This is a genomic window from Bartonella sp. AP30XZML (assembly GCF_042195945.1).
In the GTDB taxonomy this organism is placed as follows: domain Bacteria; phylum Pseudomonadota; class Alphaproteobacteria; order Rhizobiales; family Rhizobiaceae; genus Bartonella.
The window spans coordinates 1-57,671 of the sequence record NZ_JBHIPJ010000036.1 but is presented as its reverse complement, the minus strand read 5'-3'; the positions used below and the strand labels follow the sequence as shown (position 1 = coordinate 57,671).

The following is a 57,671-nucleotide window of genomic DNA, read 5'->3' as shown; positions in this document are numbered from 1 at the left end:
CCTTCATTATAAGCCTGAAGCTTTTTTGATGGCTGTTGCAATTGGTGCGGGTTGTGAGTTTCTTACACCTATTGGACATCAAAGTAATATGCTCGTGATGGCGCCAGGAGGATATCGTTTTAGTGATTATCCACGTTTGGGTGCTCCATTGGCGGTGTTGATCGTTATTATTGCTGTTCCAATGCTTATGTGGGTTTGGCCCTTACAATAGGATATTTTAAAAAACTTTAAGGATCAATTATAAAAAGTTGTTAATCGCATGAAGATAAGCTGAAGGGATACACTTTGTATATAGAACTTTAACTGAAGATTTGGAATTATACCACACTTTAATCATGGCGCTTCGGTATTTTTGATACAGATAAGATTTATCTATTTGGTTTTAGTAGGTATTCGTGGAAATTTACTGTTTATTCAAGTTTTTTCAAGAATTGGTTTTTCTATTATAATTGTATAATCCAATACAACCAACGATTGCGGTTGAAGACTTCAAAAGATTATCCCTCTATATAATGGGGAGAAAGTTCGCTTGAGATGATAGGCAATCATGATAAATATTAAGGCAGTGAATTTTTCATAAGACTCAATATATGTAAAAGCTGTAATGTGAACAAACAGGGTGCTTACATCATTTTCGATTAAGACTGTTGCAAAAATCTGATTGAATTGGCTACATGTTGATTTAAAATAAATAAACGAGCAATTTAAAGATTTTTAGTTAATTAGGGCTACCATCTTTATCCATTTATGCGTAAAAGCATAGGTGAAGTAACTTTTTTCAAGGTATGAGATATGTCGTATGATAGTTTTATTGCTGAAGTGAATGCAGAATTTCGTCAGGAAAAGGCGCTTGCTTTTTGGAGACGGTATGGTTTTTCAATTATTGGAGCAGCTATTCTTTTTATATTCATGATAGTTGCTTATCAAGTTTATCATCATACACAAATAAAGAAAGCTGGTTATATTGGTGATGCATTTGTAAAGAGTCTTGATCTTGCGGATACACGTGATTTTGATAAAGCGATAAAGCAATTAGAAACGGTTAAAACCTCTCATTTTGGGGGGTATCCTTTTCTTGCTCGTTTACGTGAGGCTTCTTTACTCATGGAGAAAGGTGATATTATTAAGTCAGTGGAGATCTGTGATTCTGTTGCAGCGGATGAGAAAGCACCGCAGATTTTGCAGAAAGTTGCAAAAATTCGGGCGGCTTATATTCTGGTTGATACAGGGACATTAACTGATGTTGAAAAGCGCATCAAAGATATGGCAAGTGATACCGATCCTATGCGTATGTCTGCAAGAGAAGCTTTAGGCTTAGCTGCTTATAAGGCGGATAAAATGGATGAGGCGGTTTATTATTTTAAGAAAATTTCTGAAGAAGGTTCTTTGGGTTTAAAAATAACAGATCGGGCTCGAATGATGCTTGAGCTTATACAAGCAGAGGGCAAGGCAAATAAGGAATAAATCGATGAGCCTTACCATTGCTATCGTTGGTCGTCCCAATGTTGGGAAGTCAACACTATTTAATCGTTTGGTTGGGCAAAAATTGGCTTTGGTTGATGATAAGCCTGGTGTAACACGTGATCGGCGTATTCATGCGGCAAAACTTCAAGATCTATGTTTTGATGTGATTGATACCGCTGGGCTGGAAGAAGCAGGTGATCATACACTTGAGGGGCGTATGCGTTCTCATACAAAAGTTGCAATTGATGAAGCGGATCTTATTTTATTTGTATTTGATGCAAAGAGCGGAATAACACCAAGTGATTTAAATTTTTCTTCATTGGTTCGCAAATCAGGAAAGCCAATTGTGCTTGTTGCCAATAAGTCTGAGTCAAGAGCGGCAACAGGAGGAGAGTATGAGGCGTGGTCATTAGGTTTGGGGGAGCCGTGCCCAATATCGGCTGAACATGGTTTGGGACTTAGTGATCTGCGTGATGCAATTATAGATGCTGTTGGGTCAGAGCATGCTTTTGGCAACAACAAAGAAGAAGATAGAATGATACAACCTGCATCTGTTGGTGATGATGTAAAGGATTTGGAAGAAGAGGAGCTTATTTACGATGAAAGTAAGCCCATTAGGATTGCAATTGCGGGGCGTCCCAATACAGGAAAATCCACTCTTATCAATAGTATGTTGAAACAAGAGCGATTGTTAACAGGACCAGAAGCAGGACTCACGCGTGATTCTATTTCTGTAGATTGGGAATGGCGTGGTCGTCATATTAAACTTTTTGATACTGCAGGTTTACGTCGAAAATCGAGAATTCAAGAAAAATTAGAAAAACTATCTGTTGCAGATACTTTACGTGCTATTCGTTTTGCAGAAGTGGTGGTCATTGTTTTTGATGCAACGATACCTTTTGAAAAGCAGGATTTACAAATTGCTGATCTTGTGATTCGTGAAGGGCGTGTTCCAGTTATTGCTTTCAATAAGTGGGACCTTATTGAAAACAGTCAGACCACATTGATTGATTTGCATGAAAAATGTGCGCGATTTCTTCCTCAAGTTCGTGGTTTGAGAGCTGTTCCTTTATCAGGACAATATGGTCAAGGGATTGATAAACTGATGGAAAATGTCATGATGATGCACCGTGTATGGAATCGTCGCATTTCGACGGCTAAATTGAACCAATGGCTTGGAACTGTTGTGGCACATCATCCACCTCCTGCGGTTTCTGGACGTCGACTTAAGGTTAAATACATCACACAGGTTAAGACACGTCCTCCTGGATTTATGATTTCCTGCTCGCGCCCCAAAAGTATGACCCAGTCGTACTTGCGTTATCTTGTCAATGGGTTACGTGAAACATTTGATATGTCTGGTATACCCGTTCGCATATCATTACGAGCTTCTGATAATCCTTTTGCGACACGTTCCAAGAAGAAATGATAACTCTTTAATTTTTTAAGTGAATGAAATCTATACTTAAGAATCTTAAAAATAAGTTTTTTAATGATCTTTCTTTTCATAAAAGAAAAAGTTTTATTTGCTAAAGTTTTAATTTTATTGATAATCATTTATCATGAGCGCTATTAAATAGAGCTCTCTCATCTTGATAAAGATCATTTATTTGCATGTCATGAGAAGAGTTTAATAGGGAGTATTTAAGAAAGAGTACATAATCCTCTTAATGGGTTATTTAAGTGCAAGAATAGATGCACAATATGAGGGTAGGGGAATATAATTATGATGCTTGTTTGAAAAGCAGCATTAGATTATCGTTTCATAAAAATAAAGCTTATGAATAAGCGCTTTTGCTTGTTTGTCTGAATAAAAAGCAAAAATATTTGCTGAATCCACAGATATTCAATTGTAAGGAGCGAAGTTTATAAAAGTAGATTAAAATTGTATAAAGTGGTATGGTAATCATATTTAAATTTTATTGTGTTCTATTGGCTTAATCTATTTGAAATTTTTGATTTATTAATATCTTGTATTTAAAGGAGCTTCTCTTAATACCCTTAAGCTCATTTCGTGATGAGGCTTGTAATGGTGTATATAAAATACTTTGCGAATAGGATCATACAGAAACCATTGATTATTATCATTTTCATAAAATGAAAAGTGCAAGTTTATTCGAATAAAAGGAGAAAACCAACGTTCTCATACTGTTTTTAGTTTTCTATGTTCTCTTTCAAAACTAGGACTGATATAACATTGGGAGCCGGAAAATAAGATGGTATTAGTTTACACCTTTCGTTAAGCGTAAAATGGTTGTTCTATAAGTTTTATATTATTCACGGGAACTTTTCGTTATACATTCACGGGTGCTGTCGTGAAATCGGTTTAGGTGCTTAGAATATCTTTTTAAGAAAGCATGTAAATTGAAAAATACGTTATTTCTGCAATGAAATTTATACGATAACTTGTGATAGATTTCTTTTAGTATCTTGACGAATAAATTCGGGAACAATATGATGCACACGGTTTTATGAAATGTATTCTTACGTTGCTTTTTAATTAAGGAGCCAATGATGGCGATGGGCGAGAAACCCGTTATGAGCCGTAAGGAGGCTGAAGAGAAAAAGCAAGGAGAGTGTCTTCATTCAGAGGATTTGGAATGTCGTAGTAGGAACTTAAGCGTAGCTTTAGTGCGCAAGCAAGCATTAAAGAAGCGGGAGTATAAGAGTAAGCGGGAAAAATCACAAGGAAGGATGGCAGGTGCAATTAAGCTTTCCAGTGAGTTTCTGGCAAGTATTATAGTTGGTATTGTTTTGGGGTTGGGGTTTGATAAGTTAGCAAGTTCATGTCCTTGGGGATTGGTATTTTTTCTCTTCTTTGGATTTGCTGCGGGTGTATTGAGTATTCTTCGGTCTGTGGGGTATGTTTCCTCCAGTCAATTAGGAAAAAAAGGCGTATTGCGCCAAGATAAACAAGATAAAGGGGCCAATGAGAGGTCCGATAAATGAGGTTGAAGTGACAGCACACGCTCCAGATCCTATTCATCAGTTTGAGGTTTCAAGGCTGATTAAGATTTCCATAGGAAATATGGATTTATCGTTTACAAATGTATCATTGTTTACAGTCCTCACGGTTGTTGTAACTTCTATTTTTCTCTTTATTTCATCATCGAGTCGTGGATTGGTTCCAACGCGGATGCAGTCTCTTTCGGAAATGGCATATGAATTTGTAGCATCGACTCTGCGGGAATCATCTGGTGTACAGGGAATGCAGTTTTTCCCTTTAGTTTTTTCTCTGTTTACTTTTATTTTGGTTGCTAACTTTATTGGTCTCTTTCCTTATTTTTATACGGTTACGTCTCAAATCATGATCACGTTTTCGTTAGCAATGGTGGTAATCTTGACGGTGATTGGTTATGGCTTTTATAAGCATGGGGTCAGTTTTTTGAAACTGTTCGTTCCCAGTGGAGTTCCTGTTGTGGTTTTACCTCTGGTGACAATGATTGAGGTTATTTCTTTTCTCTCCCGTCCAATTAGTCTTTCTCTTCGTCTTTTTGCGAATATGCTTGCTGGTCATATTACGCTTAAAGTGTTTTCTGGGTTTGTTGTTTCAATGATTGGGGTAGGACTCGTAGGTGTGGGTGGTTCGATTTTACCGCTTATTATGACTGTAGCAATTACTGCTCTTGAGTTTTTGGTCGCATTTCTTCAGGCTTACGTCTTTACGGTTTTAACTTGTATGTATCTTAATGATGCAATTCATCCAGGACATTAATAGAACTGGCGGTTTTCCGTCGAATAATGCAATTTCGCTTTAAAGGAGAATAACATGGAAATGGTGCTTGCAGCAAAATATATTGGTGCTGGTCTTGCTTGCTTTGGTATGGCTGGAACAGCTTTAGGACTTGGTAATATTTTTGGTAGCTATCTTTCTGGTGCATTACGAAATCCATCAGCAGCAGATAGTCAGTTTGGACGTCTCGTCTTTGGTTTTGCTGTAACAGAAGCTTTGGGAATTTTTTCATTGCTCATTGCTTTATTACTTCTTTTTGGGGTTTAATCATCATCAAAAGGGTATATCTGTTCTTGCATGAGGAAAGATTTACCCTTTTAGGCTCTTAACCAGAGAGATGCCAGAGAGATGTTAGTCAGTTATCATCGGTTATAGAGGGCTTTAATAAGCTATTTAAAGGATGAAAGAGGATGTTTGTTTCAAGCGCTTATGCACAGAACACTGAAACGTCGATAGAACATATTAAAAAGGTGGCAGAGCATGCAAATCGTGTGTTTCCGCCTTTTGATTTTGTGCATTTTGGTTCGCATTTTTTCTGGTTGGCAATTTCTTTCGTACTTTTTTATCTTTTTATCTCCCGTGTAATTGTACCACGTATTGGCGGTGTTATTGAAACACGGCGAGATCGAATAGCATCTGATTTAGATCAGGCAATGCGCATGAAGCAAGAAGCAGACATTGTTGTTGAAACTTATGAGCGGAAATTAGCGGAAGCGCGTTTGAACGCGCAGGCTATAGCGCAGGTAGCTAGTGAAGAATTAAAAGAAAAGGCAGAGCTTGAACGGAAAGAAATTGAAGAGAGTCTAGAGAAAAAACTCGCAGATGCTGAAAAACAGATAACAAAAATTCGGGATAAAGCGATGCAAAATGTTGGTTCTATCGCTGAAGAAGTAGCTCTTGAAATTGTGAAAAAATTGATTGACGTTGATATCAGCAAAGAGGCTGTTCGTTCAGTTGTTAAAACTGCGGATTATGGAGGAAGACAAAGATGACTGATACTTTTTGGGCATTTGTTGGGTTAGTTCTTTTTTTGGCTCTTTTAGTCTATTTCCAAATTCCACAGAGGGTTATACACCATCTTGATGCACGCGCGAAACGTATCAAAGATGAACTGGATGAGGCGCTGCGTTTTCGTGAAGAGGCACAGGAAATATTGGCTGAATATCAACGCAAACATGCAGAAGCAGAAAAAGATGCGCAAGAAATTATTGCAGCAGCAAAGCATGAAGTTGAATCTGTTATTGCTGAGGCCCGTGCAAAAGCAGAAGAATATGTAAAAAACCGCAATAAATTGGCAGAACAAAAAATTGCCCAAGCAGAAGCCGATGCAATACGCATGGTTTCTTCATCGGCGATTGATTTGGCAATTTCTACAGCACGTACCCTTATTGCAAGGGAAATAGATTCTAACAAGGCTGATGAACTTATCAAAGAGTCTCTTGAGAAAGAATCATTTATCAAAATGAAAACATATCTTAATTAATGATATTTGAGAGATAAAGAACACTCTCTTTGGTTGCATAATTTTCTCAATATTAATTAATAAAAGTCATAAAAAAGAAAAAATTATCTTCATTGTTTTTATCAGTTAATAGGGTATTTTGATTTTAAATGACAAGTTTTGAGAAGTCTGCAACCGATTGTGTCACAATGTAAGTGCGTTTGAGAAGAGCAAGACGGTTAGCACGAATATCAGGTTTTTTATCATTCACCAATACTTTTTCAAAAAATATATCAATCAATTTTCCAAGTGGCGCTAGCACACTGAGGGCAAATGATAAATTTGTTGCATTGATGGGGGCAAGAACCTTTCTTTCTACTTCACAGATTGCATGATAGAGCTGCTTTTCTTCTTTCTCGACAAAGAGCTCAGGATTAATTTCATTCGCTATTGTTGTGCTTTTTTGAAATTCATTTTCAAGAATATTGGCAGTACGTTTTACAGAGGCTACAAAGTTCATTCCATCATAGGTATTGATAAAAGCGATAAGCGATTCGACACGACGTGCAACCAATAAAAAATCATCAGAATCTTTATTTAAAACGGCTTCAAGGGCATCGTAACGAGCACCTTCCTCTTTTAGATAGATTTTCAAACGGTCATGAAAAAAGAATAACAGGTCTGATAAAATATATTCATTTTTTTCTGGAAGCAGATTCATCAATTGTGAATTTTCTCTTTGAGAGATTTCATATTTATTTTTTTGTTGTAAGAAAAGATTCATTGCTAACTGAAACAGTGGCATAAGATTGATTTTCCAATCTCGCGAAAGTACAAGCCTAATAATTCCCAATGCTGCTCGTCTTAACGCATAGGGATCTTTTGAGCCCGTTGGTTTTTCATTAATGAGCCAAAAGCCAACGAGCATGTCAATTTTGTCGGAGAGCATAACGGTTATAGCAAGTGGTTCTTGTGGAAGACGATCTGTTGGTCCTTGAGGTTTATAATGGTCTTCGATTGCTACAGCTATGCGAGGATCTTCCCCTTGAAGAAGGGCGTATTTTTTCCCCATAACACCTTGTAGTTCAGGAAATTCTCCGACAATTTCTGTTTGCAAATCAGCTTTTGCAAGGATGGCTGCACGTTTTGCTAAAAGAGGATCTGTTTGTATCAAAGGGGCAATTTCTTGTGCGAGTGTAGCAATGCGTTCTACCCTTGCTCCTTGTGTACCTAATTTAGCATGAAAAGTTACATTCAAATGATCAAGTCGTGCCATTCTTTGATCGAGAGGCTTTTTTATATCAAGTTGAAATTTTTTTATAGAAGATTCCAATTGTTGAAGATCAGGCAAATCACGCTGATCGGTTTGCCAAAAATGAAGTGCATCAGAAAGACGGGCACGGACAACCTTACTATTTCCTTTCGAAATTTCTTTGCCTTCATCATTTGCAAGAATATTAGAAACGAGAATAAAATGATGAGAAAGTTTTACTTTTTCTCCTTGTTTGCGGGTGACAAAACATTTTTGATTGGCTCGAATGGTCAAGCGAATAATTTCTGGAGGAATATCAAGGAATGATTGGTCAAAATCACCCATCAAGATAACAGGCCATTCAACAAGACCAGCAACTTCTTCTAGGAGGGGATTGTCTTGAACCAGTTCTAAACCGTTTGCAAAGCAGAGATTTTGGGCATCAGCTAAAATAATATTCTTTCGTCTTTCGGCATCCAGAATGACTTTATGGGTTTCAAGTTGAGTAACATAGTCATCAAAGCGGCGCACTTGAAATGGCTTTCCATCACTTAAGAAACGATGACCATAAGTTAAATTATTGCTTTTAAGAGAACCAATTGTAAACGGAATAACATGTGTTTCACCAATTTCTGGTCCGAAGATGCAAAGAATGTTTTGTAAAGGTCTAATCCACTTCAGAGTACCACTTTGTGCTGAATCTTTTCCCCAACGCATAGATTTCGGCCACGGAAAGTTGCGGATAATATCCGGTAAAATATCGGCAATAATTTCTTCTGCAGCTCGACCTTTTTTAACAATTTTAGCAATATAAAAATGACCTTTTTTATCATCATGTCCAATATGCGCTTCAGAAATATCGTTTAATCCTGTTGCACGTAGAAAACCATCAATTACATGCTGTGGTGATTTTATACTGGGACCTTTGCGTTCTTCATGGATATCTTTGGAGCGTATGGAAAGTCCGCGTATGTCCAATGTGAGCCGACAAGGTGTCCAATATTCACGAGCAGCTTCATAGATCAATCCAGCATTCACAAGTTGATCTGTAACAGATTTTTTAAGATCAGCAGCAGCTTTTCGTTGCATACGTGCAGGGATTTCTTCACTGAAAAGTTCAAGAAGAAGATCAGACATTAGGCTTCTCCAGTATATATTTGTCCAGCTTCTGTGAGTAAGAAGGCTTCCCCACAACGGCGGGCGAGATTACGAACGCGAAGAATGTAATTTTGTCGTTCGGTTACAGAAATAACGCCACGTGCTTGCAAAAGATTAAAGATATGGCTTGCTTTAATACATTGATCATAGGCAGGAAAAACACAGCGATGGAATACATTTTCTTTATTTGGTTTTCCAGCATCAAGAAGTGCGCTGCATTCGCGTTCTGCATCGATAAAGTGCTGATGGAGCAGTTTTGTATCAGCAAATTCGAAGTTATAATATGAGTATTCCTGTTCTGCCTGTAAAAAAATATCTCTATAACTTATTTTGTTTTCTCCCTCCAAACCATTAAAGTTAAGGTCATAGACGTTATCAACCCCTTGGATATACATCGCTAGACGCTCAAGACCGTATGTGAGTTCCCCTGAAACAGGAGCGCATTCAATGCCGCACACTTGTTGAAAATAAGTAAATTGAGAGACTTCCATTCCATCGCACCAACATTCCCATCCAAGCCCCCAAGCACCAAGAGTGGGACTTTCCCAATCATCTTCAACAAAGCGAATATCATGCAGTTTTGTATCAAGCCCGATAGCTTGTAGCGACTTTATATAAAGTTCTTGTAGATTGAGCGGAGAGGGTTTGAGAAGCACTTGGAATTGATAATAGTGTTGTAAACGATTTGGATTCTTACCATATCGGCCATCTGTTGGACGTCGAGAGGGTTGGACATAAGCAACTTTCCAAGGGCGTGGTCCTAGAGAGCGTAATGTTGTTGCTGGATGAAAAGTCCCAGCTCCGACTTCCATATCGTAAGGTTGCAAAATTGCACATCCATAGTGTGCCCAATAATTTTGCAAAGTTAAGATTAGTCCCTGAAAAGAACGTTTGGGGTTAAGATGTTCAGGTAGTTTCACGCTTTATACTCTTTATATTGGACTAAACAAAAAACCAAAGTAATTTTAGTTTCTCTATTTATTATTCATGTGGTTTATGGTTAAGCATCGTTTATTGCAAACCAAATTTCAACTTTTCTTGAATTTGTTCAGAATTTTCTGGTTTTCCGTCAATTGCATGGTTCCATTGAAAGATTGCTTCACGTTTACGCCCAACTTTCCAATAGGCATCCCCTAAATGATCATTCAGTGTTGGGTCCTCAGGTTGTAATCTGACAGCATTTTCTAATATTTGCACTGCTTTATTATATTCTTTTAGTTTATAATAAGCCCACCCTAAAGAATCGAGAATATGGCTGTTGTGAGCTTGTAAAGCAGAGGCTTTTTGTAGCATACGGAGCGATTCTTCAAGCTTCTCACCACGTTCCACAAGGGAATAGGCTAAATAATTAAGAACCTGCGGTTGATTTGGGAAAAATTCAAGTGATTTTCGCAAGTCAAGTTCTGCTTTTGACCATTGCTTTAAACGTTCAAAAGCAATACCACGCTGATAAAAGAGTTTCCAATCGTCCTGCTGAAAGTTTTTTATCTTTGTAATAGCGTAGTCTAGAGTTTTAATGGCCTCAAGAAATTTATTGTCCTGCATATAAAAAGCAACGAGCGTTATCAAAATATTACGATCATTGGGAAATTTTTTATTTAACAATGTGAGTAATTTTATTGCTTCTTTGTAATTGTTGTTATTGGCAAGAAGGAATGCAAGATGAAGTTGTCCATCTTTATAATAAGGAGATTTAGGGGATAAAGCGCGATAAAGTTTAATTGCTTGATGTGGATCGTTCAATTTAGCAGAAATGTGTGCGAGCTGAAACAGTGTTGCGTCATTTTGAGGGTATAAGGCGAAAGATAATTGCTTAAAAATACGTGCAATTCGCCCTGAGTTTTTGTAGTTGAGGGCTGTTCCAAAATTATATAATACCTCGGCTGCTCCTTGTTGAGGTGTTTTAATAACTCTCTCTAAGAAAGAATTTTTTTCAATTTTTTCTCGAAAGTTTTTAAGGACTTCTCGATCTGACAACATTTGTTCGCCATGCTGGATTGTTTGAAGAGCTTGGTTGCGCATATTATGGCGCAATTGGAATGAGGCATAGGCTATGATAATACGCTCATAAGTATTAGGAGCGATAAGAGTTCCCTGTTTGTTATTCAGTGCTTTAATGAAATATTTTTTTGCATCCTTTGGCTGTTCTGCAAGGTCGCTCATAAGTGCTAGATGATAAGATATAAAAAGGTCATACCAGACAGGACCTTTGAGTTTCTTAAGATCAGTGATTGCTTGAGATTTTTGTCCAGATCCAAATTTAATCCAAGCACCGATGAGTTCAGGTATTGGATTATTGGATTTCGGAGGTTCTTTTGATTGTAGAAGAAAATTGGCATTCTTATAGTCTTTTTTGATGAGACTTTCTACTGACAAAGTTAAGGAAACAAAGGGAGTTATAACATCTTGCTCTTTGAGTTTTTGGGCTTGTTGGACAGCTTCTTTAAAGTTTCCGACCGAGAGCATAGCTTCAAGGAGCTCTTTTTGTGTTTCAATGTTATCAGGTTGATAAATGAGTGCTTGTTTAAAGTAATTGATAGCAAGTTCTGTTTTATTTTCATGATTTGCAACCCTTCCAGCTAAATAAGCACCTGTAAATGAGCTTGTATGAATTGCGGTGCTTATTTTACTGTAGGTGGGGAATGGCATCAGCATGATACCCACGATAAAGAGGGTAAAAATTCGGGATACCGTTGCAGAGCACATGGAGCTAATCCTTTTCAAGATAATCAATCGATGGTGTTGTTTATAGATCATATCTCATTACTTTATTGAGAAATACTGCGATTCTTGCAAAGAATTCAGTTTACGCGCGCAATACAAAATTCAACAGTCTCAACGAGAGCATTGTAAGCAAGATTTTCGTTCATGGGAACAAGAGCATCAATTGCATGTTTTCCGTAGATGCGTGCTTGTTCTATTGTATCTGTGATACTATCATACTTTTCTATTAAGTGTTGCGCGTATGCGAAGGCTTCATTATTGTTATTGCCATCTTCAAGTGCTTGTTTCCAGAAATTTTTTTCTACTATATTTCCACGTTCATATGCGATAATAACAGGCATTGTTATTTTTCCTTCTCTAAAATCATCCCCTATATTTTTTCCTAAGCTTTGAGCACTACCGCTATAGTCAAGTGCATCATCAATCAATTGGAAAGCTAAACCTAAAGATGTTCCATATTCACGTAATGAAGAACGCTCTTTATGTCCATAGCCAGCAACAATCGGTCCTACTTCAGCGGCTGCTGAAAAAAGTGCGGCTGTTTTGGCATTGATGATTTTGAGATAGTCTGAAGGGCTGGTTTTGATATTTTTTGCAGCAGAAAGTTGCATGACTTCTCCTTCAGCAATAATTGCAGCAGCGTTCGCTAGGACAGAGAGCGCTTCTATGGAACCGACATCGACCATCATTTTAAAAGCCTGACCCAACAGGAAATCACCAACAAGTACGCTTGCTTGATTCCCCCAAATCATCCGTGCCGTGGATTTTCCACGTCGCAAATTACTTTCATCAATCACATCATCGTGTAGTAATGTTGCTGTATGCATAAATTCAACAGCTGTTGCGAGTTTTATATGTCCGTCACTTTGATAACCGAACATATGAGCAGAAGCGAGCGTAATCATTGGGCGTAATCGCTTTCCACCTGATGAAATAAGATGGTTAGAAATTTCAGGGATCATCTCAACCTCTGATTTTGCCATAGAGAGAATAAATTGATTTACACGCTCCATATCTTTTTGAGTAAGATTGACAAGAGATTGAAGAGAAATTTGATTATTTCTTATTTGTTCTGGTTTGATAGCTGCGCTCAATGTGTTTACTCCTAGAGTATTGCAATGGACATATATAAAATTTACTTTATTTACTAGCATAAAGGGGGTTTGGTTTTGACTCAAGCTTTTGATGGCGCTTTGAAGTGTAAGCTTGGAATGTTATTGGCAAGAAATGTTCTTTAGCGAGTGTAATCTTGTTGTTATGAAATAATAAAAAAATTTAAAATAGCAGCTGAATGGCAAAAATGCAGTTTATAAAGGTGAACATTAGGCTTTTAAATGGATAAAACAACGAATCAGAGTGGTGAAACAATTGACAGTTTTCACCGCGGAAAATTTTATTTGGTTCAACCCCATAAATATGGTCATCGTTCTGGAATGGATGCGATGTTATTGGCTAGTTTGGTTCCAAGTAATTTAAAGGGCAAGGTTGTTGATTTAGGCGCAGGTGCTGGAGCTGCAGGGTTGGCTGTTGCTTCGCGTTGTCTGAAAGTTCATGTTACCTTAGTTGAACGTTCAGCTTTTATGGTATCTTACGCTCAAAAAACGCTTATGCTAAAACAAAATAAACAATTTGCTAGCCGAATTTGTTTGCTAGAAGCAGATGTTACCTTCAAAGGGAATGCCCGTATAAAAGCAGGTTTGATAGATAATAGCTTTGATTTTGCGATTATGAATCCACCTTTTAATAATCCCACCGATCGTAAGACACCTGATAAACAAAAATCTGAAGCACATGTTATGTCTGAAGCAATGTTTGATAACTGGTTGCGGAGTGCAGCAGCTATTGTTAAGCCAGGTGGATACTTAGGGCTCATTGCACGTCCACAATCGCTGACAGATATCTTGCGTGCTTTAGAAGGGCGTTTTGGTGGTATTTGTATAATTCCTGTGCATGCCCGTGCGAAAACAGCAGCAATTCGTCTTTTATTTTACGCAAAACGAGGAAGCAGAGCAGCTTTATCTATTTTACCGGCATTGGTTATACATGAAGGTAATGACCATACTTTTTCACCTCGAGTTGATGCAATTAATAATGGATATATAAGCTTGTGGGAACTTTTCTAATAGTATCTTGTGTTTTTTAGTTTATTATTTAAAGTCTACACTTTGTCATTAGGGAGGTTTAGCTTTTGGGTGAAGTTATATTTCTGGTTGTAATGTGGGGATTGATTGGCGCTTTTGGATATTATAGCGTTGTTCCTTTTTGTTGTCCTTGCCTATTTAATTGTTCTTAATTTATAAGGAGATTTTGTTTTGATGGATTTTATTAAAAGTTTTATTCCACGCCGTTTTTCTTCCGATAAACTTGAAATTCCTGTGGTGCGCCTTCAAGGAGCAATTATGGATTCATCAGCATCTATATCTCGTACCCTTTCCCTCAGTAGGTGTGCAAATCTTTTAGAGAAGGCTTTCGCACACAAAAAGTCACCGGCTGTTGCACTTATTATTAATTCTCCTGGTGGTTCACCTGTACAATCGCGTTTTATCTTCAAGCGCATTCGTGACTTGGCAGAAGAAAAAAATAAAAAGGTACTTGTGTTTATTGAAGATATTGCAGCATCTGGTGGTTATATGATTGCTTGTGCAGGGGATGAAATTTTTGCAGATCCTTCTTCAATTGTTGGTTCCATTGGAGTGGTTTCAGCTTCCTTTGGTTTTCCGGAACTTTTGAAGAAAATTGGTATCGAACGGCGTGTATACACAGCAGGAAAGAACAAAGTTACATTAGATCCATTTCAGCCAGAAAAAAAGGCGGATATTGAGCATTTGAAATCTCTCCAACTTGAAGTGCATCAAACTTTTATCGATTTGGTTAAAGAACGGCGTGCTGAAAAATTATCAGATGATTCGAATCTCTTTACAGGAATGTTTTGGAGTGGAAAACAAAGCGTTGAGCTTGGTCTGGTTGATGGATTGAATGATGTACGTTCTGTTATTAAGGAGCGCTTTGGTAATGATGCAAAACTTCGACTTATTATGCCTCCAAAAAGTTTTTTAGGACCTAAAACGCCTTCAGGAGTGACGGCACATACGGTTTATACAGTCGTTGATAGTGCATTGATGGCAGCAGAAGAGCGAGCGCTTTGGCAGCGTTATGGTTTGTGATGGAAAGGATCATTCAAGCCAGAGAGATTTTTATCTAAAAACAGATGCTAGAAGAAAAAAGGCTTGAAATGATATGAATGAGAACATGTCGTTTATTTTGTATGAGAACTCTTTATATTTATTGTTTTTTTAGAAAACGATTAAGAATATTCCAAGCTGTTTATAGGGCTCGTGCTAAAAGTATGGGTAAAAGGGGGGAATTTTTAAAAGAACCCTATGTAAGTGAATATTACGTCATATGATATCAAATGTACAAACTTCGTTCCAAAGACATTCCTATTTATTTACACCTATTAAATTGAATTTAGCTCTACATGTTGTGGGGCAACGTGCTGATGGGTATCATTTAATAGAAAGTTTGGTTTATTTTAGTCTTAGCGGTGATTGTCTACACTATGCACCTTGTGAAAATAATCAGTTTGTTTTGACGGGGCCGTTTGCAAAAGGGCTTGTTTCTCATTTAGACAATTTGGTTATTCGCGCACGGGACTTTATGCATAAGACTTTTCCGGAATGTGCTCAACCTGCTTTTTTTCGGCTTGTAAAAACATTACCTGTTGCTTCAGGCATTGGTGGTGGCTCAGGTGATGCAGCTGGGGTTATCAGCATGTTGCGTCGGCAGTGGAATCTTGATTGCTCTTACGAAGAATTAGCAAAAATGAGCTTAGTTCTTGGTGCTGATGTTCCCATGTGCCTTTGTGCATTAAAGTATCAGCAGCCGCTTTTGGTTAAAGGGATTGGTCAAGAGATGATACGACTAAAAGAAGCTTGTTCATTAGCAATGGTATTGGTTAATCATGGACAAGAGATTTCAACACAAGCTGTTTTTAAAGCGTTAGAGAAGCGTCATAATCCTTCTTTAAAAATTAATACAGACGCTTTAAAGAGTGTTGATTCATTAGTTGAAGTTTTACAAGAAACGCGTAATGATCTTTTTTCTCCTGCATTAAAAATAGCACCTCAGTTAGCTGAAGTGTTATCTATATTAGATGAATGTGGGGCTCTTTTTTCCCGTATGTCTGGAACGGGAGCAACTTGCTTTGGCATTTTTAAAAATAAACAAACGGCGCAACAAGCAGCTCTTTTTATCAAATCAATGCACCCAAATTGGTTTATAAAACCTATCATGACTTTAGGAACTATTTGATAAATAAATATAAAAGCTTTTATTTCATCATGATTTTATTATACATAATAAAAGAGGGTAACCAAAGAAATGTGTTTTTTTATTTTTTGTGCAAGAATTCGCGGAATGTTTGAAGAGCCATTTAAAACTGTAATGCTTGCAAAAAATGATCAGTCTACAGAAATAGATGTATGTTTGTTGTATTTGTGATTTATCAAAGATGTTTAATTTTCCGCTACAACCAAATTTTTCGTGCGAATTGTATTTGCAAAAACAGGGTTTTTTTCATATAGCAGGTGTTGATGAAGTAGGACGGGGGCCTCTCGCTGGACCTGTGGTAACAGCAGCAGTTATCTTGGATAAAGATCGTATTCCTAATGGGTTAAATGATTCAAAAAAACTTTCTTTTCTCCAACGAAATAGACTTTATCATGAAATTTTGCAAAGTGCATTAGCGGTTTCAGTTGCCAGTCTTTGTGCTCGTACAATTGATCAATCCAATATTAGAAAAGCAACTTTAGAAGCAATGCGTCGCTGTATTATAGGATTAGCCATTCCAGTCCACTATGTCCTTGTTGATGGGCGTGATATTCCTTCTGAGTTGTCCTGTCCTGCAATGGCGTTGATTAAGGGTGATCAGCGTTCGGTTTCCATTGCAGCCGCATCTATTATTGCAAAAGTAACGCGTGACCGGATGATGGAATGTGCAGGACAAGTTTATAAAGGGTATGGTTTAGAGAAGCATGTAGGTTATGCAACGCTAGCGCATCGTACAGCTCTTGATAAATATGGACCAGTTATAGGATTACATCGTTATAGTTTTGCACCACTAAAAGAGTGTAAAAAAGGCAATTAAAATCAATAATTTATTACAAGAGTAAGGGATTTTATAATCATTGATTCTGTTATGTTTTTTTGGGTGTCTATCCCTAACCTTTTTGAAGCTTTTTTATCACTTATTCCCATCCATTTTTTCCAGATATATAATCAGATATTTCTAACATGGGCTTGACTCTTATTGTTATTAACCGTATAGCAATGATATACGACAAGGGGCAGTATATGGCAATTGTGAGTTTTAAACATAAGGGCTTAAAATTATTTTATACAACAGGTTCCACAAAAGCTATTTGACCAGATCACGTAAAAAATTACGCGTTATCTTAACGGCTTTAACAAGTGCTACTACGCCTGAAATGTTGAGAGCGCCTGCCTTTAAAATACACCCTCTTAAAGGTGAACTTACAGGGTACTATTCTATATGGATGAATGGAAATTGGCGTGTTACTTTTCGCTTTATAGGAACAGATGTGGAGCTTGTTGATTATCAAGATTACCATTGATGAGAGGAATGAAAGAAAATGATGCATAACCCCGCACATCCGGGTGAAGTTCTGAAAGTAGCTTTCTTAGAAGAAATGGGGATAACAATACAAAAATTAGCTGATCATCTCCATATGACAAGAGCTTCTTTATCAAGAGTGATTAACGGACATGCTTCTATAAGTACCGAGCTTGCTATTAAATTAGAATTAGCTGGTTTCAGTAAAGCAAAATTTTGGTTGGATATGCAAACAAACTATAATTTATGGCAAACAAAGCAACAGGCACAACCACCTATTTCTCTTCTTGTTTCTGATACACCTCAAACGCCGCTTTGATTTCGTTAATAATTTTGATGGTGCTTTGGTTTGTTTTTTTAGCTGCTGCCCATTGCTCTAACTTTTTTGTAGCTTTTTGATTGCTTCTATTGCAAGTCGTTTTCTATCGGCTGTTCTGGTACAAAGGGATGCCATTTTATCTTCTGTCCAGCCAAAAAGCGCTTTCATTTGTGAAACCGTAGCACCAGCATTGGCAGCACGTTTTGCTGCTAATTTTCGCAATCGGTGCGCTGATTTTTTAATACCCGCCGCATTACATGCTTCATGAAAGAGGTTGCCAAAACTTTCTTTGACAAGCTTATTTCCACCTTTACCACAAATGAATGTTTCATCACCTATGGGACCAATTTTAAGGGTTTCCTCTAGTTCTGATAAAATAGGAAGAAAAACATCTGTTTTAAATTGGCTCTTTTCTGTTTTTAAATGAATAATATTATCTGTTGTGATATCTTTCCAGCCGATACGAACGGCATCACCACGACGCAAGCCTGTATAAAGAAGAACATCAATCCAGACGCGTTCATGTGTACCATGTGACCAACGGTGATAATATTTGTCTATGTCCTCTTCTAGCCATGGCAGTAATCCCCCACTGTTTAAAGATTTTGGTGCTTTTAATTAAAAGCAGGATTTCTATTCAAAAGATCATTATCAACCGCCCAATTAAAGAGACTGTTTAAAGAGGTCAAAAAATGTTTTACCGCCGCGGGGGTCTCTCGCCTTCTATCTACGGCTTCAAGAATGTGTTGTTTGTTTATGCTTTTATATGCACGATCACCGATATGTTTAGAAACATTATTCAGAATTCGATATTTAATTTTTTTAGTAGATTCTGATTGATTATGCCATTGCATGCTTTGTAAATACTGATGCAATAACCAATCGAAAGAGCCTTTTGTAAGTCTGTTTATTTTCTTGGAGATGCCATTTTGCGCTTGTTTAATAGCCAGCGTATATTTGCTCTGATGGAAATCAATGGACTGTCATAAATTTTAGTATTTCCATAAATTTTAGCTTTTCCACTAATAAATGTGCCACCGTAAACATGTGCATCCCCAAAAACCTTGGCATAACCATAGACTTTTGCATCATCACTTATCCAGCAATTGCCATCATGACTTAGATTGTCTTCTTTTTGTGTAAAAGCGCCAAGATCACCTGCCTTTACATCTCCAAAGTCTCTCAAAGCACGGATGCGGTAAAGTGTAATGTATCCACCAACCTCAATTGTTTCATCGGTCAGTTCATATTTCTTTTCCTTGATTTGCGCAGAATTCACCCGTAGCGTGAATCATGCATCACTTAAAAGTTGTTAGGAATGGGTAGGGGGCTGGGAGGCATATGGGCACTCCCATTTTAAAAAAATATGCAAATTTATTTTTTAGATGTGCTTAATTTCATATTTCCAATCAGGCAATGGAATGAGAGCTAATGCGAGTTGTCCTCTATGACACATGCATACATTGGCTTCAAAACAGGTGATTGCAACGCGCTTTTTGTTAAAAAAATTTGATATAATTTGTTTATTGCACAAGAATTATCCTTGAGAGTTGTATTTTGATAATCTTCAAAAAGGCGATCATAATCTTTTGTGTTTTCAAATTTCTTCGTTTTTCAGAGGCGATTCCAAGTTCAGGCATATGCCATATATTCAATATCAATGTTGTTTACAACTTTCTCTAATTGTCTTTTTGAAAATCCGTATTTTCTGCTTATTGGATTTTTACGAATATCATACAAAAGTTTAATATTATTTTTGATAAGTTGATTGAAATAGTCCTCAAAGGATTTTCTTTCATAGCCAATGGTAAAAAACAAAGCTCTCATCTTTAGCAGACTGTATGATGATATGTTTGATGTTACACACGTTTAATTTCCTTAGTAAATAGGTGGGGGCTCCATGAGTGCCTCTTTCCAAAAGGATAAATCCNAATTTCCTTAGTAAATAGGTGGGGGCTCCATGAGTGCCTCTTTCCAAAAGGATAAATCCTCTAGCGATTATCATAGTGTTGTGGAGCAATCAGGCATCAAAGCGGGTGATGGCGGCTTTAATATCATTGTTAAAGACAAAACGACCCTAACCGGAGGCATTATTGCTAGCACAGCCTCGGCGGACAAAAACAGCCTGACCACTGGAAGCATTAGCACCAGTGATATCAGCAACAGTGCCCATGCTAAAGCCAGCAGCCATGGGTTTAGCCTTTCTGGGAATGACACGATAAAAAACATTGCCAAGAATGTTTTAAATCACGGCAAAGCCAAGGATGGAGCAGAAGGGGAAACCAAATCTGCTATCAGTGATGGGACTATCATCCTTACTGATACAACTGGACAGAGGGCGATGGGGCAAGATGCTGGACAAATCATTGGCTCTCTCAACCGCAACACCGCAGCAGCACACCAAGCAGTAGAACAGCTAGATGTCGCATCGCTTGAGGGGGTAGTGCATAATCGCGTAGATATGATCAATGATTTATCGGATGAAGGATTGGGATACTGGGACAAAATACGTGAATTCGCATATCTCAAAGAGCATCCTGAGGGTGAGGTTGAGCATGATGAAAATGGCAATGTCCTCTATGCAACAGATAAAAATGGAAACTATATAAAAGACAGCTATGGAAGAAAAATACCTCTGTATCACTATTTAACACCAGAAGAAGAAAAACATTTACAAAAAGGTTCTGATGGCAAGGTTCATATGTTTTACAATGGTATTTTTACCTCACCAGATGATGCTGCGCGTTATACTGTCCAGTTTGCTGACAATGATCATGGTCCCCTTTATTTTACATACTTCCCAGAAGCTGAAGACTGGGAAGTGGAAGTAGGGATAGCGATTTTTCAGAAGTTTCTGGAAGGTAGATTTTTTTTGGATTGACCAATTCAACCAAGAAATTCCAGGATACAATGTATCTTTATGGCAATACAGGATTGCATGATGATGCCCATAGTCGTGGTACCATAACAGCAGGAAATGGATCACATGATTTAGTAAAGCATGGTGTTCACGGTATAGCAAAGGAAACAACGGTTAATTTTTTTGGTCCAGCTTATAATACTCAAGACATGGCAGATACGTTATATATCTTAAGGGATGGAAAGAAAACCACTGTCGGCTTGGAAAACCATGCAGATGATTTTGTTGGTGTTGTGTTTGGCAAAAATCCCGCTACTTTTGACAAGAGTCCCCTTGGTAGTAACGCAGTTAAAGAGGCAAAGAAAGTACTATTTGATTATCCAAGTCCTCATGTTTGTTATGCAAATGCGGATCGAGCATGTAGACATGATTATGGTTCATCTCACCGGATACAAATTGATTCAATTAATTCATGGAGCAAAAAATGAAACACATTTTAAGATTATTAAGCGGGATAATCCTGTTAAGTATAGCTGGGTGTAATTTTTTTAAGCCTGCTCCAGGGTATATGTATATCTGGGAGAAGTCAGGAGCAGATTTTACTGAGATAGGAAAAGCTTTATTAGAATGTGGAATGCCAACGCCTTATGATGAGGATTCAGAAAGCAGAGAGCAGAGTATTAATGCACAGGCAACAGTCCATGCTTGCATGATTCAATCAGGATTCCACTATAAAGATGAACATGAAGGGGGATGGTGTTATACTTTTAAAGAAGAAAATCTTCCGATTTGTCGTCCAGGTGCTGTCATCCCACAGAGAAGTGTCAAGAGGCGCTTAAATAGCCCTTATTGTAAAAAACATTCAGAACAACTTGAATGCAAACCTTAAGTCTTACTTCAGCAGAGAAAGCCTTGAATTTACACCAAATAAAGCACCAGGTTGATGAGTTTGAGAAAGCCTTGTCCGTCCTTACGTGACAAGGTTTTCTTTTTATGCCGCGTCGTTATAACGTTGCTGTTTTGCTTGCTCGATGACATTGATAAGATCTGATTGTAACCAACGCGATAAAAAACCAAATTTTAAAGGTTTTGGGAGAGAGCCATTGGTAACATGACGGCGGAAAGTTGAGACACTCATATGAAGCAATTTTGCACTTTCACGGTCTGTTAAAAGAATATCATTTTCTGTCATTCTAAAATCCTTTCACTATAAAAAAAGAAAACAAAATATAACTATTTATTAACCACATTTTGGTTCATTTTTGAAGGTATTGTATTTATAGAAAACAATATTTTATCATAGTTTTTCTGATGTGATCGTTCATGACTCTTATTGAGAAAGAATGAGAGAAAAGAGAGAGAAAGTTATCCACAGATATGGGGTTATTCACCCCATATCTTAAGATTGACCCGTGACATAAGCCGCCCATTTATCCATATAAACACGGCGCTGTTCTAGATAGTCAGTGCGACGATAGGAGCGCTCTACTTACCCTCCTACTGTATGACTTAGAATGGTTTCAGCAACTTCATAGGGGGCATCGGTTGTTTCAGCAAGCCAATCGCGTAAACTAGAGCGAAAACCATGCGGGCAGGCATCAAGACCAGTTTGTTGCATATAGTGTGACATACAACGTTCAGCGAGGGGACCGCGACCTTTAGCAGAAAAAAGAAATCATTACGAGAAAGCAATCGTGCTTGTTTTAAAATGTCTAATGCTTCAGTTGATAAAGGCACGCGAAATTCTTTTGTTGTATCACGCTTGCCTTTCATATTTTCAGCAGGTATGGTCCATATATCCCCATCAATTTGATCTTTATGAATATGACGCAAAGGATTGCTACGAACCCCTGTAAGGATAAGCAAACGTAATGCCAGATATGTTATGGTTGTTGTTTTACAAAGCGTCTGATAAAAAGCCGGCACTTCTCTCCAATCCATGGCTGGTCTATTAATAACTTTATGGAGTTGCTTTCCTAAGAGAGCGCGTGCTTTTTATGTTGCCTGTAAATCAACGTCCAAACCCAAGGCAGCCGCATGTTTGAGACAAAGATTAAGACGCATCAATGCTGTTCGAGCAGTTCTAGCTTTTGTATGCAAAATAGGGGCAAGGGTATCACGTATCTCTGTTTGTGTAATCTCTGAAACGGGCAGACAGCCTAATTTGGGGAGAATATGGAGGCGTAAATGTAAAAACCAATTACAAGCCTTGCCATCATTTTTTAATTCAGCTTTACGGCTTTCAAAAGCATCTAAAGCAATATCTTTTAAGTAATGGAGATTGCGCATTGCCTCACGCTTTTGTTTGTTGCGTTCTTTAATAGGGTCACGCCCCTCACGTAAAACAGCACGCCACCTAGTTGCCAATTCACGGGCTTGTTTTAAAGAGACATGTCTTAAGGCACCCAATCCCATTTCACGACGACGTTCGTGAAGGGTATACCGTAAAATCCATTGAGCACCACCATCTTTACGCTTATGAAGTAACAAGCCGGCACCATCATTATATTTGCCAGCCCCCAATGTTGCGACAGACCTTGCATTAAGACGGTTCATAAGAGCCATTTTTAGTCCTTTCTTATACAAATTTGATCCACACATTTATCCCGCTTTTGACGTGCAAGCGAATGATTTTGATTAATACAACATGGAACAGATTTTAAATGATAGAATCCTACAGTATTAGTTTTTTCATTCAATATGAAAACAATAAGTTATCATTATAAATCAAAGTGATGTGGCGTGATGAAGATGCTTATGCAAAGAATCTAAAAGTCTTTTTGCAAGTGTTTGAATAAGTTCTTTGTTTTCTTAATTTTAGATACAAAATACTATCGCTAAAGCACCAAAAGTAGATCATGCTGATAATAGATGAAACTTTGATGGCGCTTGGTTTTAAAAAAGGCAACATTTGATTTCACTGTTTGCACAGGCATTGATTTTGCAATAACAGATGATAGTTTATTGCATGCAGAATACGGTTATTCAGATTTCGGTAAAAAGAAATTTATAAAGAATATTATCATTAACAGTTATGCAAAAATTTAATGAAAATGAATCCAACTTTAAGACACATAATTCTAGAGTGATTTAGTTTACAAATTTTCATTGAATGCAAAATTAAAAGTTTAAGAAGCCTTATTTTCAAAAAATCTTTATTTTTTTGTGAGTGTGTCATTTTTGCTACAGATATTTCAGAAAAGATGCTCTATATGAATTTCATTTTGGATATTTGGAGAGATTTTATGAATACAAAACGTTTAATAACAGCGTCTATTTTTTCTTTAATTTCAGCGTCTACAGCACTAGCTGCTGATGTTATGATTCCTCATCAGCCAGCATCATCGACTACTTCTACCATTGTTGCACCTACTTTTTCATGGACAGGTCTTTATTTAGGTGTCCAAGCTGGTGGTTTTTCAAGCAAGGCTGATGTGGCTCTTGTTGGTCAAGAAAAGAGTTTACCACTGGATAAAGAGTTCTCTCCTAAACTTTCAGGTTTTGTAGGTGGTTTTTATGCAGGTTCTAATATTGATCTCGGTGATAACTTTATTTTTGGCATCGATACGGATTTAATGATATCTGGAAAAAAACACACAAAGACCATTACCATAGGTGCGGCTGATAACACTACAGTAGAAAATGCAGTCGTAAGATCCCGCAGATCCGCAGAAGTTGTAACCACAACAGGAACACCAACAGGAAAGACAACACAAACAGCTGCTTCAGAACAACCTGCACCAAAAGTAGCAGATGTAGGAACTACATCAACAAAACCTGCTGCAGAAACAGAAACCTCCAAACAAGTGACGAGATCAGAAGTAAGAGGAACGCCAACGCCAGCAGAGGGCAGCACACAAACTGTTCCATCTAAAAAAATCTCCCCACAGACAGAGGGAAGATCAGTGCAAGCATCATCGGGATTATTGGCAAGATCAGATACAAGACAGCCATCGGTAGCAGTAGGAGGAAATGGATCAAATCCAGTTACATCTAAACCAACAGCTATTGGCACAGGGGCAGGAGTAGCAGGGAAGTCATCATCGTCCTCATTGGTAAAATCAACAGCAGGAAATCAAACAGCAGGAGTAGGGTCAAGTGGAACAAGTGCACCTGCAAAATCTGCAGAAGCAGGATCTGCAAAAACGGCTGAAAAAGCACCAGTATCCTCTGCCTCATCAACAGTATTAGGCGCAAGTCAGCCAGCAGCAAAAGCACCCACATCGGTACAACCTGCATCACAACCATCAGCAGTAGAAAAAACAGTACCGAGCGGATCACTTGTACTCGCGAGATCAGGGTCAACCTCTGAGTCAGCAAAATATTCCAATGGAACAAGCGGAGCCCAAAACGGAGGTCATCATAGTTCTTCCCATGGTAGCGGAAATGCTAATTCGCATGGTGCACCTCATGCAGGTGGGCGTAGCTCTGGTGCTCATCCGAATGGTGCTAATCCATATGCTTCTCGTTCTCATGGTGGACAGAATATGGCTGGACACGGTGCACAAAGTGCACAAGCGGTGGATAAGAACGATTCCAGTACATATGGTATAGAACAAATGAAAAAGCTGGTTTCTGAACTTGGTCTTGATCAAGAGGATGAAGTTGAAACTTTAAATCATACTTTCAAACAAAATTGGGGTGGTGCTACACGGGTACGTATTGGTTTTGCTGCTGATCGCTTTATGCCTTATCTTGCTGGCGGTATTGCTTATGGGCAGTTCCAAGACACTGTATCAATATCCGTTAAGGATGAGGATGGAAGAGTCGTTTCTTCTAAGAACTTATCTGATGAAACAAAAACCATGATTGGTTACACACTTGGTGGTGGCGTTGATTTCTCGGTTTTGGATAATGTGATTGTACGTGCAGAATATCGTTACTCTGATTTTGGTAAAAAGAAATTTGCAAAGGAAAAACTTGAAGTTAACTACAAAACCAATGATTTCCGTGTTGGTGTAGCTTATAAATTCTAATTTTTAAAAGAGTAAATTTCTAAAAGGCTCCACTATTAGTGGAGCCTTTATTTTTTAAAAGATCAATTTTTGATTTCTTTTCTTATGAATTTCATGATAAAGCCCATAGAGTGTGATGATATATTTTCCTGATCGCTGCTTAATACGAATGATAAGCTCGGCTTTCCCTATAGATAAAAACCAGAGTTGCAGGGTTCAGGGAAGTTATGCAAAAATGAAATCGTAAAAGTGGACAGGAATATTTCACAATGACTGTGAAAAATGAAACAATAGATTATTCAAAAACCCTTTATCTCCCACAGACAAATTTTCCTATGCGTGCAGGGCTTCCGCAAAAAGAGCTTGAATTGATGGCGCGTTGGGAAGATATGGGGCTTTATGCGCAATTGCGCCAACAAGCAAAACATCGTCCATTTTATATTCTTCATGATGGTCCACCTTATGCAAATGGTCATATTCATATTGGGCATGCTTTAAACAAAGTTCTAAAGGATGTGGTTGTCCGTTCATTCCAAATGCGCGGTTTTAATGCAAATTATGTACCTGGTTGGGATTGCCATGGGCTTCCAATTGAATGGAAAATTGAAGAAAAATATCGAGCACAAGGAAAAAATAAGGATGAGGTACCTCTTAACGAGTTTCGTAAAGAATGCCGTGAATTTGCACAGCATTGGGTAACCGTCCAAAGTGAAGAATTTAAACGCCTTGGTGTCGTGGGAGATTTTAACACGCCTTATACTACAATGGCTTTTCATGCAGAAGCACACATTGCCAGTGAATTGATAAAATTTGCTATGTTAGATCAGATTTATCGTGGTTCCAAGCCGGTGATGTGGTCTGTTGTAGAGCGTACGGCTTTGGCAGAGGCTGAGATTGAATATCATGATCATGAATCAGAGGTGCTTTGGGTTAAGTTTCCTGTCTTTGAAGCAAATTCTGATGATTTATATGGTGCTTATGTCGTCATTTGGACAACAACACCGTGGACAATTCCAAGCAATCGTGCAGTGAGTTATTCTTCGCAAATTTCTTATAGTATTTACGAAGTTGAAAGTGCTGAAAATGATTTTGGTCCTCAAGTGGGAGAAAAGCTTCTCTTTGCAGACGCTTTAGCGATGAGTTGTGGAGAAAAAGCCAAACTTGTTTTGAAGCGTTTGCGTGTTATTTCTTCTGAAGAGTTGAAAGCTCTTGTTCTTTCTCATCCACTCAAAGGTTTGGCTGGGTGGTATAACTTTAAAATTCCATTGCTTGATGGTTCGCACGTAACAGAGAGTGCTGGTACAGGTTTTGTCCATACAGCACCAAGCCATGGGCGTGAGGACTTTGAAATTTGGAATGATTATAAGTCCTTACTGGAGCAAGCGGGGATTGATTCATCTATACCGTTTCCTGTTGATGATGCAGGGTTCTATACGAAAGATGTTCCAGGTTTAGGACCAGATCGTGAAGGAGGACCTGCACGTGTTATTGATGATAATGGAAAAATGGGTGATGCCAATAAAGAGGTCATTAACGCTTTAATTAAAGCAGATCGATTGTTTGCACGGGGGCGTTTAAAGCATTCCTATCCCCACAGTTGGCGTTCAAAAAAACCCGTTATTTTTCGCAATACACCACAATGGTTTATTTCAATGGATAAAGATTTTGGGGATGGTTCAACTTTACGTAGTCGGGCTTTGGAAGCTGTTTCAAAAACGCGTTTTGTGCCGTCTTCTGGACAAAACCGCCTAGCTTCTATGATAGAAGATCGTCCTGATTGGGTTCTTTCTCGTCAGCGTTCTTGGGGTGTTCCTATTTGTATTTTTGCGAATGAGGATGGTGTTATTCTAAAAGATGAAGGTGTGAACGAGCGTATTTTACGGGCTTTTGAAGCAGAAGGGGCAGATGCATGGTTTGCTGAAGGAGCACGTGAACGTTTTTTAGGTGAGCGTGCACATGAGCCTTGGGTACAGGTTTATGATATTTTGGATGTTTGGTTTGATTCTGGAGCAAGCCATAGCTTTGTGTTAGAAGATCGGGCTGATTTGAAATGGCCTGCTGATGTTTATTTTGAAGGTTCAGATCAACATCGCGGATGGTTCCAATCTTCTCTTTTGGAAAGCTGTGGTACGCGTGCTCGTTCTCCCTATAAGTCCGTGATCACACACGGTTTTACTTTGGATGAGAATGGTAAGAAAATGTCTAAATCTTTAGGCAATACGGTTGTTCCGCAAGAGATCATTAAAACATCTGGAGCTGATATTTTTCGTCTCTGGGTTATGACAACCGATTATTGGGAAGATCAGCGTTTAGGCAAAAAAATACTTCAAACAAATGTGGATTCATATCGTAAACTACGCAATGCAATTCGTTGGATGCTAGGAACTTTAGCACATGATGATGGAGAAGAAGTATCTTATGGTGCACTGCCGGATCTTGAAAAATTTATATTGCATAGGCTTTTTGAACTTGATCAGTTGATTAATCGCGCTTACGATGAATTTGATTTTAAAAAGATTATGCGTGCATTATTGGATTTTTCAATCATTGAGTTATCGGCATTTTATTTTGATATCCGCAAGGATTCTCTTTATTGTGATGCGCCTTCATCAAAAAAACGCAAGGCCTCCTTGCAGGTTGTCCGTGAGATTTTTGAGCGTATGGTAACATGGCTTGCTCCAATGTTACCTTTTACTATGGAGGAAGCTTGGTTAGAGCGTTACCCAGAAAGCCAATCGGTGCATTTGGAACAATTTCGCTCTGTACCAGAAGAATGGCAAAACCAATCTTTGGCTGAGCGTTGGAAAAAAATTCGGCAGGTCCGTAAAGTTGTGACAGGTGCTTTAGAGCTTGAACGTGCTAATAAGCGTATTGGATCCTCTTTGGAAGCTGCGCCTATTGTTTTTATTTCCAATCTGGTTTTACGAGAGGCATTAGAAAATGTGGATATGGCGGAGATCTGTATTACCAGTGCACTCACAATTACGCAGGACACAATACCTTCTGATGCTTTTACTTTGAATGATGTTGAAGGTGTTGGTGTATATCCAGAGAAGGCATTAGGAAAAAAATGTGCTCGATCATGGCGTTATACACAAGATGTTGGAAGTGATCCAGTTTATCCGGATGTATCTGCTCGTGATGCAGCTGCTTTGCGGGAATTGCAGATTCTTGGCAAGATTTAAAGTTTTAGATCAAAGGAAAGAAATGCAAGTAAATTTCTCATATTGATGAATATAGTTTTTTGTGGTACGAAAAAAATTCCGTTGTTTTATCTGCAGGGGGGAAATTTGTGTATGGACCGTTCTCTCATAAATAACGGGAATATTAATCAGCCATACACCTAGGAAATGGAATAGGCAGTGAGAAAACATGAAATAAAAATATTTCCAATAGGAATTTTAGGGATGTGCTTTGTTTTAACGGGATGCAATTTATCCGCTCCTACCTATGGTACCAATAAACCAGTTTCAATACAGTTTTTTGAAGATGTTGCTAATATCACTTCATTAACACCAACAAATAACAGCAGCCAGATTGTTATGAAACCTCATCCAAAACTTGTAATACCAAGCCCTAGTTCACGCAGATTTTTGCCGGTACCACAACAAGATAGATCTGTCAATGAAATGGCAGCATCGAAGAAGCATCAAGGAAATACACCTTTTCCTCACAAAGGATCGTCAGTTAATGGCGTTGGTTCAGAAAATCCTTCACAGTTGAATGCGAAGCAACGACAAGAATATTTACGTCGTCAGAGAGCACAAGTTGGAAGTTCAAAATACCGTCGCTATCTCACTGAACCACCTTTAAGTTATCGCCAACCGGCAAAAACCGCACCTATTGGTCGATAGGGAAAAGACAAAACATTTAAAGTAAAGTATTTTTCCAATTACTTATGATACCAAGCTCTCATTCGCGCGCAGTTATAATGCTGCTGTAGGAGGGGGTATTCTCATGAAATAGCAATATGACAACAGCATCGAGAGAGTCCTTATGCGTTTCCTTAACACGAAACATTTCTCAAGCTCATTTTACAACATTGCTCATGTGGATAGTATAACGTAAAATCTATTGTGCTCCAATACTTTATGCTTAGGAAGGAGAAAGTGGATACCATCATTTCATTTTACAGACTCCAATGTTGCGATAATTCTTGCATTTGAGAGCTTTCATAAGAGACATTTTTAGTCTTTTCTAAAACGTTCTTTATCCAGACGATAATTCCGCTTATGATGTGCAAGAAAGAGATTTTTACTGTTTCAATGTAATTTGAAATGAGAGTATATCTATGATATTTTGGACTTTATATTTTATATACAAAATAATGAATTATTCTTTTGAATGAATGTATCATCTAATAGAAACAATATGCAGAATTAAAAGAGAGAAAAAATGCTTCGAAATAGCTTTTGCTATATATATCAGAAGAATTAACAGTCTTTTTTGAGAAGTAGGATAGTTGTTAAAGAGTGAAAGTTATGGAAGAAGAATTATTTTTAGTATCGCTTTTGTACAAAAAAGTCTTTAAGTAATTGAGCTGCTTCTTTTTCTTTGAAACCAGAATAAATTTCAGGTTTGTGATGGCAGGTTGTTTGCTGATAAAAACGTGGGCCATTTTCTATAGCACCTCCTTTGGGATCATTTGTTGCATAATAGAGACGTCGTATGCGTGCAAATGAAATGGCAGCGGCACACATAGCACAAGGTTCAAGTGTTACATAAAGATCGCAATCAGGAAGCCTTTCGCTTTGCAATGTTTCGCAAGCCATACGGATTGCGCGTATTTCTGCGTGTCCTGTAGGGTCATATGCAGATTTTATAAAGTTACCAGCGCGTGCAATGATAGCTTTTCCACGTGTAATGATAGCACCTACGGGAACTTCATCTTTTTTTGCAGCCTCTTGCGCTTCTAAAAGGGCTATTTCCATGGGCGTCAAGGTCATAATATTCTTTCTACTGAAGGTATAGAAAATCTAAAGGTTATCTCGATAAGGAATGCTATGGAATGAATAATTTATTACGCTTTTATAATGAAAAGAATACCTCTATTTTTTTAAGAGTTTAAAACAAACTTGCAAGTCAACAGATACATTATTGTCGTTAAAGGATAGAAAATGATAAATGATTATGCTACTTCATTTTTCAGGATAAGCGGTATGGTGCATGTGAATAATTTTCTGAACATACTTGCAAAGATTGGTTTGAAACGCAAATGAATGAAAATAATGAGAGTGAACGAATTGCTAAAAGATTAGCGCGTGCTGGTGTTGCTTCGCGTCGAGATGCAGAAATGATGATTGTTTCAGGTCGTATTTCTGTGAATGGTAAAGTCGTGAAAACGCCAGCTTTTAATGTTAGCCGCTCTGATGTTATTAAAGTTGATGGCAAACCTTTACCTCCTATAGAACGAACGCGTTTATGGCTTTACCATAAGCCAGCAGGTCTTGTCACCACGAACCGTGATCCTGAAGGCAGACCTACAGTATTTAGTAATTTACCAAAAGGAATGCCGCGTGTTCTTTCTGTAGGAAGGCTTGACATTAACACGGAAGGGCTTTTGCTTTTAACCAATGATGGTGGCTTAGCGCGTGTATTAGAGCTTCCTGTAACGGGGTGGGTCCGCAAATATCGTGTCCGTGCTCATGGAAGAGTCAAGCAGAGCGCGTTGGATAACCTTAAAAATGGTATTGCGATTAATGGTATTTTTTATGGTTCGATTGAGGCATCAATTGAACGCGAACAAGGGTCGAATGTATGGCTTTCTGTCGCTTTGCGAGAAGGAAAAAATCGTGAAATAAAGAATGTTTTAGGGGCATTGGGATTATCAGTTAATCGATTAATACGTGTATCTTATGGTCCATTTCATCTCTCTGATTTAGAAGAAGGAGCTGTGCAAGAGTTAAAAGGGCGGATGTTACGAGATCAGTTGGGAGAGCGTTTGATTATGCAAGCCAATGCAGATTTTGATGCTCCTATTCTTAAGCCATTTTCAAATTCTGCAGTTGTTGCAGAAAAGAAAAGCCAGAAAGATCTTTCTGTTGCAAATGATGGTTGGGTTTTCTCAAGTGAAAGGGTGATACGACGTCGCTCAAGAGATGGTTCTGTTGAACATAGTCGCGCACGATTAAGTACAAAATCTCATGAAAATGTAAAAAAGGAGAAAAGTGAAGAAGGAAAAGCAGAGCGTTTTCTACCGCGTTCTCGCCGTGCTAATGTTTGGATGGCTCCTGGTGCACGTCCGCAAAGTGCACGTAGAAAGCCTTCTTATAGTGAGGAGAAATCGCATGGTCATAAGAGCGATTTGGATGGTAGAAAATCATTTCATCGAAGCAAGGAAGAACTAAAAGAAAATCCGTCATACAAAGAGAAGAGGGAAAGTTTTGTTCAAAAACATGGCAAAATATCTTATGAAGAGACGCATCCCTTTGGTAAGAAAGATCGCTTTTTAAAGGATAAAGAGAAAATGATAAAAGGTGGTCATGATGAGCATTCTTTTGAGAGAAAGAAAAAGGTAAAATCGTTTGGTGGTGCTATGAAAAAATCTAAACCACATAGGGACGGTGCAAAAACTTCGAAGCGATTTGGAGGTCCACGTGCGGATCATAGGCGGTAAATTTGCTGGGCGTATTTTGTTTTCGCCTGTTAATCAGTCGATTCGCCCAACGAGTGATCGTACACGTGAAAGCCTTTTTAATATTCTTTCTAGCCGTGAAGAACAATTTTGGACCAATAAACGCATTCTTGATCTTTTTGCTGGGACTGGTGCTTTAGGCATCGAAGCACTTTCACGTGGAGCAAAGGCTGCTGTTTTTGTTGAAAACTCGGTTGAGGGGCGTGGGGTAATTCAAAAAAATATCGAAGCCTTTGAATTACAGTCAATAGGGCGGATTTTGCGTCGAGATGCAACCAAACTTGGTAATATTGGAACAATGCTGCCATTTGATGTTATCTGCGCTGATCCTCCCTATAGCCATTGTTTAGGTGAACGTGCTTTTGTAGAAGCTTTGCGAGGAGGGTGGGCAAAAGCTGATACACTCTTCATACTTGAAGAAAAGAAAGATACAATGATTCATTTACCTGACGTCTTTTATCTAGATGATGAGCGTTTTTATGGTGAAACAGCAATACGTCTCTATAAATTACGATCGCTTACATCTTGAGAAAGTTCTTGTGTTTATCCGATAGGATGAAAAAATGCTTTTACACAGTTTTCTTCATTTTATATGGTTTTTAAAAGGTTAAGCAGAAAATCAATAAAAGATTCTAATGTTAAAGGAATTGATGAATTTTTATTAGCTTTACTATAGAAGGATGTTTTTTCTCCAATAGGATATATATTCCTCGATAATAGTTATGATCTTTTTTGTCTAATTTTTTCTGCTATACCTTAATCATCACATTTCATCAGCAGTTGAAAGTTTTAAGCTATGCAGTCTGCATTTATATCTTATATGATGCGTAACGTCTATTTTTGTTATTGTATAAATTTAAAAAAGATATTTTGTTTAGTATTGAAAATATTGTTCATTTATCCTGAATATTTGTGTGTTTAGTTTAGTAGTATCCCTTGTTAATTTAATCATTACATATTAAGTAAATCTGAGAGTATTAAGTATCTTATCGTTGTGCAGCTTTAAGGATACTTTTTTATATTATTCTTTATCACTAAAGATAAGGAATTTGTAAAAAAGGGGAGATTATCATGTTTAAATGGATATATAGTGAAGAGATTAGCACAGAAGCAAGTGCTGAGCAAATTTGGGCTATATGGGAGGACGTAGCAAAATGGCCTTCTTGGGATCACGAACTTGAGTGGGTAGAACTTTTTGGTGCTTTTAAAGTAGGAGCTGTAGGCCAAATGAAACCTAAAAAAGGACCTACAGTAACTTTTACACTTGATAAAGTTATAAAAAATGTTTGTTTTTCTGATTATGCTAAACTTCCTTTTACACGTATGAGTTTTAATCATGAATATATTTGTTCAACAAAATCTGGTTCTTCCAATAACAAAATTCGTCATACTGTAATTATGTATGGCTTACTTGCTCCTTTCTTTGGAGTGATTATTGGATCAAAAATTAAGTTATATCTTCGCGATGCAATGATTGAAATGAGTAGACGTGCTCTTACTGAAAACAAAAGCATCTTGTAAGGGGGTGCATTTATAAAGAAGTTAATACCTTAAAAAAGGTGCAGAAATCTTAGCCTTGTTAGAATGAAATTAGTTATGAGTATATAGCAAATTGATGAGCTATGATTTGGTTTTAGTTAGCTGTTGAAATCGTGTCAAAGCATCTTACGGGATTAATTTTGCGCTAAAAATCTTATGAAATTCATTGAATTTTTTTTATATATAAAAGCTTATAAGATGCTCTCTTCATTGAAAATGAGAAAGTTTCAGAAGTTCATTACTTCTCTATGATGTAGGTCCATATCGTCATAATATTTTCCTGTTTCTAATGTTGCAATATTTTTTGCATTTAAAACCTTCATAAGAGGCATTTTGATTTCTTCTTAAATAGGTTTCATTCATATGCCCCTTATTCATGATATGCTCGCAAATAGTTGTGATTGACTCAACATGAATAGGTTCGAAACAAAGAGAATTTTATGCTATTAGGCTTTTTTATACAAATTACAAAACAATAAATTATAAGTATAAATCAAACTGTTAATTTTATTGAAAGATTACAAGATAATTTCTTGATTACTTTTAAATATAAAAAATGAGTTCTTTATGATATTACGTCCATTAGGGTAAAGAAGTTTATGACTGCTCATTTTGTTGAAACCATAATGGAAGGAAATATTTTTTACTCTGTTTAAGTTTTGTTTCATTTACAAGAGTGCCGTCTCATTATGAGAGAGTTTATAGAAGCAAAGAAGTGTATACAAATATAAGGCATTTTCTTGATTCTTTCTTGGAAATTAAAGAATGCTATAGGAAAGATATGAGGTAAGTTTTTTACTACCCAGAGGAAGGAAGACCTGTGATTTAGATCATTTTATGCTTTTCGAATTTTTGAGGACTTTGGCTTAAATTCAAGTGTTATTGCTAAGACTTTTGTTAATTGCCAATTGTTCTGTTGATTTGATTGTCAGTGGAGATTTGGCTCCTAAAATGATAAGGGCCCATGAGAAATCTTGAAACTAAAGAGATTTTACGGCATATACGGCATATTACGTCTTTTCATAAAGAAGCTAAAAGGAAAATGATTTAATGCATTAAAAGAAAAAGAATGCATGAATGTGCATAATCTTATGAATCAATACACAAGAGTTATATTTTGATTTGTATAAATTTGTCAGAATGCTTATCAATGTAAATAATAAAATATTTTAGGGAGTCTATAATGACTGATAAAAACCAGATTGAGAAAGCTGTTTCGCTGGTTGAAGCAGCAAAGCGTTCTGGGGCAGATGCTGCTGATGCTGTTATTGTTCATGCTCATTCTACCAGTGTATCAGTTCGTTTTGGGAAAGTCGAATCGACAGAAGCAGCAGAGAGCAATGATTTTACTCTAAGGGTTTTTGTTGGAAAAAAAGTAGCAAGTGTTTCTGCTAATTTAGGATCTTATCCGCAAGAACTTGCGGAACGTGCTGTTGCGATGGCTAAAGCTTCTCCCGATAGTTTATTTGAAGGTTTGGCAGATAAAGAGTGTTTGGTTAAGTATCCTAAAGATCTTGATCTTTTTGATGATTTTGTACCCAGCAGTCATTTTTTAACAGAAGATGCTTTAAAAACGGAGGCAGCAGCTCTTGATGTTAAAGGTGTAAGCAATTCTGGTGGCGCTGCAACAGCTTATGGCCGTAGTGGGTTTATTCTTGTGACCAGCGATGGTTTTTGTGGAGCCTATCGCTCAAGTTGTTTTTCACGTTCTTGTAGTGCTCTTGCAGGTGAAGGAACACAGATGGAGCGGGATTATGATTATACAACAGCCTTACATTTTTCTGATTTAGAGGCAGCAGAAACTGTGGGAAAGAATGCAGGGCTTGGTGCTGTTCGACGTTTGGGGGCAGTTCGTGCGGCGACTGGGAGCGTTGATGTTATTTTTAATCCGCGTACGGCTCGTGGAATTGCAGGGCATATCGCATCTATGGTCAATGGAGCCTCTGTGGCTCGAAAAACGAGTCTTTTACAGAATTTCCTAGGCAAGGAAGTGATGAAGCCTAATGTTAATGTAACCGATCAACCTTTGCGATTACGTGGAAATGCTTCTCATCCTTTTGATGGAGAAGGGGTAGAGGGGCAAACACTCAATATTATTGAAAATGGTATTTTAAAAAATTGGCTTCTTTCATCATCTACAGCACGTGAATTGGGACTTAAAACAAATGGACACGGTATGCGTTCGGCATCATTAGTGCAGCCGACCAGTACAAATTTTGCTATTGAACCGGGTTTAGTATCGCCTTGCGATATGATAAAAGATTTGCGAAATGGATTTTATGTGACCGAATTATTCGGTCATGGCATTGATTTTATTACTGGTCAGTATAGTCGTGGAGCTTCCGGTTTTTGGATTGAAAATGGTGAAATTGCTTATCCGGTAAGTGAAGTAACGCTAGGTTCTGATTTGCTTCATATGTTAGCACATTTAACACCTGCCAATGATATTGATCGGCGTTATAGTACAGCTGCTCCAACATTGTTAATTGAAGGGATGACACTTGCAGGAAAATAACACGCATCATTCTTCTGATTTAAATCTTTTGCGTGACGTTTGTCGAGAGGCAGGAGATTTAGCAATGCGGTATTTTGGATGCACGTTGGATGTCTGGATTAAAGAAGGTAATTCCCCGGTTAGTGAAGCAGATTTTGCTATTGATCATTTCTTGAAAGAGAGGCTTCTTGGAGCTCGTCCAAATTATGGATGGATTTCAGAAGAAACAAAAGATAATCGAGAAAAACAAGATTATTATGAGCGCTCTTTTGTTGTTGATCCTATTGATGGAACGCGTGGTTTTCTTTCTGGCAATCCTTATTGGTGTATTTCGGTTGCCATTATTGAGAATGGGCGTCCTATTGTGGGCGTTCTACAATGTCCGGCTCAAGGAGATGTTTATACAGCTGTAACGGGTGGAGGGGCAACATTAAATGGGATAAAACTTCCTCGTTTAGCCTTTGAGGTTCATCGAAAATATAAAATTTCACTTGATAAATCGCTCGCACAAAAATTACCAGATGATTTTCTCAATCAAGTCAGTCTTTATCATTATCTTCCTTCTCTTGCTTATCGTATTGTTCTTGTTGCTCAAGATGAAATTGATATCGTATTAGTTCGTCCAAATTGTCATGAATGGGATATTGCCGCTGCTGATCTTATTTTGCAGGAGTGTGGAGGGTGTTTTTTATCGCTTGATGCCCCTTTACTATCTTATGGAATTGAACCTTACCAGTATGGACTTTTAATTGCTGGTAAAAATAATTGCTGTCAAGATATGATAGATGTTGTTCGTCAAACAAAGTTAGTTTAATCACGTAAAAGCGCGCTAAAATAATCTAAATGATATGGAGGCACATATGACTGAAACCAAAGGAAAAAAACAATATTTACATCTTGTATTTGGTGGGGAATTAAAAAATCTTAACAGTAATCAATTTAAGAATCCTGATGATTTAGATGTGGTTGGTATTTTCTCAGATTATCAATCCGCTCAAGAAGCATGGCAGGCAAAAGCACAAAGCAGTGTAGATAATGCATTACAACGTTATTACATTGTAGATTTGCATCAGTTTCTTGATGCTGAGTTAGGCGATGCAGAATAAAGCTTGAATATTTGGTTATTATAACCTGTAGATTGCTTCATGCTTTTGTTTAGTCGTCCTTTTCATAGGTACGTTCTTCGGGTAAAATAGAATGCCGTAAAAAAGAATATGCTTGTTGTTTAAAATTCATATGTTTTTTTAAGAAACATCTCCCAAAGCACCTAAACCCATTTCATAATGGTGTTCCTGCAAGGTATAAAATCCATTATTGCACCACCATCTTTACGCTTAATAAAAATGCAAGACAGTTTCTATCAACCTATTTACAACAGCAATATTATCATGACAGCTATCACTCGAAATTTATGATTATATTGTGAATAGTCACTCTGCTTTTGAATGGGGTATGAGACACTAATGCGTTAAGATTAATAAAAAGAGTAGCATTATTAATGATACCAATTACTACTCTGTTGAGATTATTAGCACTCGTTACTTATCTATTGGAATTTTTTCAACGAGTTATTACTATAAGTTTAGAAACCATGAAAGTCGTTAGAAACTTTACCAAAATTAGAAACTTAGAGAAACTGAATAGATTTATGAAGTTAACTTACCTCATAAGGGTTTTTTGAGTACTTATTTAAAACTACAATCTATAAGTTAATCATTTTGTGTTGATTATATACAATCTTAAAAGGAATAATATGTCATGCGACCTCCTGAAAAGAGAGGATTTAAAATTTTAAAAACTCTTATTTAAATTGCTTTAAGACTTTTAAGAAATTCTCTATTAAACAAGATTAGATTTTTCTGGATTACCTTTAAGAGATTATATCACAATTTAAAATGAGAACTCTATACTATTCAAAAGTTTTTTAAGATTAGTTTGACATATTCATTTTATTGAAATGAAATAATAGAGATTGAACTTTCTTTTAAACACATTTTATTTATTGTATTTATATTAGGTTGTAATGTCTATATGGGTTATTTTTTGAAAAATTGACAATACCTAACATATGTAAAAATAAGCTTTTTCTCTAAAATATCAACGTGCAAAATTCAAAGTCTCACTAAAATCATAAGAAGTATTTATTCAGTGAGTTGAAAAAATGATACAATCTATGTCATAGATTTATCATTTATATTTTAAAAATTATAATCGACTGAAATGTAGTTTTGTTATTTTTGAGTAAGATTTTTTATAGGGTGCAGAATGAAGTGATAAAATCGATATAAGTTACAAAATTTAATTAAAAGAGATTTAAATAATGTGTATATGTATTGAATTTTCTCATGGATTAAGCTTTTTTTATTTAAGATATGGATGATATTAAAAAATATGGATACAACCAATAGTGTTGATGAATTTTTTAACAAAATAAGTATATAGATATCTTAAAATAGCTGGATGAGGTGATTTTAAATGGTAGAATTAAAGGCACATACGGCTCTTTTAAGCTATCGGATGATTGGTTTTTGCTTATGTCCTGTTATTCCTTTTTATTTGTTCTTTCGTGCTATTCGTGGAAAAGAAGAGTGGTGTCGCAAAAAAGAGCGTTTAGGTAAAAGTTCTCATATACGCCCCCAAGGTTCGTTAGTTTGGTTGCATGCAGCAAGTGTTGGAGAAACACTTGCACTTGTTCCACTTATAAATTATATTTTATCATTGGAAATCAATGTATTAATGACAACTGGGACGGTGACATCTTCTACTCTTGTGAAAAAATATTTTGGTAATAGGTTGATTCATCAATATGCTCCTTTGGATTTAGATTTTGCAGTGCGCCGTTTTATTCGTCATTGGAAGCCTGATCTCGTCTTAATTTGTGAATCAGAAATTTGGCCTCTTCGTATTAAAGAACTTGCAAAAATGCGTATTCCGCAGATTTTGGTTAATGCCCATATGTCTGAACGTTCTTTTAAAGCTTGGCAAAAACGACGTGTTCTTGCCAAACATATTTTTAAGGATATTGATTTGGTGATTGGTCAAAATGAAAGAGATGTAGCTTATTACCATACACTTGGCGTAAAATCTGTTACGTTTTCTGGTAATCTCAAGGCTGATGTTTTTCTGGTTGAAAATCAAGAATTGCTTGCACGTTATCGTAATGCTATCGGCAATCGCCCAGTTTGGGCAGCTGTTTCAACGCATGAAGGGGAAGAGGAGATTGCTTTTGAGGTCCATAAAATTGTTAAAAATTATTTGCCAGATTTATTAACAATTATTGTACCTCGTCATCCTGAACGTTCAGAAGATCTTATCAGAAAATGCGATAATAAGGGATTAAGTTTTATTCGTAGGAGTAGAGACGCTGTTCCAAACATGAATACCGATATTTTATGGGGAGATACCATTGGAGAAATGGGACTTTTTCTTCGCTTATCGAAAGTTTCTTTCGTTGGTAAATCGTTATGTGGAAATGGTGGACACAATCCATTGGAATTGGCTTTGCTTGGTTCCGCTATTTTGACAGGGCCTCATGTTTCAAATTTTCAAGAGATGTTCAAACAATTTCTAACGCATGATGCAGCATATATGGTTCAAGATACAAAACAGCTTGCTATTCAGGTGTATAAGCTTTTAACAAATGAAACATTGCGGCAAGAAATGGTTGATAAGGCTCATGAAGTGGCGACAGGTATGGCAGGTGCATTTGAGCGCACATTAAAGATTTTAGATCCATTTTTACAACCCCTTGTAATACAAACAGGTTTACGTCAGCGTCAGGGTAGATATGCATATTAGCGCCCCTCGTTTTTGGTGGAAAAATAAAAGCTTTTTGCATTTTGTGTTAGTTCCAGTTTCATGGGGGTATGGTTATTTTTCAAGTTGTTTTATGACAAGACAGCCTCCCGTGATTGATCTGCCAGTTTTGTGTATTGGAAATTTTACATGTGGCGGTGCGGGTAAAACGCCGGTTGTTATTGCTTTTACAAAAGTGGCTAAAGAACTTGGTTTCGTACCTGGTATTGTATCTCGTGGTTATGGTGGATCAGTTAAAGGGGTACATCTTGTAAATGAGAAATATGATACTCCATATAGTGTTGGAGATGAGGCACTTTTACTTGCACGGCATGCTTTTGTAGCTGTATCACCTAATCGTTATGCAGCGGCACAACGGCTTAAACAAGAGGGATGTAATCTTATTTTAATGGATGACGGATTTCAAAGTCGCCGTCTTTATATGGATTATGCGTTACTCGTTGTTGATGCGATGCGCGGTTTTGGTAATGGAGCTGTCTTTCCAGCAGGACCTTTGCGCGTACCATTAAAAACGCAGTTTTCTTTTATGGATAGTGTTTTATTGATTGGTCACTCCGATGCACCTGATAATGTCGCTTTTCTTGTTTCGCGTACTGGAAAGCCTTTATATCGTGCTCATCTTAAAGCCAGTGCCTCTGATGAGGTTTCAGGAAAATCATTTTTGGCATTTGCTGGTATTGGCAATCCAGATAAATTTTTTAAATCTATTAAAGAATTGTCTGGTCATGTGGTGCAAACTTACATATATCCAGACCACTATCTTTTCACAGATAAAAACTTAAAAAGCCTTATACAAAAGGCTAAAATGCACAATTTATGGCTCGCAACAACCGCTAAAGATTATACCCGTATACAGACAATTCACATGCAAAAAGATTTGAAAAATCTTATTATCTTTGATGTGAATGTCGATTTTGTTCAAAAAGACTTCTGTCGTATGGTCCTTGAAGAGGTCATAACCCGCTTTAGAAAACGTTCCCTTGAATTTTCTTGTCTAAAAGGCAAAGGCTAAATTCATAGCTTTCGAGGGGTTATTTTTCTTTTGTTTTTAACAATTGCTTGAGATATGGATTGCACTCAAGTTCGCGCTGATAGGAGATTTCACAACTAGCATATGCTTCTTGGCGGTGATGATTCCAATATTTTAAATCATCTATAAGGATTTTTTGCCCGCTAACAGCACAAATGGTATAGGTACCATATTCTATAATGTCATATCCGTTATTAGAATAATGAATTTTTGCTTCGCGTTCACCATTGGGAAACATTATAACTCCTTTTTACTTGATACAAGAGATTCAAGAAAAGTGCCATAAAATATATTATAAAGTCGAGAGTTAATTTTAAAATATTTTTCTTGTAAAAATGATGAAGGGCTTATTTTCTGCCAAAAAGCCGTTCTATATCTGCCAATTTGAGTTCAATATAAGTAGGGCGTCCGTGATTACATGTACTTGTATTAGGTATTGCCTCCATTTGTCGTAATAGTGTGTTCATTTCTTCGGGGCGTAAAAGGCGCCCTGACCGTATTGAGCCGTGACAGGCCATCGTTGCTGCAACATAATCAAGCATTGCTTTTAAATTATTTGTTGTATCATACTCAGCAGCCTCATCTGCGAGATCTTTAATAAGGGCTTGGACGTTGATCTCTCCTAACATGGAAGGTGTTTCACGCACAACAATTGCTCCTGGTCCAAATGGTTCTATTCCTAATCCAAATTTTTGCAAAGCATCTTTATGCGTTAAAAGGCATGTTGCATCCTCTTCAGAGAGTTCTACAATTTCAGGAATAAGTAATAACTGTGAAGGAAGTGGTTTGGAATAAAGTGCATTTTTGAGTGCTTCATAAACCAATCGTTCGTGAGCTGCATGCTGATCGACAATGATCAAACTATCTTGTGTTTGGGCGATAATATAGTTTTTATGGATTTGTGCTCTGGCCGCTCCTAATGGATAAGATAACTCTTCTGATGAAGATGTCGTGCTTGGAATGTATGCATCCCCACTTGGTGTATTTAAGCCCTCCATAATAGGAGCGGCATCTTCTTTTAAATCAAAAGAGTGAGTACTATCCAATGGTTTTGGGACCATTGAAGCGCTGGTAAAATGATGAGGTTGTGAACTGTAAGAAGAGAACTGGTGCGTGTTCTTAAAACTGCCTAATGGTTGGTGTGCCAATGATTGTTGTGTTTGAAATGCAGCAAGCATTGCTTCAGAACGGGTTGAAGTAGGACGAATACCAGATTGCTGCAATGCTTCACGAATAGCTCCAACAATCAAACCACGAATTAATCCTGGATCACGGAATCGTACATCAGCTTTGGCTGGGTGAACATTAACATCTACCTCAGCAGGTGGGAGGTCAATAAAAAGAATAGCGACAGGATAACGATCTCGTGTCATGACATCAGCATAAGCGCCTCGGATAGCGCCCCATAGAAATTTATCACGCACGGGACGTCCATTAACATAAGCAAATTGATGAAGGCTGTTATTTCGGTTGAAAGATGGCAAACAGGCAAAACCTGTTAAGCGCACCGCTTCGCGTTCAGCATTCAGCGCAATGCTATTAGGGGCGAATTCTTTTCCCATAATTTGCGTAATACGTTGTAATTGTCCTTGAATATTATTTTCTGTAGCAGACAATTCCATAGATGTTCTGTCTAGTCCTGAAAGAGAAAAGCGGATATGTGGAAATGCGATAGCAATTCGCTTAATCATATCGCTAATAGCATTTGTTTCAGCCCGATCAGTTTTCATAAATTTTAATCGTGCCGGCGTGACAAAGAAAAGATCACGAACTTCAACAATTGTTCCAAGATTCGCAGCAGCTGGTTTGGGTCCTACAATTTTTCCTGCAGTAACGGAAATTTCAGCAGCGTTCTCAGCATCTTTTGTTCGTGAAATGAGTTTAAGTTTAGCAACAGAACCAATAGAAGGGAGGGCTTCTCCTCTAAATCCAAGGAAGCAGATATTGTGTACGTCATCGGTAATCTTTGAGGTACAATGGCGAGAAACTGCTAAAGTTAATTGATCTGCAGGAATTCCATAACCATTATCACTCACCTTTATAAAATTTTTTCCACCATTTGCTGTAATAATTTCAATGCGTGTTGCACCAGCATCAATAGCGTTTTCAACAAGTTCTTTGACAACATTTGCTGGTCGTTCAATAACTTCACCGGCGGCGATTTGATTAATAATATTTTCGCTAAGATGGCGTATAATCATAATAAATTCTAACAGGAAACTTAAGGGTTCTATAGAAAATTATGATAACATCATTTGCGCGACATTCAAGAATAAGAGAGCATAAGAGGTATTATTTTTACAATACCTCCTATTTTATGTTAACAAGTCGGTTGGAAAAAACATAAAAATAGTTTTTATCACTTTAAAATAGCTTGCACCAATTTATCATCTAGGTCAAATAAAGAAACAATATAAAAAGGGAAGGCAATATACATGGCGCGTATAAGCGGTATTTTAGCAGATAGTGATATACAAGCTTTGATTGAGAATAACTTTCTCAAGGCTCAGTATCCATTTGATAGATCTCAAATACAACCAGCAAGTCTTGATCTTCGTTTAGGGGAGAAAGCTTATCGTATACGTGCTTCTTTTATGCCGGGACCTGATACAAAAGTTTTGGATAAGCTTGAACGGTTAAAGTTGCATGAGTTTGATTTACGAGACGGAGCCGTTTTGGAAACGGGGTGTGTTTATATTGTTCCTCTTTTGGAAAGTTTAGCTTTACCAGAATTTTTATCTGCTGTTGCCAATCCCAAAAGTTCTACAGGCCGATTAGATATTTTTACACGTGTCATTACGGATAATGCTCAGGAGTTTGATAAAATTTGTGCTGGTTATCATGGTCCACTTTATTTGGAAATTAGTCCACGCACATTTCCAATTTTGGTGCATACAGGCTCACATTTATCACAGCTTCGGTTTAGAAAAGGGCAAAGTTATTTAAATGAAATAGAGTTGCACACTTTGCAAAGGCAAGAAACACTGATATCGGATGATTTTCCTAATATTAGTGTTGGTGGTATTGGTCTTTCCATTAATTTAAGGGGAGACGAAAACGGGCTTATAGGTTATCGTGGTAAACATCATACAAGTGTTATTGATATTGATAAACGTGCTGTTGCCCATGTTTTAGATTTTTGGGAACCTCTTTTTGATCGTGGTCAAAGGGAGTTGGTTCTTGATCCTGATGAATTTTACATTTTAGTTTCACGAGAGTCTGTTCATGTGCCTCCGCTTTATGCCGCAGAAATGACACCTTTTGATCCTTTAGTTGGTGAGTTTAGGGTGCATTATGCAGGCTTTTTTGATCCAGGATTTGGGCATATGGAAGCGGGTGGAAAAGGAGCAAGAGCGGTTTTAGAAGTGCGGAGCTATGAAGTTCCTTTTATCTTAGAGCATGGTCAAATTATTGGCCGTTTGGTCTATGAGCATATGCTTAATCGACCATCAATCCTTTATGGACATGATGTTGGATCACATTATCAAGCACAGGGTTTAAAGTTGTCCAAGCATTTTAAATGAGTTGGGAACCACGAATTTTGATAACATGTATGCAGAAAGCGTATTTTAGATAAAAGAAAATTTTGTGCTTCGCAAAACCGGCGTCATGCATTCTATTTTTAATTTCCAAGGTTATTTCATCTCTTGCATTTGAGAGGGTATGAGAGGCATTTTTACTTCTTTTTTCAAGAGGTTCTATCTATACGAACTCCATTTATGATGTGCAAAAGAATAGTTTTGATTATTTCATCATGACAAAATTTACTATATTCAATATGTTATTCATATTTATTATTATAATAAATCAATAGGTTAATAAAATTCAATATAACAGTAGCTACTCACTTTTCAAAGTAAATATGCGAGATTGAATGCTGCAATTGACTCAATTTTTCTAGAGTGTAATAACCAGTATATTTTATTCCGTATAAAAATTATCCTTAAGAGTTAATAAATAAGTTTTCACTCCAGTTTAGTAACAATTATTTTCAATAAACATTGTTCTAATTTTAGTAACTCATTTATAGCCTCAAGATATAATATTGCTAGAAAATTATTCAATTAAATATGAAGAGTTTCTATTGGTATGAACATTAAAAGTTTTTATGCTTTATGTGAATTAGGCACTATTCATGAATAAGTAACAGATCTCAGTTTTGAATATTGATATAAGAAGATTTCTGCATGTATGCGACAGCTTTATTTCCAGTATTAATAAAGGATTTTTTCATCTTTTAGGGGAGATTATGATTTATACTTAATAACACTCTATATTCTTAATAACTGATAATGTAAGGATCTTTGGAGGGAGAAGCGACTTTAAATTATAACTAATTAAGCTACGGAGCAATCGCTTTCGAAGAGGGATTGCTTTAAAGAGAGTATAACATTTTAATTGCACATGAAGAATATATGAGTAGATACGTTATTAATGATACTTCATACTGTGAGATTTTAAATTTGGATAAGAGCAATAAAGACGTTGTTTTTATCAATTAGTTTTTTTAGAAAGTTGCAGTCTCTGTTGCTTCTATCTATTCAATAGAGTGCTTTGGGAGAATAACGAATAGGTAGGTACATGGGTTCGCTTTTATGCGTTTTAGGATATTTTCTCTTTTCATTTAGGAACAATGGTGCCATCAATGATTATTTCTTCAACACTTGATTATCGTAAGGCAGCAAAGCGTCGTCTTCCTCCCTTTCTTTTTCACTATATTGATGGTGGGGCTTATGCTGAAGAAACGATGCGACGTAATTGTACAGATCTTCAAACACTTGCATTGCGTCAAAGGATTCTAAGGCAAGTTGGTGAAGTTGATCTTTCAATAAAGCTTTTTGATCAGACACTTGATTTACCGATTGTACTTGCACCTGTTGGGCTAACGGGCATGTATGCACGTCGTGGAGAGGTAAAAGCAGCGCGTGCCGCAGCGGCAAAAGGGATTCCTTTTACTCTATCCTCTGTTTCAGTTTGTCCTATTGCGGAAGTGCAAGAAGCGGTTGGAGGTGTATTTTGGTTTCAACTTTATGTTCTCAAAGATCGCGGTTTCATGCGTGATACACTAGAACGGGCTTGGTTGGCTGGTGTACGCACGTTGGTTTTTACAGTTGATATGCCAATTCCTGGTGCACGTTATCGTGATGCGCATTCGGGAATGTCTGGTCCTTATGCTGGTTTACGTCGTTTTTTACAAGCTTTGACTCATCCATATTGGGCTTGGAACGTTGGTGTTATGGGGCGCCCTCATGATCTTGGAAATGTCTCCACTTATCTCAAAAAGAAAATTGCATTGGATGATTACGTTGGTTGGATTGGTGCAAATTTTGATCCATCAATTGGTTGGCATGATCTACAATGGATTCGCGATTTTTGGAAAGGAAAAATGATTTTGAAAGGTATTCTTGATCCAGAAGATGCACGAGAAGCAGTAAAATTTGGTGCGGATGGTATTGTTGTTTCTAATCACGGCGGACGTCAGCTTGATGGTGTATTATCAACAACACGAGCATTGCCTGCAATTGCGGATGCTGTAAAGGATTATTTGACTATTTTAGTGGACTCAGGTGTTCGTTCTGGTCTTGATGTTGTACGCATGATAGCACAAGGTGCGGATGCTGTTATGATTGGCCGTGCTTTTGTTTATGCGCTTGCAGCAGCAGGTAAGAAAGGTGTTATGCATCTCCTTGATCTTTTTGCCAATGAAATGCGGGTAGCTATGACACTGACTGGTACTCAGACAATCAAAGATATTACACGCAAGAGTTTGGTAAATATAGATGTTTTTAAGCAATGAAAGCAATATGTTATACTCCTTTCAGAAAAAGAAAGTCTTTTTATAGAGGAGCATAATTATATATTTTAAAAATATGTTGACAGTTAAAGTTAAATAGAAAAGATCAATAAGCTCCTCTATAAAATCACAGAAAATACTCAGTAACTACAATAATATTAAATATTAATAATAATAAACACGAAAAAAAACAATAATAACATTGCATACATATTTTATTTACTTTATTAAAAGCTCATTCTACGGATAAAAAGGAACAAGCGCTGATATTAAAGGTAAAACAACTGTTGATATAGAAAAAATAGCTATAAATAATGCTGTGAGCATTTTTCCCTCCTGTATATAAAAAACATTAAAATATAATATATTAATTACTTCTTTTCCACATTGGCATAAAACGTAAATTTATAAAATCCATTCAGTTTTATTTTAGTATAGAATAATATTAACTCTTATATAAATAAAATTATTAAAAATGTCAATATGTATTTATTTTAATCTATAATTATAATAAAAAATATATCTAATAAATAATATTTCTATAATATATATATTATTTATATTAAGTTCATTGGATAATATATTATATGGATATGATATTGTTTTTATGGAGTACGTTTTTAAGCAATGAAAAAAATATCCGTACTATCTTTAAAAAAGCTCGTTTACTGAGAGCAAAACTGCGTGAATTAATGTGCTTTTCTTTCTTGTGTTCTTGTATTCTCAATGATTTATGATGTTTTTGAACTGGCGAGCATATTAGGAAGCAGTTGAATATTTTTTGTATAGTATATCATTTCTAACACTATTTATGCGTTTTCGATTGATTTTATAACTTGTTAAAATATCCAGTTCGTTTTTATTGCAGATGGTGATGGTGGGGGGCTAATGATACAAATTGGCATAGAATGTTTTGTTTCATAAGCGATTTAACAATTGCATCTCCAAGCTTCTCCTTTGATACTATGCTCTTCACAGACAATAACAGATTGGTGAGATTGGCATAACTCTAGCACTGATCTATTATCTCAAAGTTGAATTGTTGGCACACTTGTAAGCGTTGGGATAACTTCATGTTTTTTGAAGCTCTTCAGCAACATCAAGACAAATCTGAACAGTTTCTTCGGTAGCAAGTAGGAGAACATCTTTTCCTTTTTTAAAACAGAAGTTTTGCTGATATCAATTTTTGAAGCATTTTTATGAATATTCATAACAGCACGCTTTCCTAAACCTATATAAATGGGTACAAGATTACTTAGAGTAGAAAGAATTACAGTTTTCATTTGATCGAATTTCTACTCGTAAGTAATTGGATAATATTTACTTTATCGCTGAATAAAAAAGAAAAGTTTTTCTCTCTTTAAATAGAGGATGGATTGTCATCTAGCCAATAGGGATAGTTTGCGAGAAATTTGTTCGATGCAAAACAACTTAACATTGCAGTTACTTTTTATCATTTGAAGCTGTGAAAAGAAGGCTAAGATAGATGAAAGAATATAAAAAATGATGGATACATTTTAAGATAAAAAATTATAATTCTATTAATTCCACAACAGTTGCTGCTGATATTGGTGACAAAAGAAATTTGATCAAAAAAATATCAAAATTATTTGAGGACATTCCTCATGGCATGTAGACTAAACCTTTTTGTTGGTATGGGTGAGATTTTCTTTGAGCAGAAATTGATTCTATCCCCTGAAATCAGCAATAATCTCTCAGGTTATGTCGTAAACTTTTTAGGGATGTTACAACGCCACTATCGTCCTTTTATGAAAATGTTAGCATTTCAGATGAGCAGTTGTGAGGAATTTCAACGTTTAATACAGCAAGATCCAGAAACTCTCACGGATTTAGAACGGGCTTCAAGATTTTTATATTTACAGCGATTAAGTTTTAGAGGGAATGTAAATCGTGCGATGAGAATAGAAAACCATCGTAGCGCGCGGGGGGGAAGCCCTTCCAATTTGAATGCGTGCTAAAACTTATTTTCCACTGTTTAGCAGGTGTTAGCATTGAACATTTAGACTAGTTTGATTTTATTATGCGTTATGATCGCCTAAAAATCTTGTTTTATCTTTCACCACTTCACTTTAATTGTGGTTTTGAGGGTTATTAAAGAAAGGATTTTTATAAGCGGGAGGATTATCAGCCGATGTCTGAGCTGCTTGTATAAATAAGAGGGAGTTTTTTGTCTTTAAACAATATGCTAGAAATTCAAAAAACTTTAGTTAACTTTATAAAAGAGGTTACACCACCTTATACAGACTGCTCTGCAAATAACACAATTGCTGGTAAGGAATGGGGCATCACCAATTTTGATTTCTAAAAAAGAAACAATACGTATTAAATAGTCTTTAACTTTGCAGACTTTTTGAGAATCCTTTCAGAATCTTTTAAAAAAAGTGAACTGATAGAAGATATTTCTATCAAAATATAAAAACTTTTCTAACAAGTTAAGAATAAATCTAAAAATATATATTAAATATAAAAACAGTACGATATGTAGGCAATCTGGGCTTTAGAAATAAGAATCAAAGCGTATAAAGATGCATAGAGGTGAGATTGAGACATATCATTTTTATGATTCAATAAAAAATAAAAATTAAAGAAAAAATTTTATATCAAAAATTTAAGGTGGTTTAAAAAGTGGACGGGCAATGCATGGAAGGATGAGCGAGAAGGTGAATTAGGGGAGAGCGATTTATAGATTATCAGTATCTTTGTAAAAGTATCTTCTCAAGATAAATATTGTGATGAAATAAGATTGTAGTTGAATGTTCGAAAAGATAATACGCACTCTTAACTTTTCCGTTATACACATCACAATAAAAGCCGTGAAAAGCACGGTCTTATTACAAACTTTCTCTAAAAACAGTACATGAGTTTGCAAGATATTACAGTAATATTTTAAAAGAAGGATTTTATTTCAGGAAAAAATTATCTTAAAATAGTAAAGCAATATTTTTCAAGAAATTGCTAGGCGACTTTTGAAAGTAAAAAAGCTAAGTTAAAAAATAAAAGCAAAAATGGTTGTTGGTTTTCTCAACTGGAGTTGCATGTCATTTCCCACATAGGGAATTTACCTATAGAAAAATTAACAGCCAAGATCATTCACAATGTTTTTCCCGCCACTTTAGCGTGAAAAAGCAGATACAGTGCGAAAGTATTCGCCTTATCGTCAACATCATTATTATAATTAGGAAGCTGAAACAACGTTATTTACAAATCACATAAAAGCCTTACCATTATTCATTATATAGCTCCGTAGATTGCTTTTCTTCAAGCATGCCAGCACCTAGATATTATTTTTGTTGAAAACAGAACCTTTGTGTATGATCAGTTCTTTGAACGACGATAGTAGTGCAATCCATAAAATCTTTTCTCATCTTCTTTTGATAGGATAACAAAGATGCCCTTAGAATACATCAATAGACTCAATCATTTTACACAAACACAATCTGTTGAATCCTTTAGTTTCAATTCAGACATCTCAGTCACTCTAATTAAATCTAATCAACCACCAGAGTGTTTTAATCCTTTAAGTGCTTTTACTTTTAATCTGAATGTATCCACCTCTTTCAAATCTTTTCATTGATTGATGTTTCAGAGGAATTATATTTTTATCACTTTATTTTCCGTTTATCTCTCCAACCACATAAACGTTCACCTTGTTCGTTATGTTTTAAAATATCTCTCGCCAAATTTGGACTAATGACATTGATATCTTGTCGATTCAAATAAATTGGAAGCCATCCAATACAAGAAGTTCGTTCATTCGTCGCGCAACCAGCTAGAAAGTTTAGTGCGCACATCAGCATCACTTTTCTTATTAATTTCATTTTCTACCTCAAGCCGTGTTGTCGCTATCTTGAAATCTTCTTTTGTTTGCTTTTGCTTCTCAACTTTTTTCCCAAGAAAAAAGGCTTTGACTAAAGCTATAAGAAAAGCTGCTATGAGCGCTGACGTCATTGTCAGATATTTTTTTATCCATAAAATCATAGGCGGTGTTCCTGAAAACGCTTAGCAATGTATATCATAGCCGTACAAGCAGCTAAAACCATAATGCCTGCTAGAACCCATTGAACAGGACCATTTCCTGCAAAAAGACCTCCAAGCCCTGAAAAAGAACCTATGATTGGTGCAAGAGCTTCTACTTTGCAAATACCTGTTACGCCTTCTGGTTCTACTACATGATAATTGGGGGCAACATGAGCTCCTTTTGCCCACAATCCTGCTTCGGTTGCTCGGCGATTGACAAGACCTTGGATACGTTTTCCTCCTACTCTTGTCCATTTTTGCAATTCGGTTGGTATCGCTTCATATTCACCTTTATTAAGCTTTTTTAAAAGTGTAGAATTGCGAAATGCTGTGATTCCTACATTATAGCAAAATGATACTAATGCCGCGAATTGTTCATCGTTTAAAGGAACGGTAACGGCTTTTTCAACAACAGCTTCATACTCCCTCAAGTCCTGACAAAGGATTTTTTCAGCTTCTTTTTCCGTAATTTGCATGTCTTTGTGGACGCTTGGGGCACCAGCAGCACTTGTATGTCCATAACCAATTGTCCAGACACCACCAGAATCTTCATAAGCTGATAAACGTAAGCCTTCCAATTGCTTAATCAATACAAGCCCTTCTTTTGATATTTTTCGCATTATTTTTACCTATAAAAAACGACACAAAGCAGGATATGAATTAAAAACTTACATCTACTCATTTTTAAGAACAGAACAGCGAAAGGGCATAATAAATTCAAAACATCCATAGTGGATTATTTTAAGATCCATATCATTTTTTTGAATAAAGATTTATGCTAAATACTATTCATTTTGCAGCAATTGATCTCCATCTAAAGACAAAAACTTTATAATAATTCCATTTATAATCAGATAGATTTCACTCATAAACTTTTACAGTTGATCTAGAATGATTTAAAAGAACTTTACTTGAAAAAACTTCAATAATTCCGATGACAAAAAGCACTTTTAACAAAAAATAAGAGACATAATAATTAATGAAATAATTAGGTGTTGATTTTTAAGTAATTTCAAAATTCATAAATTGCACCACAGAATTTTTTTTATAAAAACAAAAAAACATTATAATTTAACATCATACATCTAAAATTTATCTTAGAATCAATAAAACATATACATAACGTATTATACATATTTAATAAAAAAATCTATAGTTAATTTAATTATTCTTTGTTTTTTCTCCTAATTGCTTAATTTCATTAAAAAAATACCTTTATGAAGGATTTCAAATAAACTGTTACATAAAAACATAATGGATATTTCTTCTCTCTTACAGTTTGTTTCCAACTGAAACAATATATTAGTGGAGCATATTCAATATATAGACCAATGATATTTGATAGTTTTTTTAAGAATATTGTACTGTAATAAATTTGAACAAATAGTTCAGTTTCATATATTTTCTTTTTCATATGAAGCATTTGGTGGGGCGTTCGGGCCCAATGGTATCATCTTTGTCTGGTGTTGTATTGGCTACGTTTCCAGCAGCCTCTTAAACAAATCAATCAAGCTATTGAAATCTTTTTAGAGGCAATAGCACAAGAGACACAAAAGATTTTGACAAAAGGCTGCTTGAAAATATAGGAAGCTCTCTCCTCCTAGCATCCCAGCCCATTTACATAACATAAAAAATAAAAAGGCAATGAGATATTATTTGATGATGGCAATAGAATGTAATAATACGTGAGTGTGCACAGCTTTTTAGTATATCCACAACAACGATTCGCCATTAGATGCTTCAGGGGTCCGGAGCCATATAAGCTAGGGAGAGCAGTGAGGTGGAGAAAGAAAGAGACTTTAGCATTTATTCCAGAGAAAAATACGGAGCAAATAACAACAGATTAGATAAAATCGTATAAACCCTAGAAGGTAATCTTCAAACAGATAATTAAATAAAAAATATATATATTTCAATACATTAAAACAAAAGGTGGTGCCGGATGCCGGCAAGCAGGGGCTTAGCAATAAGATTCAAAGTATATAAAGATGTGTAAGGGCGTATTGATGTCTATAGCTTTTTATGATTCAATAAAAAATTAAGTATTAAAGAAAAAATCTCAAATCAGAAATTAAAGGTGGTCTAAAAGGTGGACCCAAAAAGGTGGACGAGAGGGGACGTTAAGTGAGGGCGTTTCATCGGTTATCAGCATTGCTTGTAAAGTCTGCTTCTCAAGGTAAATATTGTGATGGGGCGGGGTTATGGTTGAATGTTAGAAAAGACAATACACGCTCTTGGTTTTTTCGTTACACATACCACAATAAACGCCGTGAAATGGGGCTCGGTCCAGTCGCACAACTTTCTCTGAAAGAAGCGCGCGAACTTGCCAAACATTATAGTGCTATTCTCAGAGAAGGCAATGATCCTATTGTCTTTCGAGAACAGACTATTTAAAACAGCAAAGCAACATATTCAGTGAGATTGCAAAAGCGGCTTTTGAAAGTAAAAAAGCAGAGTTGAAAAATGAAGGTAAAAACGGCTGCTGGTTTTCTCCACTAGAGTTGCACGTGATTCCACACATAGGTAATTTACCTATAGAAAAATTAACAGCCAATATCATTCGCAATGTTCTCGCACCCCTTTGGCATGAAAAAGCAGACACAGCGCGAAAAGCACTTAACCGTATCAATATTTGTTTGAAATATGCAGCGGCTCTTGGTTTAGATGTTGATCTACAGGCTTGTATGAAGGCACGCGCGCTTTTAGGAAAACCACGTGCGACATCAACAAATATTCCTGCTATGCCATGGCAAGAGGTTCCGGCATTTTATCAAAGCTTGGATGATAAGATCCTTTCAAATTTAGCACTGAAGTTATTGATTTTGACAGGAGAACGGTCATATCCATTGCGCTATTTGCGCCTTGAACAAATTGACAAAAATATATGGACGATACCAAAAGAAAACATGAAAGGTATTGTAGGAAAAGTTTCAGTCTTTCGTGTGCCACTAAGTGATGAAGCTTTGAGAGTTATTGAAAAAACTCTCCCCTTTGAAAAGAATGGTTTTCTCTTTTCTGGTCTTAGAGGCAACCCCATTTCTGATGCCACCATGGCAAAGTATATGACAGTTTGTGGTTTGACTTATCGTCCCCATGGTTTTCGTTCAAGCTTACGGGACTGGGTAGCAGAGACAACGTCAACACCATTTGAGATTGCCGAAACTGTTCTTGCACATACAGTTGGGAGTTCAGTGACGAAAGCCTACATGCGAACGGATTTTTTAGAGCAACGGCGTGTTCTTTTAGAGCTGTGGGCTAGCTTTATATCGGGAGTGGTTTGACAAAATATTCTAAGGCCATTAGAGCATAAATATAATTATTGTTATTCTACCTTAATGGCAACCCTAAAGCTTTAAAGAAACGTTGATGTCTTTTCTCAGTATCAGCTATGAGCTTACTAAACGAAATAACCTCTATATAGGACTCATAACTCTTATGATATCCAAAATATCCCATATGATCGCCTGATTCTGTTAAATCCCAACGTTTGCAGCACTCTTTTATTTTTGGAGTTAGATCACAGACGACATAACAGTAACCGGGAACTTTTCCATCCAAATTTATTGGACGCCCTTTTGGGGTAAGTACTTTGCCTGCACGAATTTTTTCTAGATAAGTAATGACCTGCAAAATAGGATCTGTTTCGGTACCAGCTTTCGCGTCATCTCTCATGGGACGCTTAATTTCTACTATAGTAAGAGATGCCAAAGTAGGAGATTCTAAACCCTCTTTGCTATCTGATACTAATAAAGGATTCCAATAAATAGAATTATTACATAATTCTAAACTACATATATCAGGTCTTTCCTTTTCCATAGAGCCGGTAATAGACATTTTTTTAATAATAAATCAGAAGCTAAATAATCATGAAATACTAATTTTTCGTCTATCAACCACAAGTTACAATTATCCATAGCTACAGAATTAGAATCACACTTCATGGGTACTATGAGTTGATGAATAACGTCTTCTTTAATATATTCTTTACCACCGTCATAAAGAGAATTTAAAGATTCCTTCAAAAGTTCTATGATAGTTTTTCTATGGAATAAGTAATTTGCCAAATCGGACTTTTTAAGATCACATACAGCATTTACATATTTATTAATTCTTGCTGCATAACTATCTGTATTTTCTCCTTGTTGAACTGCTAAAACATTATGACCTTCTTCTAAAATTTCATTTTCTACTCTAGCAAAACATTCATGCAAATGTAGTTCCAATTTTTTATCATTTATTTTAGGTGAAATCATATAGTCATTGTCTGTTAAATAGTTTAGGAGTGGACGATAGCGTGGTACTTTATGTGTGAACTTTCAACTATCTCCTTACTGTTTTGAATGTTTTGCTTTAATTCTACAGCTAAATATTTTTGAATTCTTTCATAAATGGCTTGTCGTATTATCGGAAATGATATTTTTTTCCTTCAAATAAATCTTCTTGTTTATTTTCAACATTTTCTTCAATATCAAAGCCTATTCTTTCAGAACGTACTCTTTCATCTAAAAAAAGAGAGCTTACATAGCAAGAGTAGATAAATTCACCTATATCATCTTGCAGTTTTGATTGCATACCCGGAATTTTCTCAGATAACTTTTCTTTTGTAATAGCTCTATTGCCTGCACAAAAAACATAAAGCCTGATTTTCTAAAGGTAAGGATCTAAATTTAATATGCATAATAGAAAAATTATAATTTTCTATTTTTATTTTTTCATTTAAAATGGCTCCATGCATGCATTGTTCATATAGATCATTTAATAATATCTTTTCTGTGTCATCTTCAATAGTTATGAAAGGGCAACCACCAGTTCTTGCAAAATACCAGAGACAATGTTCTAAGAGTGCTTTTGCGATAGATTGTAGTTTTTTAGGAATATGATTTTTATATTTTTGGTTTAGACCTGTTAACTCAACAATAGTTTCTCTCTTCGTACAATTATCTTGAAATTCATCTAATTCTTTTATACCTGCAGCAGCATCAAATAAAAATGTGCGCCCTTTTAATCCTCTATCTGTTTCATAAATACTCCTGATTTTTATATTATCAAAAGCTTTAAGCCATAAAAGTCGTCCTATACCATGGCAACCTTTATCTCTTTTATAATCTGAGTCTAAAGTTTTAAATGATTGAAAATTATGATCATTAAAGCTTGTACCATTGTCGATCACTTTAAAACCTACAATTTCTGTCTCGTTTAGTTTTTCTGTATCTTTGTCAAGTGGTAGTGAAGCTTGCTTCGATCTTATGACTGAAACTATAATGTAGCGTGAGGAAAAATCATTTCCTATTTCTTCAATGGAATGAATAGAATTTACAACTGCTTCAAAAAGAGGCAGTAGAGCATGATTTTCTGGTAAAGATGTATTTCTTACGCGGCCACTTAAATTTGTTTTCATTATCCACTCTAATCTATAAAAGACAATCAATTGTGTCGTTTTACAAAGATTTGACTTCCTCTTCATCCTTAAAGGATTAAAATTTCGAAGCTGTTCATATCAAATACAGTTTATTAGAAGCTTTAAATTCATGAAACAATTAATTCAAAGATTAATTCTTTGAGAACCACTGTTTTAAATGGGCGAAGATATTGTCTATCGTCTCCATGAGACGAGCAAAATTAAGAAACCATTTTCTAAAGAATTTCGCGCGTCTCAGAATGTATTTAGAGTCGGATATTTGGTTTTTGTGTAAAAATACTTACAAACGCATCCATAATACGTGAAAAATCAAGCGCTAATAAGAGTATAATGAGTACAATCCATTTCGTATAACGAGACATCACTTTTACACTTTTGTAGGTCATGATGATTTCTTGAAGGATTTCTTTTTCTGCTTCTGTAAGCTCTGTATCGTCTTGTGTTTTTTTTCTAGCCATGTTTCCACCCACACAAGCGTTCACCTAGATTATTGTGCTTTAAGATCTCTCTTGCTAAGTTTGAACTGATGGCGTTCAGATCTTGCCGGCTTAAATAAATTGGCAACCAGCCAACACAAGAAGAAGCATATTTATTTGTCGCGCAACCAGTCAGAGAGAGCAGCACGTACATCAGCATCACTTTTTTGATTAACTTCACTTTCCACCTCCAGACGTGTTGTGGCTGCTTTTAAAGCTTTTTCTGTTTGCTTTTGTTGCTCTGCTTTTTTCCCAAGAGTAAAAGCTCTTGCTAATGCAATAAAAAAAGCGACTAAAGCCGCGCCTGTTATCATCAGATTTCTTTTCATCCATAAGATCATAGACGATGCTCCTGAAAGCGTTTAGCAACAAAGAAAATACCAGCACATGCGGCTAAAATCATAATGGTGGCCAAAGCCCATTGGATTGGTCCATTTCCTGCTAATAAGCCTCCAAGCCCTGAAAAAGAACCAATAATCGGTGCAAGTGCTTCTGCTTTGAAAACCCCCGTTGGTGTTTGCGTTTCTACTGTTTGATAATTGGAGGAAACATAAGCCCCTTTCGCCCATAAGCCTGCTTCTGCTGCACGCCGGTGTGCGAGACCTTCAAGACGCTTTCCGCCTGCTTTGGTCCATTTCTGTAGCTCTGCAGGGACAGCTTCATATTCACCTTGATTGAGCTTTTTTAACAGTGTCGAGTTACAAAAGGCTCCTGTTCCTACATTATAGCAAAAGGACACTAACGCCGCGAATTGTTCATCTGTTAATGAAACTGTAACAGCGCGTTCAACAGCATTTTCAAATTGTCTTAAGTCTTGGCAAAGAAGTTCTTCTGCTTGCTTTTCAGTGATTGTCATGCCTTCGTAAATAAAAGGCTTTCCAGCACTGTTTGTA

The 57,671-nt window shown here is 36.6% G+C and carries 50 protein-coding genes and 5 pseudogenes (1 of these 55 running past the window's edge); 33 read left to right on the top strand and 22 right to left on the bottom strand.

From position 1 onward, the window contains the following. The 8 genes from ACFIL2_RS02605 to ACFIL2_RS02570 all read left to right on the top strand — a co-directional run. On the top strand, positions 1-211 hold the end of the coding sequence (locus tag ACFIL2_RS02605; RefSeq protein ID WP_375634700.1) for an SLC13 family permease. 1,562 nt of this gene lie to the left of the window's left edge; 211 of the gene's 1,773 nt are visible here — the last part of the coding sequence; its start codon lies off the left edge, out of view; the stop codon is at positions 209-211. A 581-nt stretch (positions 212-792) separates the two neighbouring features. Beyond that, positions 793-1,464 (top strand): tetratricopeptide repeat protein, encoded by a 672-nt coding sequence (locus ACFIL2_RS02600; RefSeq protein WP_375640008.1) that lies wholly within the window; start codon positions 793-795, stop codon positions 1,462-1,464. Between the two features lie 4 nt (positions 1,465-1,468). Continuing rightward, positions 1,469-2,893: a ribosome biogenesis GTPase Der gene (gene der / locus ACFIL2_RS02595; RefSeq protein WP_375680399.1), complete on the top strand. Its 1,425-nt coding sequence runs from the start codon at positions 1,469-1,471 to the stop codon at positions 2,891-2,893. Positions 2,894-3,978: 1,085 nt separating this feature from the next. Continuing rightward, positions 3,979-4,413 (top strand): AtpZ/AtpI family protein, encoded by a 435-nt coding sequence (locus ACFIL2_RS02590; RefSeq protein WP_375680398.1) that lies wholly within the window; start codon positions 3,979-3,981, stop codon positions 4,411-4,413. Between the two features lie 7 nt (positions 4,414-4,420). Continuing rightward, positions 4,421-5,179 (top strand): F0F1 ATP synthase subunit A, encoded by a 759-nt coding sequence (locus ACFIL2_RS02585; RefSeq protein WP_375623586.1) that lies wholly within the window; start codon positions 4,421-4,423, stop codon positions 5,177-5,179. Between the two features lie 54 nt (positions 5,180-5,233). Beyond that, complete coding sequence (locus tag ACFIL2_RS02580; RefSeq protein ID WP_005773968.1) at positions 5,234-5,464, top strand: F0F1 ATP synthase subunit C; 231 nt, start codon at positions 5,234-5,236, stop codon at positions 5,462-5,464. A gap of 143 nt (positions 5,465-5,607) precedes the next feature. Further along, positions 5,608-6,189: a F0F1 ATP synthase subunit B gene (locus ACFIL2_RS02575; RefSeq protein ID WP_375633551.1), complete on the top strand. Its 582-nt coding sequence runs from the start codon at positions 5,608-5,610 to the stop codon at positions 6,187-6,189. Continuing rightward, positions 6,186-6,680 carry a F0F1 ATP synthase subunit B gene (locus tag ACFIL2_RS02570; RefSeq protein WP_375633552.1) on the top strand — a complete coding sequence of 165 codons (495 nt, stop codon included), beginning with the start codon at positions 6,186-6,188 and terminating at the stop codon, positions 6,678-6,680. Before ACFIL2_RS02575 ends, ACFIL2_RS02570 begins: the two co-directional genes overlap by 4 nt. 124 nt (positions 6,681-6,804) lie before the next feature. On the opposite strand, the gene glyS is transcribed toward ACFIL2_RS02570, so the two are convergent. From glyS to ACFIL2_RS02550, 4 genes are all read right to left on the bottom strand, one after another. Next, on the bottom strand, positions 6,805-9,027 hold the full coding sequence (gene glyS, locus ACFIL2_RS02565; protein WP_375634698.1) for a glycine--tRNA ligase subunit beta: 2,223 nt from the start codon (positions 9,025-9,027) through the stop codon (positions 6,805-6,807). After that, positions 9,027-9,968, bottom strand: coding sequence for a glycine--tRNA ligase subunit alpha (locus ACFIL2_RS02560; RefSeq protein WP_375606430.1), 942 nt, complete (start codon positions 9,966-9,968; stop codon positions 9,027-9,029). Before ACFIL2_RS02560 ends, glyS begins: the two co-directional genes overlap by 1 nt. Positions 9,969-10,059: 91 nt before the next feature. Next, positions 10,060-11,754: a tetratricopeptide repeat protein gene (locus tag ACFIL2_RS02555; RefSeq protein WP_375634697.1), complete on the bottom strand. Its 1,695-nt coding sequence runs from the start codon at positions 11,752-11,754 to the stop codon at positions 10,060-10,062. A gap of 95 nt (positions 11,755-11,849) precedes the next feature. Next, entirely contained in the window at positions 11,850-12,926 is a 1,077-nt protein-coding gene (locus ACFIL2_RS02550; RefSeq protein ID WP_273787893.1) for a polyprenyl synthetase family protein, read from the bottom strand. A 180-nt stretch (positions 12,927-13,106) separates the two neighbouring features. On the opposite strand from ACFIL2_RS02550, the gene ACFIL2_RS02545 reads away from it, so the two are divergent. The 6 genes and pseudogenes from ACFIL2_RS02545 (at position 13,107) to ACFIL2_RS02520 (ending at position 17,723) form a co-directional block, all read left to right on the top strand. Then, the gene (locus tag ACFIL2_RS02545) at positions 13,107-13,895 is read left to right on the top strand and encodes a tRNA1(Val) (adenine(37)-N6)-methyltransferase (RefSeq protein WP_375633556.1); all 789 of its coding nucleotides are present in this window, start codon (positions 13,107-13,109) and stop codon (positions 13,893-13,895) included. A gap of 192 nt (positions 13,896-14,087) precedes the next feature. After that, positions 14,088-14,936 carry a S49 family peptidase gene (locus ACFIL2_RS02540; protein ID WP_012754808.1) on the top strand — a complete coding sequence of 283 codons (849 nt, stop codon included), beginning with the start codon at positions 14,088-14,090 and terminating at the stop codon, positions 14,934-14,936. Between the two features lie 238 nt (positions 14,937-15,174). Then, entirely contained in the window at positions 15,175-16,083 is a 909-nt protein-coding gene (locus ACFIL2_RS02535; RefSeq protein WP_375634696.1) for a 4-(cytidine 5'-diphospho)-2-C-methyl-D-erythritol kinase, read from the top strand. Positions 16,084-16,249: 166 nt separating this feature from the next. Continuing rightward, on the top strand, positions 16,250-16,918 hold the full coding sequence (locus ACFIL2_RS02530) for a ribonuclease HII (protein ID WP_375633558.1): 669 nt from the start codon (positions 16,250-16,252) through the stop codon (positions 16,916-16,918). 206 nt (positions 16,919-17,124) lie between these two features. After that, positions 17,125-17,405, top strand: a pseudogene (locus tag ACFIL2_RS02525) (type II toxin-antitoxin system RelE/ParE family toxin). Between the two features lie 18 nt (positions 17,406-17,423). Further along, positions 17,424-17,723, top strand: a complete 300-nt coding sequence (locus ACFIL2_RS02520) for a HigA family addiction module antitoxin (RefSeq protein ID WP_375618459.1) — start codon at positions 17,424-17,426, stop codon at positions 17,721-17,723. 57 nt (positions 17,724-17,780) lie between these two features. On the opposite strand, the pseudogene ACFIL2_RS02515 reads toward ACFIL2_RS02520, so the two are convergent. The 3 genes and pseudogenes from ACFIL2_RS02515 to ACFIL2_RS02505 all read right to left on the bottom strand — a co-directional run. After that, positions 17,781-18,679: pseudogene (locus tag ACFIL2_RS02515) on the bottom strand (tyrosine-type recombinase/integrase); the annotation flags it as partial. After that, on the bottom strand, positions 18,631-19,002 hold the full coding sequence (locus tag ACFIL2_RS02510; RefSeq protein ID WP_375633559.1) for a hypothetical protein: 372 nt from the start codon (positions 19,000-19,002) through the stop codon (positions 18,631-18,633). The gene ACFIL2_RS02510 and the pseudogene ACFIL2_RS02515, both read right to left, overlap by 49 nt. 353 nt (positions 19,003-19,355) lie before the next feature. Next, positions 19,356-19,550 carry a DUF488 family protein gene (locus tag ACFIL2_RS02505; RefSeq protein WP_375634695.1) on the bottom strand — a complete coding sequence of 65 codons (195 nt, stop codon included), beginning with the start codon at positions 19,548-19,550 and terminating at the stop codon, positions 19,356-19,358. A gap of 133 nt (positions 19,551-19,683) precedes the next feature. Between ACFIL2_RS02505 and ACFIL2_RS02500 the strand changes: the two genes are divergently transcribed. The 3 genes from ACFIL2_RS02500 to ACFIL2_RS02490 are packed head-to-tail and all read left to right on the top strand — an operon-like array spanning position 19,684 to position 21,472. After that, complete coding sequence (locus tag ACFIL2_RS02500; protein WP_375634694.1) at positions 19,684-20,604, top strand: hypothetical protein; 921 nt, start codon at positions 19,684-19,686, stop codon at positions 20,602-20,604. Then, entirely contained in the window at positions 20,601-21,071 is a 471-nt protein-coding gene (locus ACFIL2_RS02495) for a hypothetical protein (RefSeq protein WP_375634693.1), read from the top strand. Before ACFIL2_RS02500 ends, ACFIL2_RS02495 begins: the two co-directional genes overlap by 4 nt. Continuing rightward, entirely contained in the window at positions 21,068-21,472 is a 405-nt protein-coding gene (locus ACFIL2_RS02490) for a hypothetical protein (RefSeq protein ID WP_375677105.1), read from the top strand. Before ACFIL2_RS02495 ends, ACFIL2_RS02490 begins: the two co-directional genes overlap by 4 nt. A gap of 102 nt (positions 21,473-21,574) precedes the next feature. Here ACFIL2_RS02490 and ACFIL2_RS02485 read toward each other — a convergent pair whose 3' ends face one another. Further along, on the bottom strand, positions 21,575-21,775 hold the full coding sequence (locus ACFIL2_RS02485) for an AlpA family transcriptional regulator (RefSeq protein ID WP_004860538.1): 201 nt from the start codon (positions 21,773-21,775) through the stop codon (positions 21,575-21,577). Between the two features lie 207 nt (positions 21,776-21,982). Beyond that, a pseudogene (locus tag ACFIL2_RS02480) lies at positions 21,983-23,148 on the bottom strand (tyrosine-type recombinase/integrase). Positions 23,149-23,828: 680 nt separating this feature from the next. Here ACFIL2_RS02480 and ACFIL2_RS02475 point away from each other — a divergent pair. From ACFIL2_RS02475 to ACFIL2_RS02465, 3 genes are all read left to right on the top strand, one after another. Beyond that, a complete protein-coding gene (locus tag ACFIL2_RS02475) occupies positions 23,829-25,559 on the top strand; it encodes an outer membrane beta-barrel protein (RefSeq protein ID WP_375676910.1) in 1,731 nt (576 codons plus the stop codon). A 248-nt stretch (positions 25,560-25,807) separates the two neighbouring features. Beyond that, positions 25,808-28,723, top strand: a complete 2,916-nt coding sequence (ileS, locus tag ACFIL2_RS02470; RefSeq protein WP_375640695.1) for an isoleucine--tRNA ligase — start codon at positions 25,808-25,810, stop codon at positions 28,721-28,723. A 177-nt stretch (positions 28,724-28,900) separates the two neighbouring features. Next, entirely contained in the window at positions 28,901-29,392 is a 492-nt protein-coding gene (locus ACFIL2_RS02465) for a hypothetical protein (protein ID WP_375640696.1), read from the top strand. Between the two features lie 645 nt (positions 29,393-30,037). Here the strand turns inward: ACFIL2_RS02465 and ACFIL2_RS02460 are convergent. Continuing rightward, on the bottom strand, positions 30,038-30,484 hold the full coding sequence (locus ACFIL2_RS02460; RefSeq protein WP_375632851.1) for a nucleoside deaminase: 447 nt from the start codon (positions 30,482-30,484) through the stop codon (positions 30,038-30,040). A gap of 269 nt (positions 30,485-30,753) precedes the next feature. Between ACFIL2_RS02460 and ACFIL2_RS02455 the strand changes: the two genes are divergently transcribed. The 8 genes from ACFIL2_RS02455 to lpxK all read left to right on the top strand — a co-directional run bounded on the left by ACFIL2_RS02455 (position 30,754) and on the right by lpxK (position 41,033). Further along, entirely contained in the window at positions 30,754-32,154 is a 1,401-nt protein-coding gene (locus ACFIL2_RS02455) for a pseudouridine synthase (RefSeq protein ID WP_375680397.1), read from the top strand. After that, a complete protein-coding gene (rsmD, locus tag ACFIL2_RS02450; protein ID WP_375680396.1) occupies positions 32,135-32,701 on the top strand; it encodes a 16S rRNA (guanine(966)-N(2))-methyltransferase RsmD in 567 nt (188 codons plus the stop codon). Before ACFIL2_RS02455 ends, rsmD begins: the two co-directional genes overlap by 20 nt. A 542-nt stretch (positions 32,702-33,243) precedes the next feature. Continuing rightward, positions 33,244-33,693 carry a hypothetical protein gene (locus tag ACFIL2_RS02445; protein ID WP_375632855.1) on the top strand — a complete coding sequence of 150 codons (450 nt, stop codon included), beginning with the start codon at positions 33,244-33,246 and terminating at the stop codon, positions 33,691-33,693. Positions 33,694-34,894: 1,201 nt separating this feature from the next. Next, positions 34,895-36,226 carry a TldD/PmbA family protein gene (locus ACFIL2_RS02440; RefSeq protein WP_375612375.1) on the top strand — a complete coding sequence of 444 codons (1,332 nt, stop codon included), beginning with the start codon at positions 34,895-34,897 and terminating at the stop codon, positions 36,224-36,226. Next, positions 36,213-37,019 (top strand): 3'(2'),5'-bisphosphate nucleotidase CysQ, encoded by an 807-nt coding sequence (locus tag ACFIL2_RS02435; RefSeq protein ID WP_375618599.1) that lies wholly within the window; start codon positions 36,213-36,215, stop codon positions 37,017-37,019. Before ACFIL2_RS02440 ends, ACFIL2_RS02435 begins: the two co-directional genes overlap by 14 nt. 46 nt (positions 37,020-37,065) lie before the next feature. Beyond that, positions 37,066-37,311, top strand: coding sequence for a DUF4170 domain-containing protein (locus tag ACFIL2_RS02430; RefSeq protein WP_375618600.1), 246 nt, complete (start codon positions 37,066-37,068; stop codon positions 37,309-37,311). 1,369 nt (positions 37,312-38,680) lie between these two features. Further along, positions 38,681-40,003, top strand: a complete 1,323-nt coding sequence (waaA, locus tag ACFIL2_RS02425) for a lipid IV(A) 3-deoxy-D-manno-octulosonic acid transferase (RefSeq protein ID WP_375680395.1) — start codon at positions 38,681-38,683, stop codon at positions 40,001-40,003. Beyond that, entirely contained in the window at positions 39,993-41,033 is a 1,041-nt protein-coding gene (lpxK, locus tag ACFIL2_RS02420; protein WP_375680394.1) for a tetraacyldisaccharide 4'-kinase, read from the top strand. The genes waaA and lpxK overlap by 11 nt, the downstream gene beginning before the upstream one ends. A 19-nt stretch (positions 41,034-41,052) precedes the next feature. Here the strand turns inward: lpxK and ACFIL2_RS02415 are convergent, their stop codons facing one another. Together ACFIL2_RS02415 and mutL are read right to left on the bottom strand one after the other, a co-directional pair. Next, the gene (locus ACFIL2_RS02415; RefSeq protein WP_375680393.1) at positions 41,053-41,289 is read right to left on the bottom strand and encodes a DUF2093 domain-containing protein; all 237 of its coding nucleotides are present in this window, start codon (positions 41,287-41,289) and stop codon (positions 41,053-41,055) included. A 109-nt stretch (positions 41,290-41,398) separates the two neighbouring features. Continuing rightward, positions 41,399-43,252 carry a DNA mismatch repair endonuclease MutL gene (gene mutL, locus ACFIL2_RS02410; protein WP_375680392.1) on the bottom strand — a complete coding sequence of 618 codons (1,854 nt, stop codon included), beginning with the start codon at positions 43,250-43,252 and terminating at the stop codon, positions 41,399-41,401. A gap of 234 nt (positions 43,253-43,486) precedes the next feature. On the opposite strand from mutL, the gene ACFIL2_RS02405 reads away from it, so the two are divergent. Beyond that, on the top strand, positions 43,487-44,575 hold the full coding sequence (locus tag ACFIL2_RS02405; protein WP_375680391.1) for a 2'-deoxycytidine 5'-triphosphate deaminase: 1,089 nt from the start codon (positions 43,487-43,489) through the stop codon (positions 44,573-44,575). Between the two features lie 1,121 nt (positions 44,576-45,696). Next, entirely contained in the window at positions 45,697-46,848 is a 1,152-nt protein-coding gene (gene lldD / locus ACFIL2_RS02400) for an FMN-dependent L-lactate dehydrogenase LldD (RefSeq protein WP_375680390.1), read from the top strand. A 1,025-nt stretch (positions 46,849-47,873) separates the two neighbouring features. Here lldD and ACFIL2_RS02395 read toward each other — a convergent pair. After that, positions 47,874-48,128 (bottom strand): hypothetical protein, encoded by a 255-nt coding sequence (locus ACFIL2_RS02395; protein ID WP_375680389.1) that lies wholly within the window; start codon positions 48,126-48,128, stop codon positions 47,874-47,876. Between the two features lie 342 nt (positions 48,129-48,470). Between ACFIL2_RS02395 and ACFIL2_RS02390 the strand changes: the two genes are divergently transcribed. Further along, positions 48,471-48,824, top strand: a complete 354-nt coding sequence (locus ACFIL2_RS02390; protein WP_375640704.1) for a hypothetical protein — start codon at positions 48,471-48,473, stop codon at positions 48,822-48,824. Between the two features lie 1,792 nt (positions 48,825-50,616). Here the strand turns inward: ACFIL2_RS02390 and ACFIL2_RS02385 are convergent. Continuing rightward, positions 50,617-50,844, bottom strand: coding sequence for a hypothetical protein (locus ACFIL2_RS02385; protein ID WP_375618608.1), 228 nt, complete (start codon positions 50,842-50,844; stop codon positions 50,617-50,619). Then, the gene (locus ACFIL2_RS02380; RefSeq protein WP_375640705.1) at positions 50,841-51,503 is read right to left on the bottom strand and encodes a lysozyme; all 663 of its coding nucleotides are present in this window, start codon (positions 51,501-51,503) and stop codon (positions 50,841-50,843) included. Before ACFIL2_RS02380 ends, ACFIL2_RS02385 begins: the two co-directional genes overlap by 4 nt. 1,029 nt (positions 51,504-52,532) lie before the next feature. Here ACFIL2_RS02380 and ACFIL2_RS02375 point away from each other — a divergent pair. Then, positions 52,533-52,730, top strand: a pseudogene (locus ACFIL2_RS02375) (helix-turn-helix transcriptional regulator). A gap of 277 nt (positions 52,731-53,007) precedes the next feature. Then, positions 53,008-54,164: pseudogene (locus ACFIL2_RS02370) on the top strand (tyrosine-type recombinase/integrase). 46 nt (positions 54,165-54,210) lie between these two features. Here the strand turns inward: ACFIL2_RS02370 and ACFIL2_RS02365 are convergent. The 7 genes from ACFIL2_RS02365 to ACFIL2_RS02335 form a co-directional block, all read right to left on the bottom strand. Then, the gene (locus tag ACFIL2_RS02365) at positions 54,211-54,699 is read right to left on the bottom strand and encodes a hypothetical protein (protein WP_375680388.1); all 489 of its coding nucleotides are present in this window, start codon (positions 54,697-54,699) and stop codon (positions 54,211-54,213) included. Next, a complete protein-coding gene (locus ACFIL2_RS02360; RefSeq protein WP_375680387.1) occupies positions 54,666-55,136 on the bottom strand; it encodes a hypothetical protein in 471 nt (156 codons plus the stop codon). The genes ACFIL2_RS02365 and ACFIL2_RS02360 overlap by 34 nt, the downstream gene beginning before the upstream one ends. A gap of 148 nt (positions 55,137-55,284) precedes the next feature. Next, complete coding sequence (locus tag ACFIL2_RS02355; protein ID WP_375634684.1) at positions 55,285-55,455, bottom strand: hypothetical protein; 171 nt, start codon at positions 55,453-55,455, stop codon at positions 55,285-55,287. Between the two features lie 40 nt (positions 55,456-55,495). After that, positions 55,496-56,281 carry a hypothetical protein gene (locus tag ACFIL2_RS02350; protein ID WP_375634683.1) on the bottom strand — a complete coding sequence of 262 codons (786 nt, stop codon included), beginning with the start codon at positions 56,279-56,281 and terminating at the stop codon, positions 55,496-55,498. A gap of 266 nt (positions 56,282-56,547) precedes the next feature. After that, positions 56,548-56,760, bottom strand: coding sequence for a hypothetical protein (locus ACFIL2_RS02345; protein ID WP_375620805.1), 213 nt, complete (start codon positions 56,758-56,760; stop codon positions 56,548-56,550). Between the two features lie 131 nt (positions 56,761-56,891). Further along, positions 56,892-57,119 (bottom strand): hypothetical protein, encoded by a 228-nt coding sequence (locus ACFIL2_RS02340; RefSeq protein ID WP_375667174.1) that lies wholly within the window; start codon positions 57,117-57,119, stop codon positions 56,892-56,894. Then, positions 57,116-57,671, bottom strand: a 556-nt coding sequence (locus ACFIL2_RS02335; protein WP_375680386.1) for a lysozyme, incomplete at its 5' end; no start/stop codon positions are given. The genes ACFIL2_RS02340 and ACFIL2_RS02335, both read right to left, overlap by 4 nt.

Excerpts from the sequence above, each read along its gene's own strand:
- ACFIL2_RS02540 (WP_012754808.1), top strand. The coding sequence starts at position 14,088 with ATGGATTTTATTAAAAGTTTTATTCCACGCCGTTTTTCTTCCGATAAA.
- ACFIL2_RS02580 (WP_005773968.1), top strand. The coding sequence starts at position 5,234 with ATGGAAATGGTGCTTGCAGCAAAATATATTGGTGCTGGTCTTGCTTGC.
- ACFIL2_RS02490 (WP_375677105.1), top strand. The coding sequence starts at position 21,068 with ATGAAACACATTTTAAGATTATTAAGCGGGATAATCCTGTTAAGTATA.
- ACFIL2_RS02395 (WP_375680389.1), bottom strand. The coding sequence starts at position 48,128 with ATGAAAACTGTAATTCTTTCTACTCTAAGTAATCTTGTACCCATTTAT.
- ACFIL2_RS02530 (WP_375633558.1), top strand. The coding sequence starts at position 16,250 with ATGTATGTTTGTTGTATTTGTGATTTATCAAAGATGTTTAATTTTCCG.
- ACFIL2_RS02415 (WP_375680393.1), bottom strand. The coding sequence starts at position 41,289 with ATGTTTCCCAATGGTGAACGCGAAGCAAAAATTCATTATTCTAATAAC.
- ACFIL2_RS02485 (WP_004860538.1), bottom strand. The coding sequence starts at position 21,775 with ATGACAGAAAATGATATTCTTTTAACAGACCGTGAAAGTGCAAAATTG.
- ACFIL2_RS02445 (WP_375632855.1), top strand. The coding sequence starts at position 33,244 with ATGTTTAAATGGATATATAGTGAAGAGATTAGCACAGAAGCAAGTGCT.
- ACFIL2_RS02440 (WP_375612375.1), top strand. The coding sequence starts at position 34,895 with ATGACTGATAAAAACCAGATTGAGAAAGCTGTTTCGCTGGTTGAAGCA.
- lpxK (WP_375680394.1), top strand. The coding sequence starts at position 39,993 with ATGCATATTAGCGCCCCTCGTTTTTGGTGGAAAAATAAAAGCTTTTTG.
- mutL (WP_375680392.1), bottom strand. The coding sequence starts at position 43,252 with ATGATTATACGCCATCTTAGCGAAAATATTATTAATCAAATCGCCGCC.
- waaA (WP_375680395.1), top strand. The coding sequence starts at position 38,681 with ATGGTAGAATTAAAGGCACATACGGCTCTTTTAAGCTATCGGATGATT.
- glyS (WP_375634698.1), bottom strand. The coding sequence starts at position 9,027 with ATGTCTGATCTTCTTCTTGAACTTTTCAGTGAAGAAATCCCTGCACGT.
- ACFIL2_RS02365 (WP_375680388.1), bottom strand. The coding sequence starts at position 54,699 with ATGGAAAAGGAAAGACCTGATATATGTAGTTTAGAATTATGTAATAAT.
- ACFIL2_RS02345 (WP_375620805.1), bottom strand. The coding sequence starts at position 56,760 with ATGGCTAGAAAAAAAACACAAGACGATACAGAGCTTACAGAAGCAGAA.
- ACFIL2_RS02535 (WP_375634696.1), top strand. The coding sequence starts at position 15,175 with ATGATATCAAATGTACAAACTTCGTTCCAAAGACATTCCTATTTATTT.
- ACFIL2_RS02570 (WP_375633552.1), top strand. The coding sequence starts at position 6,186 with ATGACTGATACTTTTTGGGCATTTGTTGGGTTAGTTCTTTTTTTGGCT.
- ACFIL2_RS02475 (WP_375676910.1), top strand. The coding sequence starts at position 23,829 with ATGAATACAAAACGTTTAATAACAGCGTCTATTTTTTCTTTAATTTCA.
- ACFIL2_RS02550 (WP_273787893.1), bottom strand. The coding sequence starts at position 12,926 with ATGCTAGTAAATAAAGTAAATTTTATATATGTCCATTGCAATACTCTA.
- der (WP_375680399.1), top strand. The coding sequence starts at position 1,469 with ATGAGCCTTACCATTGCTATCGTTGGTCGTCCCAATGTTGGGAAGTCA.
- lldD (WP_375680390.1), top strand. The coding sequence starts at position 45,697 with ATGATTATTTCTTCAACACTTGATTATCGTAAGGCAGCAAAGCGTCGT.
- ACFIL2_RS02405 (WP_375680391.1), top strand. The coding sequence starts at position 43,487 with ATGGCGCGTATAAGCGGTATTTTAGCAGATAGTGATATACAAGCTTTG.
- ACFIL2_RS02380 (WP_375640705.1), bottom strand. The coding sequence starts at position 51,503 with ATGCGAAAAATATCAAAAGAAGGGCTTGTATTGATTAAGCAATTGGAA.
- ACFIL2_RS02390 (WP_375640704.1), top strand. The coding sequence starts at position 48,471 with ATGGCATGTAGACTAAACCTTTTTGTTGGTATGGGTGAGATTTTCTTT.
- ACFIL2_RS02600 (WP_375640008.1), top strand. The coding sequence starts at position 793 with ATGTCGTATGATAGTTTTATTGCTGAAGTGAATGCAGAATTTCGTCAG.
- ACFIL2_RS02460 (WP_375632851.1), bottom strand. The coding sequence starts at position 30,484 with ATGACCTTGACGCCCATGGAAATAGCCCTTTTAGAAGCGCAAGAGGCT.
- ACFIL2_RS02355 (WP_375634684.1), bottom strand. The coding sequence starts at position 55,455 with ATGCAATCAAAACTGCAAGATGATATAGGTGAATTTATCTACTCTTGC.
- ACFIL2_RS02500 (WP_375634694.1), top strand. The coding sequence starts at position 19,684 with ATGAGTGCCTCTTTCCAAAAGGATAAATCCTCTAGCGATTATCATAGT.
- ileS (WP_375640695.1), top strand. The coding sequence starts at position 25,808 with ATGACTGTGAAAAATGAAACAATAGATTATTCAAAAACCCTTTATCTC.
- ACFIL2_RS02385 (WP_375618608.1), bottom strand. The coding sequence starts at position 50,844 with ATGATTTTATGGATAAAAAAATATCTGACAATGACGTCAGCGCTCATA.
- ACFIL2_RS02360 (WP_375680387.1), bottom strand. The coding sequence starts at position 55,136 with ATGATTTCACCTAAAATAAATGATAAAAAATTGGAACTACATTTGCAT.
- ACFIL2_RS02340 (WP_375667174.1), bottom strand. The coding sequence starts at position 57,119 with ATGATCTTATGGATGAAAAGAAATCTGATGATAACAGGCGCGGCTTTA.
- ACFIL2_RS02455 (WP_375680397.1), top strand. The coding sequence starts at position 30,754 with ATGAATGAAAATAATGAGAGTGAACGAATTGCTAAAAGATTAGCGCGT.
- ACFIL2_RS02590 (WP_375680398.1), top strand. The coding sequence starts at position 3,979 with ATGGCGATGGGCGAGAAACCCGTTATGAGCCGTAAGGAGGCTGAAGAG.
- ACFIL2_RS02545 (WP_375633556.1), top strand. The coding sequence starts at position 13,107 with ATGGATAAAACAACGAATCAGAGTGGTGAAACAATTGACAGTTTTCAC.
- ACFIL2_RS02505 (WP_375634695.1), bottom strand. The coding sequence starts at position 19,550 with ATGAGAGCTTTGTTTTTTACCATTGGCTATGAAAGAAAATCCTTTGAG.
- ACFIL2_RS02350 (WP_375634683.1), bottom strand. The coding sequence starts at position 56,281 with ATGAAAACAAATTTAAGTGGCCGCGTAAGAAATACATCTTTACCAGAA.
- ACFIL2_RS02430 (WP_375618600.1), top strand. The coding sequence starts at position 37,066 with ATGACTGAAACCAAAGGAAAAAAACAATATTTACATCTTGTATTTGGT.
- ACFIL2_RS02520 (WP_375618459.1), top strand. The coding sequence starts at position 17,424 with ATGATGCATAACCCCGCACATCCGGGTGAAGTTCTGAAAGTAGCTTTC.
- ACFIL2_RS02555 (WP_375634697.1), bottom strand. The coding sequence starts at position 11,754 with ATGTGCTCTGCAACGGTATCCCGAATTTTTACCCTCTTTATCGTGGGT.
- ACFIL2_RS02575 (WP_375633551.1), top strand. The coding sequence starts at position 5,608 with ATGTTTGTTTCAAGCGCTTATGCACAGAACACTGAAACGTCGATAGAA.